A 57671-nucleotide genomic window follows, 5' to 3' on the forward strand; every position below is an offset into this window, starting at 1 on the left:
CCCCCCCCCCCCCCCCCCCCCCCCACCCCCCCCCCCCCCCCCCCCCCCCCCCCCCCCCCCCCCCCCCCCCCCCCCCCCCCCGGCGCACGTCGTGCCGCGACGCCGGCGGGGCCAGGCGTCCCCCCGGGTCAGGTGGCCGGCTGGGTCGGTCGCGTCCTCCCCGCCCTGGGCGCGGGGATGTCCTGGTCGGCCACGCCGGCGGCCGCCTGGGGAGGGATGTTCGCGTTGTGGCGGAAGACGTTGTCCGGGTCCCAGCGGGCCTTGAGCGCGGCCAGGCGGCCGTACTTCTCCTCACCGTACGCGGCGCGCACCCGGTCCTGGTCGAGGTCGGCCTCGAAGTTGAGGTAGACCGCGTCGCCGGCGTGAGGCCTGAGCGCCCGCCAGAGATCCCGCACCCAGGCGCGGTCGGCCGCCAACGTCTCCTCGTCGGTGGCGAAGGCCACGATGGCGGCTGCCCAGCGCGCGCTGCGGGGGCTGCCCCAGGCCGTCGCGTCGTCGGGGATCTCGCGGTACCTGCCGGAGAGCGCGAACATCGGGACGTAGGACAGCGGTGAACGCTTGCGGGGGAGCCAGGTGAGGAGGACGTCGATGGCGTCGTCGGACAGGCCGTCCAGGTTGAGCCCCTTGTCGTAGGCGAGGATGCCCCACGGGTTGCCGGCGTCGAGCATCTGCTGCAGCGCCACGTAGGGCAGCGGCGTGACCAGCTCGAACAGCGGCCGGCGGTCCCGCAGCGGCTGGATCGCCGCGGCGTGCTCCTCCGCGGTGCCCCAGCCCACGACGATGACGGCGACACCGGTCGTACCGTGGTGCTCCTCGGGCACGAAGGGCTCCGGCGGGGCCGACATCCCCACCACCGCCGCGCCCATGCCGTCAGGCAGGGCGAACAGGTGGTCCCGGGCGAGCCGCAACGGCTCGGCGGCGTCCTCCGCGCGCCAGAAGAACATCCCCAGGTGCACCAGGGGACCCACCTCGTGCAGCGCGAACACGAACTCGGTGACCACCCCGAAGTTGGTGCCGGCGCCGCGGAGTCCCCAGAAGAGCTCGGGATGGGACTGCTCGGACGCCGTCACCGTGCGGCCGTCCGCGGTGACGAGGGTGGCCTCGAGGAGGTTGTCGGAGCTGAGCCCCTGCCGGGCCATCAACCAGCCCATCCCGCCGCTGAGCGTCAGCCCCGCCACCCCCGTGTGACTGACCAGGCCTCCGACGACGGCCAGCCCGTGCGGCGCCGTCGCGGCGTCGACGGCGGCCCATGTCGCACCTCCACCGACGTACGCCCGGCGCGCCTCCGGGTCGACCCGCACACCGTCGAGGCGGGACAGGTCCAGCATCACCGCACCGTCGGCGACCGCTGTCCCCGCCCCGCTGTGCCCACCGCCACGCACCGTGAGGTCGGCGCCCTGCTCCCGGACCCAGAGGACGGTCTGCGCGACCTCCTCGGTGGAGGTGGGGCGCACGATGAGTGCCGGTTGTCTCCGGATGTCCCCGTTGAAGATCGCCGCGGCCCGCGCCTGGCCGAACCCCTCGTCGGCGGGGCCGAGCACCTCCCCGGCGATGCGCTGACGGAGCGTGGCGATCGAGATGTCGTCAGGTGTCATGGGAGTTCCTCGTCCGACGGACCGCCCCAGTACTGAGGAGGAGGGGAAGTAGAACCGTCCCACCGACCACCCGCCGCCCAGAAGGACACCGCTGACGGTCCGCCTGTCCCACCGTCCGGTGCGGCGGGTTGTGACGGTGGGCGCACAGGCTGCAACTCCGCAGGTGCCACACCGCGGGCGGCCTCATCGAGCGGCCCCGTCCTGTGCTCTGCGGTCGGTGCGACGCCGCGGCGCCGCCCCTCCCTCGGCAGCGTCGAGGAACTCCTACGACAACACCCGGGTGAACAGCGTGATCGACCCACACGAGACCGCATGCACTCGCTGCGACAGGGCAGACTGCCGCGGTCGATCCGCAGCGTCTGGGAGCCGGCGCCGGGCGTCTGAGCGTCGAGGAGGTGCAGCGAGTCGCTGCCGCGCTGCGGCTGGTGCTGAGCCTGTAGCGATCTGGTCGCTCTGCTGGACGCGACCAACGTACGACCGACAAACCACCCCTGACGCCCGACGATGACCAACACCGGCCGATCACGCGGACAGGCTTTGACCTGCACGTCCGTTGGCCAGCTCCAGGTCGTCGACCCTGTGCCGAGGAGGGCCCCGCCCGGCTGTTGCTCGCCTTCCTCGCCCTCGCCGCCACACTGGCCCGGTACGAGGAGCTCGCGAGCTGGGATCGGCTGAGGCGCCATCCTCTTTCCTTCCCGACGTGGACTGGTCACCGTGGAAACAGGCCCGGCCAGCGTTCGGATGGAGGATGCGATGGCGCGCCGGTTCTTCGACTTCGAGCAGTTCGACTTCCAGTTCCAGCTCGGTCTGGGCGGTGTGTTCTCCGGGTGCGGGGACGTCGGGGAGATGCTGGCGACCGCGACGCGCATCGTCGACGGCGACGCGACCAGTTGGTGCACCGAGTGGATCGCCACCGCCGACCGCGTCGCCGCGATCGCCGACGGGTGCGCCGCCGCCGGTCATCCGGTGAGTGCCCGGTCGGCGTACCTGCGGGCGAGCGCCTACTACGCACAGGCACTGTCCGCGGTGGATGGCACCCAAGACCCCGAAGCGCTGCTGCAGTCGACGTTCCGAGCGCACCGGCGCTGCTTCGACGACCACGTCGACCGCCTGCAACCGGCCGGCCAGCGGGTCGAGATCCCCTACGAGGGCACCACCATGCCCGGTTACTTCTTCACCCCTCCAGGCACGGACGGGCGGCACCCGACGCTGGTGGTGAACAACGGCAGCGACGGCCCCGTCACCACCCTGTGGCCGCCGCTCGGCGCGGGCGCGGTCAACCGCGGATACAACGTGCTGGTCTTCGACGGTCCCGGTCAGCAGTCCATGCTGTTCGAGCGCCAGGTGCCCTTCCGGTACGACTGGGAGGCGGTGATCACGCCGGTGGTCGACTACCTGTCGGCGCGGCCGGACGTCGATCCGGAGCGGATCACGCTGCACGGCGTCAGTCAGGGCGGCTACTGGGTGCCCCGCGCGCTGGCCTTCGAGCACCGCATCGCCGCCGGCATCGCCGACCCCGGCGTGTACGACGCGTTCGAGCCCTGGTGGAACGCGCTGCCGCAGCCGCTGCGCGACTGCCTCGACGCCGGCGACCAGCAGCGGTTCGACCAGCTCATGGCCGCGGGGATGCAGCAGGCGACCGCGGGCGAGCGGCAGAACTGGGAGTGGCGCGCCAAGCCCTACGGCAAGACGTCGGCGTACGACGTGGTCACCGAGGCCCGCCGGTACGCCCTGGAGGGTGTGGCCGACCGGATCACCACCCCGATGCTGATCACCGATCCCGACGGGGAGCAGTTCTGGCCGGGCCAGTCCCGGCGGCTCTTCGACGCGCTGCCCGGGCCCAAGCAGCTGGTCCGCTTCACCGCCGCCGAGGGCGCCGACCGCCACTGCGAACCCATGGCTCGCTCGCTGCTCGAGCAGCGCGTCCTCGACTGGCTCGACGAGACCCTCAGCCAATGACGCCGGCCCGATGACGCCGGCCGGATCGTGCAGATGATCGCTGCGGTACGCGCGCCACTCACCTGCAGCTGGCGCCGTCACCGGACTGGAGTGCTGAGCAGTGTCACAGCAGCCGGTCCAGCGTCACGGGGAGGTCCCGGATCCTCACACCAGTGGCGTGGTACACGGCGTTGGTCACGGCGGCGGCCACGCCGGTGATGCCGACCTCGCCCACGCCCAGCAGCCCGAGCGGGGTCATCGGGTCGGGCTCGTCGAGGTAGTCGACGTCGATCCGGGGCGTGTCGGCCTGTACCGGCACGTGGTAGTCGGCCAGGCCGGGGTTCATGATGCGCCCGGTCCGCGGGTCGACCAGCGTCTCCTCGCACAGCGCGGCCCCGATGCCCATGACGATCCCGCCGCGCAGCTGACTGGTCGCCGTCTTGGGGTTGATCACCCGGCCGACGTCGAAGACCCCCAGCCAGCGCGACACGCGCACCTCCCCGGTGTGCTCGTCGACGCGGACCTCGCAGAAGTGCGCGCCGGTGGCGGCGCGCACCCAGCGCCTGCGGTCGCGGAACCAGCCGGCGGCCGCCCGGGCCTGCTGCAGCGTCCGCCCGAGCCGCGTCCCCGGGGCGGTGCGGACCTCGATCTCCGCTCGTCCGGCGCGAGTCAGGATGACGCCGTAGGTCTCGCCCTCGTCCGGCGCGTCCGCCCGGTACAACCCTCCGCGCCCGGCCCGCAGCTCCGGCAGCCGCCGACCGCGCAGCGGTGACGACGGAGAGCGGCGGGCCAGCGCCAGCGCGGACCGCTTGAGCTCCTCGCACGCCTCCAGCAGCGCCGTCGCCACGCTCGCGGTCTGCCCCGAGCCGCCTGCCTGCGGCCCGACCGGCAGGTCGGTGTCGCCGTGCTCGACGGTGACCGCCTCGACCGGCACACCGAGGGCGTCCGCGGCGATCTGCGTCTGCACGGTGGCCGCGCCGACGCCGATCTCGTGGAACGCGCAGCGCACGAGCACCGTGCCGTCCGCGTGCAGCCGCACGGTGACGTCGGCGGGCAGGCGGACCGGTAGGTGGAAGGCGGTGGCCACCCCCCAGCCGACGAGCCAGTGCCCGTCGCGCATCGACCGCGGCCTCGCGGTGCGCCCGGCCCAGCCGAACCGTTCCACGCCGCGGGTGTAGGCCTTCCGCAGGCCGCGCCGCGAGAACCGCTTGCCGTCCAACGGGTCGCGGTCGGGCTCGTTGCGCATCCGGAGCTCCACCGGGTCCATCCCCAGCGCCACGGCCAGCTCGTCGACCGCCGACTCGAGGGCGAACGTGCCGACCGCCTCTCCCGGCGCCCGCATGTGGGTGGTCGGGAGGACGTCGAGCGTGGTCGTGGCGTGCCGGATCCAGATGTTCGGCGCCGCGTAGAGGTGGCGTGACTGCGAGCCCACCGGCTCCGGTGTCCCACCCACCCGACCGACCTGCGAGACAGCGGTGTGCAGGAGCGCGGTGAGGGTCCCGTCCCGCTGCGCGCCGAGCGCGACGCGCTGCACGGTGGGGGTGCGTCCCCCGACGGTGCGGGTGACGTCCTCGCGGCTGAGCACCATCCGCACCGCCCGGCCGGTGGCCCGGGCAGCGAGGACGGTGAGCACCGTCCCCGCCCAGACCGGGGCCTTGCCGTAGAAACCGCCGCCGACGTGCGGGGCGAGAACGCGCACGCCCGCGAGCGGCACCCCGAAGCGCCGGGCCAGGTGGCGGCGGGCCCAGTCGACATCCTGCGAGCTCTCGTGGACGGTCAGCCGGTCGCCGTTCCAGACCGCGATGGTGGCGTGCGGCTCCAGGGCGTGGTGGTTCTGGGCGGGTGTGGTGTACCGGTGGTCCACGACGACCGGGGCGGTGGCGAGGGCGCGTTCGGCGTCGCCGGTCCGCGCCTCGCCGAGGACGAGCAGCGTGCCGCGCAGCGGGACCGCGTCGTCCTGTGCGGCGGCGAAGTCGGTGACCGCGGGCTCCACCTCGTAGGTGACGCGGACGAGCCGGGCGGCCTGCCGAGCCGTGTCGGGCGAGTCGGCGACGACGACGGCGACCGGCTGGCCGTTCCAGTGCACCTGGTCGGTGTCGAGGTAGTTCACCGTGGTGCCCGACGCCAGCGTGCTCAGGTCGAACGCGCTCACCGGCGCCGGCGGCGTCATCCGCGGGGCGTTGTGGTGGGTCAGGACCGCCAGCACCCCGCCGACGGCCTCGGCGTCGACGGTGTCGAGGCCGGTGATGCGGCCGCGGGCGACGGTGGCGTGCACCAGCGCGGCGTGCGCGAGGTCAGGGACGGGGTGGTCGGCGGTGTACCGGGCGAGCCCGGAGGTCTTGGCCGACCCGTCCACGCGGTCGAGCGGGCGCCCGACTGTGGGGGCGGGTCCAGCAGCCGGCGGGGAAGGCAGGGTGCGCTCTGGTGCCCGAGTCATGCCGCACCTCCCTCGGTCACCAGCTGGTGCAGCGTGGCCACGACGGCTCGCCGCGCGAGCTCGATCTTGAACTCGTTCTGCGGTCGGCCGACGGCGGCCGCCAGCTCGGCGGTGGCCGCCCGGCGGAAGGTCTCCTCGGTGGCCGGCGCGCCGACCAGCACCTGCTCGGCCCGGGATGCCCGCCACGGCCGGGGTGCGACGCCGCCGAGGGCCAGCCGGGCCGCCGTGATCGTCCCGTTCGCGTGCTCCAGCGCCGCGGCGACCGAGACCAGCGCGAACGCGAACGAGGCCCGGTCGCGCACCTTGCGGTACCGCGACGAGGCGGCCACCGGCAGCGTCGGCAGCTCGACCGCGGTGAGGAGCTCGTCGGGGTCGAGCGCGGTCTCGACGTCCGGGGTGTCGCCGGGCAGGACGTGCAGCTCGGCCAGCGGGATGCGGCGGGTGCCGCGCAGGCTCCGCACCTCGACGACGGCGTCCAGCGCGACCAGCGCCACGGCCATGTCCGAGGGGTGCGTGGCGATGCAGTGCTCGCTGGTGCCGAGGACGGCGCTGCCCCGGTGGAACCCGCCGATCGCCGCGCAACCGCTGCCGGGGTCGCGCTTGTTGCAGGCGGCGGTGCCGTCGGCGAAGTACAGGCAGCGCGTGCGCTGCAGGAGGTTGCCGCCGACCGTGGCCATGTTGCGCAGCTGCCCGGAGGCGCCGGAGAGCACCGCCTGGGACAGCACCGGGTAGCGGCTGCGCACCACCGGGTGGGCAGCGAGGTGGCTGTTGCGCACCAGGGCGCCGATCCGCAGGTCGCCGGCGGGCAGCTCCTGTACCTCGGCCAAGGGGAGGGTGGAGATGTCGACGACGGTCGTCGGGCGCTCGACGTCCCGGCGCATCAGGTCCACGAGGTTGGTGCCGCCGGCGAGGAGCCTGGCGCCCGGTTCGGTGGCGATCGCCCGCAGGGCGGTGGCGACGTCGGGGGCGCTCAGGTAGCTGAAGGGCCTCATCGGTCCGCCGCCGGGTCCGCAGCCGAGGCGCGGTCGTCGAGCCCGGCGACGTGCTGGATCGCGTCGACGATGCCCTCGTAGGCACCGCAGCGGCACAGGTTGCCGCTCATCCGCTCCCGGATCTCGGCCGCGGACAGCGGGGTCGTGGTCGCCGCGAGGTGGGGCGTGACGACGCTCGGGGCGCCCGCCCGGTGCTCGGCCAGCATGCCGACCGCCGAACAGATCTGGCCGGACGTGCAGAAGCCGCACTGGAAGCCGTCCGAACGGATGAACGCCTCCTGCAGAGGGTGCAGGCGTCCAGGTTTCCCGAGACCCTCGACAGTGGTGATCTCGCGGTCGCCGTACTGCATGGCCAAGGCGAGGCAGGCGAGGATGCGTTCGCCGTCGACGAGCACCGTGCACGCGCCACAGGCGCCTTGGTCGCAGCCCTTCTTCGTGCCGGTCAGCTCCAGGCGCTCGCGCAGCGCATCGAGCAGGCTGACCCTCGGCTCGAGCTGGATCCGCCGACTGGTCCCGTTGACTCGCAACTCCACCTCGGCCATGGCGCCGCTCCTCGGGTCGTCTCGTCACCCCGACCGTAGGGCGGACCACGGCCGTCTCCAGCTCATCGCGGCTCTCGGCCTCTCCGCGGGCGGGCTCGGCCTCACGGGCGCGCAGACGCCGCATGTCATCGGCGACGGCGAGGATCTCGTGGTCTCCTCGAGCGACTCGAGGTCCTCGATGGCGAGCAGCACGGCGGAGGACTTGCCGTGCACGGTCACGTACACGCGCCCGTGCCGTCCGCTGACGCGGGCGGCCAGCTTCGACAGATGAGCCTTCGCGTCCGCCAGGGACAACGTCGTCATGGTCAGGAGTGCGAACAGAACGACTGTGACCAATCTACGACCAACAAACCACCCCCGGCGCCCGACGATGACCAACACCGACCGATCGTGCAAACAGGCTCTGACCTGCGCGGTCGTCGCTGCCCAATCGCTGCCCACCACCTCGAGATCAACTCGCAGGGCTATTGGTCCGAGTCCAATCGGGGGAGCACAACCGCAGGTCAGCGGCCTGACACGTACTCCGAGCCGTGGTCCGCGACCAATCTGCGACCGACAAACGAGCGGACCGTCCACCTCGGGCGAGGGCATCTCTCCGCGGGTGGCGGGAGAGCGACGAGGACGTGCCGGCGCCGCGGCGGTCGACATCCCCGAGCTGTGCGTCGGGGTTACAGCGCCTCACCGCGCCCGAAGGCGGACACGCCCCGGCGGCGCACTCGTGAGGTGACGGCCCCAGCCGTAGTCGTGCAACTGCCGCCAGGTGACCACGGCGCGCCTGCCGAACCCGTCATCGCACAGCCGCCACGCCGTCTGGTGGCCGGACCACCACTGACCGTCGTTCTCCACCTCGACGTCCCGCGGCGGGTCGAACCGGTGCTCGTCCAGCATGCGGACAGAGATCGTCACTTGGAAGTCGTTGCGGGAGTAGGTCCTCGGGCCCTGTCGAGCTGAGGTGGATCGGCGCTGGGTCCGGGTCATGTCGTCGTCGGCGTCTTCCCCGCCGCCGCGGCTGATCAGTGACGAGCTGTGGGCGCTGGTCGAGCCGCTGATCCCGCCGCGCAAGCCGGCAGTGCACGGCCGCACCGGCCGGCCCCGGACCTCCGATCGGGACGGGCTCGAGGGCATCGCGTTCGTGCTGTCCACCGGCATCGGCTGGGCCAAGCTCCCGGTCGAGCTCGGCTACGGCTCGGGCTGGACCTGCTGGCGGCGGATGCACGAGTGGGCGGACGCCGGCGTCTTCGACCGGCTGCACCAGGCCGTCTTGGACCGGCTCGGCGAGGCCGGCCGGCTGGACTGGTCCCGGGCCAGCCTGGACTCGGTCAGCGTCCGGGCCAGAAGGGCGGTGAGCTGACCGCCTCTTCGTCGAGCCACTCCTCGACAGCATGCCGGCCATCCCGCCGTGGCGGACGCGGCCATCCGCCCCGCCGACCGCTCAAGCTGCACGGGGACAAGGGCTACGACGACCCGCGAGTGCGCCGCTACCTGGGCCGCCGCGGGATCACCGCGAGGATCGCCCGCCTCGGCCGGGACTGCAGCGCCCGTCTGGGCCGGCACCGCTGGGTCGTCGAACGCTCCCTGGGCTGGCTGCTGTCCTGCAAACGCCTGGCCCTGCGCTACGACCGCACCGCTTCCACGAGCACCGCGCTGGCCTGCCTGACCGTCACCCTCATCTGCGCCCGACGACTACCGACGAACTGATGCAACGTCCTCTTGGTCGCTCTTGCCCCCGGGGCACCCGCCCGTGCCGCGGACAGCCGTGGCAGAGCAACCGTCGACAATGACCGCTACCTCAAGCCCAGGAGAGAGCAGGTCGGCTCGCCGACGCACTCATCAGGCTGCGACGTGGTCGACGCGGTCGAGAAGATCGACGTCCAGGTCGGTCCGTACCCGGCGGCAGACGTGCCCACCGGGGCGGACCACGTCGAAGTGGGTGAGGGCCTCACCGTCGTCGGCCCACGACAGCGCGAGATCCTCACGCGCCGACCGGGTCACCGTCGAGCCTCCGTCGTCGAGGCTGAGTGCAGCTGCAGGCCGGGTTCGCGGCGGTAGAAGGCGCGCGCGCCGTCGGTGGCGGCGTTGGACACGACGCCGTCATCAGAGCGTCGGACGCGCAGCACGTCCATGGGCGTGCGCAACAGCAAACCGCTCATCGGTAGGCCCGAATTGTCGGTGGCATCCGTTCACGCAGCAGCCTGCACGGTGAGGCCAAGGGCGACAACGCATCGGTGACGCTGAGGTGACGCCACAGTCGGAAGATCGACGTCCTGGTCCGACACTCATCCTGCACGGAGGCACCACCATGACTGTCAACCTTTCGGATCTCCCCCAGGCAGTGAGGGCCTACCTGAATGGCAAGGTGACGGTCACCGTGTCCACACTGACTCCAGCCAGTGGAGCGTCGATCAACCCTGGCGAGACCTTCACGTTCAAGGTGAGGGTGGCCAACGCAACGGCAGCCGACGGCGGCATCATCCTGACCAACGTGCGCTACTCGATCCGGGTGCCGAACCCCAACGTCATCAAGATCCGCGTTCCGAGCAGTGGGACGTCGCTCGACGGCAGCGGGAACCCAATCTCCGCGGGCAGTGAAGTCGGCTTCTTCGAATTCAATCCAGCCAGTCCTGACATCTCCATCCTCCAGATCGGAGAAACAGACGAATTCACCTTCACCGGCAGAGCGGGATCCGGTCCAGCAGGCGGTAGCACCACCATCGTGGCCAAGATCCTCGCCGACCCGGACATCAATGCACTGTTCCCTCGGAATGAGGACTCTAGTCTGGCCACCCGAACGGTCACGGTTGTCGGCTAGCTGTCGCGACCAGGGACGTTGTTCAGAGTCGGTGTAGTGGCATCACGAAGACTTCCGGAACAGGTGGCGGTGCCTGACGTCGCCGTTCCTGACCGGAGCTCTTCGTGGTCCACGCTGATGCCCGCACGACTTACTGCGCCCGCAGGTTGATCGTCGCCCGTGTCACCGGCCCGACGAGGTCCTCGATCAGATCCTCGGGATCACGGCCTCCACCGTCCAGTGGTCGTAGGCGATCAGGGATCCGGTGACGTGACCCCTGTCGGCTGAACACCTCCAGACTCGGCGCGAGCCAAGGAGGGAGGCCAGGGTGGGCCGACGGAGCAAGTAGCCCGAGGAGCTCCGGCAGCGCGCCGCGCAGCTGGTCCTCGACAGCCGCCGCAGCGTCCGCGAGGTTCACCGGAGAGCTCGGGGTCAACCACGCGGCGCTGCGCAACTGAATCGCCGCGGAGCGCCGTCAGCGCGCCAATCGGTCCGCCGCGCTCGCCGGTTCGCCAGGTTGTCCAGCGACATCGCCAGGTCGAGGGTGTGGGCGTCGGGGTGGGTGGCGGCCAGGGTGTCCAGGTCGAGTGGCGCCACGACGAGGACAGCGCCGACACCCCGGTCCCGTTGCTCACCACGTTCCTGAGCAGCCCGCGCCCGGCCGGTCGTGCCCGGGACGGCCACCCCGGTGCCGCGGCTGCGTCAGGCCCCGCGTCTGCGGCTCATCCCCGTCCGCCAGCGGGGCGGGGTCTTCGGCTTCTTCGACCACCTGGAGCAGGCCGCGGACTGGGCGGACACCCTGGTGGTCGACATCGCGCCGCGCGCAAGGGCGGCGCCCCGCAGGCGCGTGGGTCGTCTGGCGATGTCAGTGCCGTCGCGGTCGGGCGGCGCACCCGGCCGCCGGACCCTCTCCGTCCAGGGGTGCCGCACGCGGGACGACGGCGAGACCAGCTCCCGCTGGGACCCGTTCTCCGGTACGTCCACATCCGGCTCCACGGTGACCGCGCCTCAGGACCTGAAGACCGTCACGGTGGTAGCGGTTCCGTCACCGGCCTGTCACGCGATCTGGGCGTGCGCGAGGTCACCCGGTCGAAGCCGGCCCGGTCCAGGGCGGGGCGCAGCAGCGGCGGAGCAGGTCGACGCCGAACAGCGGCAGGGCGATCGTGCGCCGCTCGCGTCGGTCTGTCCGCCCGGCTCAGGTCGGCAGTGGGCCGAAGAAGCCGACGATCCGGCGCAGCCTGCCCTCGCCGTCGACCTCGCCGAAGTCGGTCCCCTCGAGAGCGACCGAGCCGTTGGCTGCCAGCATCCGCCAGGCGAACCGCAGGTAGCCGTCGTGCTCGTCGACGCCGCTGACGACGTCGATGCGCGCGCCTGGGCTCCCCTCCTGGAACGACCCGATCAGCGACGACAGCCCGTCGCGGCCCTCGACGCGGTTCAGCGGGTCGCAGTAGACGCCGTCCTCGGCCCAGCACGCGTCCAGCAGCGTCCGGCGCGCGGCGGCATCTGTCTCGCGCCAGGCCGTGGCGTACTGCTCGACGGCGGCGCTCCCGACGGTCAGCGTCACCCCGAGCACGCTATGAGGTACGACGGGCCGCAGACAGGGGCGAACGACCCGGCACGGAGCCGCTCAGCCGGGGAGGGGCGCGTCGATCCGGCGGGTGAGCCCGAGGTCGTACTCGGTCTTACCGCGGGGCGGGGAAGCGACCTGGCCTTCGCGGAGTAGGCGCCGCAGCGGCACCGGTCCGCATGGACGTCCGGCTCATGGAGACGTCCTGGGTGAGGCTGGGTCGGCGGTGGCCGAGGTGGTCGGCGCTCTGCCGGGCGGACAGCCCGGCCTCGTCGAGCCGGGTGGCGACGGTCGTGCCGAACCCGTGCGAGGGGAACCAGTCGGAGCCGACCCGGTCGAGGGCGCGGCGCAGGTCGCCGCTGGTGTTCCGGATCCCGCAGCCGGCCGTGCGGGCTGCGGCGGAGCACCGGCGGGTCGGCGTCGTGCGCAGTCACGGCGGCGGCGTGTGCGCAGCCGAGCGTCCAGGCGAGCGGCCGGCGACGGTCGCAGTGCCGGAGGTCGGCCGGTTCAGCCCCAGCACGAGGCGCAGGGTGGTCGGCAGGCGCGTGCCGTTGGGCCCCGCGAGCGGCCAGGGACCCCGTTCGCCGTGAGGCGATGCGGATCCTGCCAGGCCGAGCGAGGCACAGGCTGCCACCCGCTACGACAGGACACGCCGGGACCACGCCGGAGCGCTCGACCTCGCCGCGCCTGACCTGACTTCCACGATCCGTCCAGCAGTCCCTAGCGGAACCGACACGACCGGAGTTGACTCCACCCCCATCCGCTGGGGAGGGCGAGCGGGGAGGTGCCAGCCGTGCGGTTCCCGATACTCGGCCCGCTGGAGGTCGCTCCCGGCCACCCACTCGTGGAGCTCGGCCGGCCCGGGCAGCGGGCGGTGCTCGCGATCCCGCTCCTGAGCCGCGACCAGGCCGGCCGGTGGAGGCCCGTCGAGGCGGCGACGTTCCTCCCATCTCGCTGGACCGTGGCAGCGGCACCCGGCTGCCGCTGCGGAAGGAGGACAGTCCGATGCGCACACACGATGGAAGGGCACGCCTGAGCACGAAGCGCCGCGCCGCAGTCCGGCCGGTGGGTCCGATGGGCCCGATGGCCGTGCGTGCGGTGGCCGTCCGCTCGCTGGCGATCGGCGCGGCGGCGGCCGGCGCGGCCGCGGTCGGTGCCCTGGCGGTCGGGGCCGCGGCGATCGGGTCCCTGGCCGTGGGCCGCCTCGTCATCGGTCGTGCCGAGGTGCGTGATCTCCGCCTGGCCCGGCTGGAGGTCGACGAACTCGTCATCACCAGGCAGAGCGGCTCGCTCGAGGACGTCCCGTCCGGCGCCGGGCTGTCCTGACCGCGTCGCGTGACCGGTTCCGGGACACCGGCTGCGGGCTCCGGGCGCTGAACCGCTGCCCGGGAGGTTCGACCAGCGGGGACCGTCCGGCTCCACGGCACCCCGGACCCTGACGGCGGTCCGAGCCAGGGGTGCGCGGGGCGGGCCCGGAGAGGGGAGCGGCATGTCCGAGGCGTCGACACTGGTGGCCGCCGTCCTGCTGGTGGCGGTCCCGACCGTCGAGATCGGCGGGGTCTCGCTATTGGCCATGATCAGTCGCAAGATCCCGGGATACCTGGACAACCCCGTGCGCCGGCACCTGTTCCGCGCCGGGCACGCTCATGCCGGGGTCTGGATCGTCTTCGCGCTGGTCGGTCTCCTGTACGTCGACCAGACCGACCTGTCCGGCGGCTGGAAGGCCGTGGTCCGCACGGGATTCGCCATCGCGCCGATCCTCATGCCCCTGGGCTTCTTCCTCTCGATCCTCCGACCCGACGCCGACAGGCCCAACGGCGTGCTGTGGTTGACGATCCTGGGCGGGCTGGCACTCGCCGTCGTCACCGTCACGCTCGGGATCGGCCTGTTCCTCACATGAGCGCCCACCCGACGCCGGGTGCCGGTCGCCGCGGTGAGGCACCCGGCCGGCTCGGCCGGGTCGTGCCGTCCTGACTGGGGGAGTGCCCGGCATGGACCGACCGCTGCTCGTCGTGGTCGACCGGGACCGGTCGACCGTGGACCAGCTCAGCGCCGACCTGCTGCGCCGGTACGGCGCGGACTTCGACACCGCGACGGCCACGTCGTTCGACGGGGCCTCGGCCCTGCTGGCCCGGCTCCGCGACGACGGCCGGGACGTGGCGCTGATCGTCGCCGAGCACTGGTTGGGGGAGTGCACCGGCGCCATGCTGCTGGCCCGCAGCAAACAGCTCTTCCCCGAGGCCCAGCGGGCCCTGCTGATCGACTACGGCGACCGGCGCTGCGAGCCGGTGATCGTCGAGGGGATGGGGCTCGGCTACCTCGAGCACCACCTGACCAAGCCGTGGCGTCCACGGGAGCACCTGCTGTACCCCGTGGTCTCCGAGGCGGTGGAGGCCTGGGCCCGACGCAACACCCCGCCGTTCGAGCTGCTCCGGATCGTGGGCCGACGGCTGGATCCGGTCGCCTACGAGCTGCGGGAGGCGCTGGAGCTCAACGGCATCCCGTTCGGCTTCGTCGACGAGGACACCCCGGAGGGGGTCGAACTGCTGTCCACCGTGCCCGACCGCAACCCGGACCGGCCGGTGCTGTTCCTGCGCGACGGCCGGGTGCTGACCCGGTACACCCGCGCGGACATCGCCGAGGCCGTCGGCGCGCACACCGTGCCCCAGCACGCGTGCTACGACCTCGTCGTCGTCGGGGCCGGCCCGGCCGGCATGGCCGCCGCCGTGTACGGGGCCAGCGAAGGACTCACCACCCTGGTCGTGGAGCGGACGGCGATGGGTGGTCAAGCAGGGACCAGCTCCCGGATCCGCAACTACCTCGGCTTCCCGCGCGGTGTCAGTGGTCACGACCTGGCCACCCGCGCCTTCGCCCAGGCATGGATGCTCGGCGCCGAGTTCCTGTTCACCATCGGCGTCGCGGCGCTCGCTCCGGACGGGGGCAGCACGAGGGTCGGACTGAGCGACGGTACGACCGTGCGCGCGCGCTCGGTGGTGCTGGCCACCGGCGTGACGTACCGGCGGCTCGGCCTCCCGCAGCTGGAGGCCCTCGTCGGAGCGGGCGTCTACTACGGGTCGGCGGTCTCCGAGGCCCCGGTGCTCCGCGGTGCCGAGGTCTACATCGTCGGTGCCGGCAACTCCGCAGGCCAGGCGGCCGTCTACCTGGCCCGCTTCGCCCACCGGGTCACCCTCGTCGTCCGCGGCGACACGCTCACCAGCAGCATGTCGGACTACCTGATCCGGGAGATCGGTGCGGTCCCGAACATCACCGTCACCCCGCACACCGAGGTCGTCGACGGAGGAGGCTCCGTCCGCCTCGAGACGCTCGTCCTCCGGGACCGGCGGACGGACCAGCGACGGGAGGTGCCGGCCACCGCCCTGTTCGTCATGATCGGCGCGGTTCCCGACACGGCGTGGCTCCCGGAGCAGATCCGCCTCGACGACCACGGTTTCGTCCTCACAGGTCGGTCCGCCGAGGAGCACACCGGGCTGGGCGCTGAGGTCCTGTCGTTGCAGACCTCCGTGCCCGCCGTCTTCGCCGCCGGCGACGTCCGCTCCGGGTCGGTCAAGCGGGTCGCGGCCGCCGTCGGCGAGGGAGCGACGGCGATCTCGGAGGTCCACCGGTACGTGACGCAGGCATCCCGGCGCACGTGAGTCCGCAACGGGTGGTGCGTCGAGGTCGCCGGGCCCGGCCGGCACGGCGATCACGACGGCACCGTGGCCCAGCGGCGTCAGGAGCAGAACTGCCGGTCGTAGCCGGTGCCCGCACCGGTCAACCGGGCGATCGAGCGCAGGTGTCGCCCGGTGTTGCCGGTCCTCCAGAAGTCCCGGTCCTCCGGCGGCCACGCGTACGCCGGGGCTCCGCCCTGGTCCAGCAGGCCGGTCAGCCGTGGCTCGCCGAGGCATGCGGCGGAGAACGCGTACAGCTCCGGCAACCGGGGCGCGATGACCCCGTAGTCGAGAGCTCGGGCCAGCGGCTGCTCGGCCGCGATGGCCTGCCCGAGGGACAGCCGGAGCGGGTAGTGGGTGGGGAAGGACCGGCGCAGGTCGAGGAAGAGCCCCACGGTGGGGCCCCGGGGGTCGACGAGGGCCGGCCCGAGTCGCGCGAGAGGACCCAGGGCCAGGCGCGGCCGGGCCACCAGGGCGTGGGTGAAGAGCAGCCGCAGCAGCGCCACGTTCATCATGAACCGCTCCACCGGGAGCTCCTCCGCGGCGAGCGGTTCGTGCTCCAGGTAGGCCGCGACGACGCTGGCGTTGTGGGCGCGGTACCAGGCCGCCGGGTCCGGTCGCCGGATGAACGCCGTCCACAGTTCGACGCCGGCCGCGCCGGCCGTCCCGGGGACCCCGTCGACCAGGAGGTCCGCCTCGACCTTGTCGCGCAGCAGCCGCTGGTTGACCGCTCGCCACCAGGGGCTGCCCGGGGGATCCGCGTGCAGCGGCGCCAGCACACCGCGGGCGAGTTCCCAGCGCAGGAACCTCAGCTCCGCCCGGCCGTACCACCGCCGTGGCCCGTCGGCGTGCCGGTAGAACCGCCGGGCCAGCTCGAAGCGCCCGGCTGGGTCGTCGCGCACCCGGGCCACCTGCCGGTCCGCCCGGGTGGCCGCTGTGTCAGCCACCGCGCCATCCTCACCCCGCGACCGCCCGGCCCGGTGGTCGCGCCGTCGCCCGACACCGGGTCGGCGGCCGGTGACGCAGCTGCTGGGAAGCGGCATCATGCGCGCACGCCACGTCCGCCACCGAACAGGAGGGTGGTCGTCCCGGTGCGTGCCGGTGGTGCCGTCCTCGTGAGCGGGTCGATCGACCCGGGGATCGGCCCACCGGTCGCCTGACCCGGGGTGCGAGGGGGCAGTCGTGCCGATCCGGACGCCGGACCAGAGACTCCGGGTGTTCGTCAGCTCGACCATGCGGGAGCTCGCCGACGAACGCGTCGCGGTGCGCGGCGCGGTCGAGCGGCTGCGCCTCACGCCGGTGCTCTTCGAGCTCGGCGCCCGGCCGCACCCGCCCCGAGAGCTGTACCTCGCCTACCTGCAGCAGAGCGACGTCTTCGTCGGCGTCTACTGGCAGTCGTACGGCTGGGTGGCTCCGGGCCAGTCCGTGTCCGGCCTGGAGGACGAGTACCTGGCCGCCGCGGGCAAGCCCAAGCTCGTCTACCTCAAGACGCCGGCTCCCGATCGGGATCCCCGTCTGGTGGAGCTGATCGACCGGATCGGCTCCGACGGGCTCTCCTACCGCAGCTTCGGCACGGCCGAGGAACTCGCCGTCCTCGTGGCCGACGACCTCGCCCTCCTGCTCAGCGAGCGGTTCGAGCTGCCGGAGCCCCCGCCCGCCGGCGAGCCGATCGGACAGTGGCGGTTGCCTGCACCCGTCAGCTCGTTCATCGGCCGCGAGCAGGAACTCACCCGGCTGCGCGGCGTGCTGTCCGACGCCGCCACCCGTCTGGTGACCCTCGTCGGACCGGGCGGGATCGGCAAGACCAGGCTGGCGGTGCAGGTCGCCGCCGAGGTGCGCGGCTCGTTCCCCGACGGCGTGGTCGCTGTGCCGCTGGACAGTGTCCGGGCTCCCGAGCTGCTGGCCGATGCCGTCGCGACCGCCCTCGGCCTGCCCGACGGCGGAGGGCGGTTCCCGGAGCAGGCCCTCGCGGCGTTCCTCGCCCCCCGGCGGATGCTGCTCGTGCTGGACAACATGGAGCAGGTCGTCGGCGGGGCGCCGCTGATCACGCAGCTGCTGGGTGCGGCGCCGGGCCTCACGGTGCTCGCCACCAGCCGGGAGGTGCTCCACCTCACCGGCGAGCACGTGGTCGTCGTCCCGTCACTGGGGACCGTGGGAGCGGAGGAGCCGATCGACGTCCTCGCCCGGTCGGAGGCGGTGCGGCTGTTCGTCGACCGGGCGCGCTCCGCGCGGGCCGACGTCGACCTGGACGACGACCAACTGCGGGCGATCGCCGAGATCTGCCGGCGGCTGGACGGGCTGCCGCTGGCCATCGAACTGGCCGCTGCGCGGGTCCGGCTGCTCCAGCCGGTCGAGCTATTGGGCCGGCTCGGGTCGCGGCTCGGCGTCCTCACCGGTGGGTCCCGGGACCTGCCCGAGCGGCAACGGACCCTCCGCCGGACGGTGGAGTGGAGCTTCGACCTGCTCGATGACGACGACGAGGTGGTCGTCGCCCGGCTCGCCGTGTTCCGCGGGGGCTTCTCCCTGGAGGGGGCGGAGGCCGTGTGCGGCGACGAGCAGGTGTCCGACGTCCTCTCCTCGGTGGCCTCGCTGGTGGACAAGAGCCTGGTCCAGGTGGCTCCCGGCGCCTCGGGTGAGCCCCGGTTCGCCATGCTGGACTCCGTCCGGGAACTCGCGCTCGAACGGTTGGAGGCCAGCGGGGAGGCCGATCAGGTCCGCGGAGACCACGCGCGGTTCTTCCTCCGGTTCGCGGCCGGTGTCCACACGGCGGAGCGCGGCGCCCTCGACCGGTCCACGCTCGACCGGTACGTCACGGAGTCCGGGAACCTCGGTGCCGCGATGCGCACGTTCCTCGACGGCGGCGCCCTCGACGAGGCAGCGGGGCTCGGCCGGGCGCTGTGGCAGTTCTGGTGGGTACACGGCCTGCTCCGGCCGGGCATCGACTGGATGGAGGAGCTGCTGGCGCACCAGCCACACCTCACGCCGGCGGTGCGTGCCGACGCGTCGTTCGTCCTCGGGATGCTCAGCTTCGAGCTGGGTGAGGAGGGCCGCGCTCTCCCGGCGTTGCGGACCGCAGTCGAGCTCTCCGGCGAGCTGGGTGACGACCGGTCGGCCTCGTTGGCGAGGATCCCGCTCGGACTGCTCGTGGCCCGCAGCGACACCGCGGCAGGTGAGGGTCTCCTCGAGGCAGCCGTGGCCGCCCTCCGGGAGCTCGGTGACCGGTGGGGCCTCGCCTTCGCCCTGCTCTCCCTCGGCGGGGCGAAGCTCCTCCGCGACCTCCCGGACGACGCCGTGCCGCTGCTCGAGGAGAGCGCCGCGCTCGCCCGGACGGCCGGGACAGACGTCTTCCTGGGCAACGCGCTGGTGAACCTGGGGCTGGCGCACACCGCCCGCGGTGACCTCGACACGGCTCACCGGGTGCTGTCCGAGGCGCTCGAGCGCAGCCGGTCCATGGACAGCCGGGAGACCACCGCCCGGGCGCTCGACGGCATGGCTGCTGAGGCGGTGGCGGCGGGCGAGCCGGAGCGCGCCGCCCGTCTCACCGGCGCGGCGGACGGGATACGCCGGTCGATCGGCGCGGACGTCTTCCCGCCCGACCGCACCGGCTGGGTGCGCACCCGCGCCGCGCTCGCCGAGCGGCTGGGGGCGGCCGACAGCGCGGCCCTCATCCACGCGGAGGCCGACCGGCCGGTGCGTGACCTGCTCACCGAGCGCTGGTGACGTCACGGGCCGGTTCCGCGATCACACCGCTGCAGGCATGGCTGGTCCCGAGGGACGAAGAGCCCTGGTGCGGGTCAGGACGGGCCGGGGACGATCCGCGCGAGGACCCCGGTGGCAGCAGTGCGAGGCAACGCTGACCAGCAGCCACCGCGGCAGGACGGTTCCGAGGCGCAGGAGGTCGCGCTGCCGAGGCCCTCGTCAGGTCCCAGCACTCCCTGACTCATCCACTCCGACCGGAGGAGGCTCGTCATGGCATCGACGTCCGAGCGGGAGATCCGGGAGATCGAGGCCGCCAACGCCTCCGGCGGCACCCCGGTCGTCTTCATCCACGGCCTCTGGCTGCTGCCGAGCAGCTGGGCCAACTGGGCGGACCTCTTCCGGCAGGCCGGCTACGCACCGCTCACACCGGACTGGCCGGACGATCCGGACACGATCGAAGCCGCCCGGGCGGAGCCGGAGGTCCTCGCCCGGAAGTCCTTGAGGCAGATCGCCGATCACACCACCGAGGTCATCGAGGCCCTGGACAGCAAGCCGGCCCTCATCGGGCACTCGACCGGGGGTCTGCTGGCGCAGATGCTCGCGGGCCGAGGCCTCTCGGCGGCCACGGTGGCGATCGACCCCGGGGTCTTCCGCGGCGTCCTGCCGCTGCCGGTCGCCACGCTCCGGTCGGCGGGCCCGTTCCTGATCAACCCGCGCACCCGCGGCCGAGCGCTCACGCTCACCTTCGACCAGTTCAGGTACAGCTGGGCGAACGCGCTCGACGAGGAGGAGGCGAGGGAGCTCTACGAGAGGTACCACGTCGCCGGCTCCGGGCTCTCGCTCGTGCAGATGGGCAACGCGAACCTCAATCCCCGGACGGAGGCGAAGGTCGACACGAAGAACCCCGACCGCGGTCCGCTGCTGATCATCGAGGGCGAGAAGGACCACACGGTGCCGTGGGCGATCGCGAACGCCGCCTACAAGCGGCAGCGGCGCAATCCTGCCGTGACGGAGATCCTGAGGATGCCGAACCGGGGCCACGCCCTCACGATCGACCACGGCTGGCGCGAGGTCGCCCAGACGGCGCTGGACTTCGTCCAGCGGTTCAGCCCGAGCGGTCGTGCAACGACGACGTCGGTGCCGAGGGCGCGCGACGCCTCGGCGGACTCCGGGCCTCCCACCGGCGCACCCGCCGCGGAGACCGGACGCACGTCCGAGCGGTAGCCGCGTCATCTCGGGGAGGGGCTCCGTGCCTCTCCTCGATCAGCGCAACCGACCAGCGGACCTGGGTGGACAGGTCGCGCAGGTCCGGGGGCGGGAGGTCGGTCGCACCGGGTGATCGAGGACCCTCGCTCTGCGTCGGTCGTCGCCGGCCTGCGCGGTCGACCGGTCCTACCCCTTGTCTGGCTCTCGGCCGAGGACGATCCTGCGCACAGGCCTCGGACCGAGCAGCCGGCCCGTCGCCGGGTCCGTGCGGGGGAGCAGGTCGACGAGGGTGGCGCACCGATGGATCCACGCGAACCCGATGTGCAGGCCCCGGGAGAGCCATCCGAGGGGCGGGCTCGGACGGACGAGGTCGGGGTCGGCGGCCGGTTGCTGCTGGCCGCGTTCAGCTGCCTGACGGCGCTGGCCGTCCTGCGACTGCTGGTCGGGGCCTCGGCCCACCACGACTTCGCCTGGCGCATCCACAACGAGCTGACGGCGGCCTTCCTCGGCGCCGCCTTCGCCGCGGGCTTCGTCCTCTCCCTGCTCTCCCTGCGGGAGCGGCGGTGGAGCCGGGTCCGGATCACCGTCGTCACGGTGGCCGTGTACACCGTCCTCACCCTCGTCGCGACGCTCATCCACAACCACGGTCTGCGACTGGTGGCCGGGGCACCGTCCGCGCAGTTCGCCGCGTGGTTCTGGCTCGTCGTCTATCTGGTGGTCCCCGCCGGCTGCCTCGCGGTCTACCTCGGGCACGAGGCGCGCCGGGTCCGGGCCGAGCCGGTCGGCCGCCCGATGCCGGCCTGGCTGGTGGCGCTGCTCGCCGTCCAGGGCGCCGCCATGGCCGGGGCCGGTGTGGTCCTGTACCTCGGTGGTGCGACGGTCCACCACACGCTCGACGACATGACCGGTTTCTGGCCGTGGGAGCTGGGGACGCTGAGCGGCCAGGTGGTCGGTTCCTGGCTGATCGCCTTCGGAGTCGCTGCCGCGCTGGGCATCCGGGAGCGGGATCTGACCCGACTGGTCATCCCCGCGGTCGCCTACACCGTCTTCGGGGTGCTGGAGCTGCTCGTGCTGCTCCGCTATCGAACCGAGGTGAGGGCCGACGACCCGTGGGCGTGGGGCTACGCGGCCTTCCTCGGCACCCTGGTCGTCACCGGCGGATACGGCTGGTGGGCCGGCCGACGCGCAGCGGACGACACGCACCCGGGGCCGCGGCCCCCGGGACGAGCCGGCCCACCCGCTCCTCGAGGACGTCTCCACGGCCGCAGTCGAACCGGTCCGGATGCCGTGAGCGCCGCGGCGACCGGCCCCGGCCGCGACTGACACCGCACCAGCGCTCGTCCGGACGCCGGCCAGAGGGCCTCAGTTCGTGATGTCGTCGACCCGGGTCGACTGGCGCAGTCGTGCACTCGCACCAGACCCGGATACCGGGCGCAGGACATCGATCAGACCCTGGAGGCCTCCGGTCGACATCCCACCCCGACGTGAGGCAGGAGGATGGCGCGGAGGAGCAGCGCGAGACGATCGACGTCGAGGCCTCGGTCCAACGGGTCTGGGAGGTGCTGCTCGACGTCGAGCGGTGGCCGGAGTAGTGGGCGTCGACGGTGACCTCGGTGCGGCGGAACCCGCGTGGCGGTGACGTAGATGGCGGCGTTGCCGTGGGTGTGCCCGAAGGTGAAGGCGTTCAGTGTCCCGTCGTCGACGACGCCGAGCCGCACCGGCCGCACGCCGGCCTCCCGGCACCGGCGCTCGACGATCTCGGCCAGCACCTGAGCGCGGATACCGACTGGTGTCGTACCCGTCGCCGGCGCGGGGGATCTCGTAGGCCGGGATGAGCGACCGGACGAGGTAGGGGGCCACCGCGCACTGGCCGCCGACGACCACGACCGCGACGACGACCGGCACCCACAGCGGCGCACCCCAGGACAGCAGCACCGCTCCACCGGCGACGAGCAGCGCGCCGAGCAGTCCCAGCGGTGGCCGTCACCCTGGGTGAGCGTCCGTTGCTGTGTCCGAGGCGGTGGAGCTGCCGGACCGGGCCTGCGTCCAGTACCGGATGGAGGCCGTCACGCGGACGGTGTAGCCGCCGGCGCGGACGCGCCCCGCTCGGCGGCCCGCGGCATCCGTGCCGCCGGCCGCTGGAGCTGCACGCCCACAAGGGCTACGACGACCCACGGGTGCGTCGCTACCTGCGCCGCCGCGGGATCACCGCGAAGGACCGCCCGCATCGGCCACGACTCCGGCGTCCGCCTCGGCTCCCGCCGCTGGGTCGTCGAACACCCTGAGCTGGCCGTCGTCCTGCCCATGCCTCGCCCTCCGCTTCGAGCGCACCGCCAAGACGATCACGGCGCTGGCCCGCGTGGCCGTCACCCTCGTCTGCGTCCGCCAGCGCGAGCCTGGTCAGCGCCCTCACGTCGGCTGATCGGCGGTCGAGTGACAACGATCCAGGTCCACCTGGACCGTTGTCACCGTGAACGGCCACATGCCTGGTGTGACGACCGGCGGGTCGATGGCGACGATGACGTTCCGCTTCGCTACGAGGCCACTGGACAGGTGCTGTGACCCCGATCACAGTCTGCGCGGGGTCAGGGGGAGGCTCATCAGGGCCCTACGACGGTCGAGAGATCAACGGCAGGTCGACACCGCTCAGTGAGGAGCCCCCCATGAACCGTTCAACACGTGCCGGCGTTGTCCTGGTCGCCAGCGGAACGTTGGCGCTGATCGCGTCGCCAGCGGGAGCCCACTCCGGTGAACCGGCGCCGGACAACGACGCCGGCTGGGTCCCGATCGAGCAGTTGCGACCGGATTACTATGGCGCGTTCTCGGGTCCGGCGTGCGGCACCACGGTGACGTTCACGACCGGTGACGTCGCCGAGGTCGAGGCCCGTGAGACGGTGAACGAGGACGGCAGCGTCCTGCTCGAGATCCGCGGCGAACAGACCGTCGACGTCACACGCGAGGACACCGGCCAGACGATCGAGGAGCTCGACATCTCGGGTGAGGGCTATGAGCTGTTCCAGCCGGACGGCACCGTCGAGAACTACCTGGAGGCGAACTCGATCCTGCTCGCCGGCTTCGGCCCCATCGATGAAGCCGCGTTCGACGCCGCTGGGCTGCCGCGTCTGTCATACCTGACGAAGGGCTCGGTCACCTTCCACTTCTCAGTCGACCTGGAGACGGGCGAGCTGCTCACCGAGACGATCGATACCAGCGACGCGCGCAAGGTCATGGACCTGTGCACGTGGTTCGACGGCAACCGCGGTCGCGGCGACGGTGAGGGTGGCGGTCGCTACGCCCACGACAACTGGCAGGGCCACGACTGACGAGCCGAAGGGACACCGGTCACCGGTGCCCTCGCCACGGTGATCATCGGGCTGAGCGCCGGCCCGGCTGCGGCCTGGCCGGGCGGAGCGAAGCCGGGGTAGCCGACCAGCTCACCCGGCGTCGAGGAGACCGGCCAGACCGATGAGGCGTGCTCGGCGACGACCGGTCACCTCGACCAGTTCGACCAAGGACCGTCCCGTACGCGGAGCGACTCACGGCGGCGGTGGCAGCACGTCCGGCGAGTGCTGTCACCGCCGCCTGCGAGTCCAGGTCTGCCGGTGACTGGCCGCCCACCCGTGCCGCGACGCTGCCGCAGATCAGCAGCAGCGCCGGCGGTACGTCGGGGTCGGACGCCCACGCCCGACCCCGGCCGCGCCACCAGTCGCCGCCCCGGGTCCGCCGGACCCGCGCGGCCGGTGACCGAGTCGGTGACGACGATCGACGTCGCGGTCCCAGCCTGACCAGCAGGTGCCGTACCGGCGATGGGTCGCTGCCGATCCAGCCCTGGGTCCGGGCGGGCAGCGGCAGCCACACCGCCCAGGACGGCGCCACCGCCGACGTCACGTACGCGGTCACCGGCCACCGCTGGATCCAGGCCCTCGTCGACGGCCGGCATCGCCCACCGACCGGTGCCACGGTGAGCCTGCGGGGCACGCAACAGGTGCACCTGCAGACCAGGGGAGCCGCCCGCCGCGGGGACCGCTCCCTCGAGGAGACGTCACTGCCGGTCCGGGTCACCGGCACGTGGCCGAGGCCTCGGCGTCGGGGATCACTGTGCCGGCCCTCGTGAGGTGGCCACGAGGTCCGAGGATGTCATCCCTCCTCGTCCCGGTCGGCGAGGCGGTCAGGTCGGCTTGCGACCGACGGTGATGGCCGGGCTGCCGAGGGGAGTGGGCGTGGTGGTGACCGCGTCGAGTCCCGCGTCGACGAGGGCCTGTTGCGCCGAGGCGTCGTCGAGGGCGGTGCCACCGTAGGCGAGGGTCCGGAACCGGTTGAGCGCGTCGTCGACCGGGTCGCCGACGTACTTGCCGTGGCCGAGCACCAGATAGCCGCCTGGCCGGAGAGCTCGGGTGACTGCCCGCAGGCCCGGCCGCAGCGCAGGTTCGGGGACGAACGGTGCGGGCACCCAGCCCAGGTCGTAGGCGTCCTCCTCACCCAGCGTCGCGACGTCCTGCTGCCGCAGCACGACCCGATCGGCTGCAGGGCTGGCTGCGCGGACCCGCTCGGCCAGGGCGAGCACGCGGGGCAGGACGTCGATGCCGACCACGGTCACCCGCGGCAGCGCTTCGGCCACGGCGACCGCCAGGGCGCCCACGCCGGTGCCGACGTCGAGCACGCGGGCGCCGGGCCGATCCAGTGCCGCGAGCAGCCCTGGCATCGCAGTGGCGGCGAACTCGACGAACCGGGCCCCGTTCCGCGCGCTGGCCAGGCCCTGGGCCAGCAGCGCCTCGTCGGGCTGCTGCGCCCACAGCACGGCATCCCCGCGCACCGCCGCCGCGGCCTGCAGCAGCGGAGCGGCGGCCTGCGCGGCCGCGGCAGCCGGGTCACGCCCGGCGAGGGCGGCGGGGAGGTCGAGGTCGAGGGCCGTGGTCACCTGTCGGGCGGCGTCGGCCAACGGGGTGGCTGCCCGGTCCCGAAGGGACAGCACGAGCGCCGCAGTGGTCCACGCGGCCTGGTCGCCGTGGTACAGGAGCTCGTGGAGCCGTTGCTCGGGTGACTCGGTCACCCTCGGCAGCGTGACCCCCGTCGATACCGGCGACAAGGACCCGTGCTGCGCCGCTCCTCCGAGGGTCTGCCGAGTCGTCCGCCGACGCCGGACACGAGGTAGCGGAGTCGGTGGACGGTGTCGACCGCAGCGGCCTGGCTCACCTCAGCGGGCAGCGGCTCACTCCGCTGTCGGTCGCGGCAGGCCGGGTGTTCGCGAGGGGACGGGTGAGGACGGTTCCCGTGGACACGTGTCGGCCCCTGTCGGAGCCGGCGCGCCGGGCGCGCGACAGGGGACGGAGACGACGGCGGCCGGGACCCCGTGACACCCGATAGGACGCGCTGGTCCACGACGCCCCGGTGACGTGGCGGCGGTCGCACCGACGTGGTCGGGCCGGCGGCTGCTGACGGGTCGAGATCGCCGCCCGGAGATCGCGGAGCGCCGCTGCGCGGGCTCCGCTGAGGGCAGGTCGGGTCGTGACCTGGGCGGCCCGGAGGGGGACGCGCCGGGGGAGTCCAGCCGCGCGGTCGGAGACAGCCTGCAGCACGGCCGGGTGGACACCCCAGGCGCCGCCGACGACGACCAGCTGGGGATCGGTCACCGCGACGAGGGCCGAGACCACGCCGCAGACCGCCTCGGCCAGGGCGGCCAGAGTCCCGTCCGCACTGTCGCCGTCGGTGTCCACGGCGGACAGCAGGCGGTCCACGTCCACCGCCGTGGAGTCCTGGTGCCGCAGCCGCGGGTCGCGAAGACGTCGGTGAAGGCGACGGCGCGCCCGCCCGGTCCGCGGGTGAGCACGTGGGCGATCTCCCCGGCGAGACCGCCCCACCCGCGCCGGACCTCGCCGTCGGCGACGACGGCACAGCCGAGTCCCTCGCCCAGGTACAGGTACACGAAGTCGTCGAGGCCCTCGGGACCTGCGGCTGCCCGCTCGGCATCCTCTAGGGTCGGTCGACGGTGTGAAGGGGAGGGCGGATGGCCGACTTCCTGCGGGTCAGCGTGCACGACCGGGTGGGCTGGATCGAGTACGACCGCCCGCCGGTCAACGCCTTCCACTGGGAGATGCTCCGGGAGGTCCCGGAGGCCCTGAAGCGGCACCTCACCGACCCCGCCGTCCGGGTGGTGGTGATCGCCAGCGCGCTGGACGCCCACTTCAGCGTGGGCGCGGACCTGCGGGTCTTCGCGGAGATGGACGACGGAGGCATGCGCCGCTGGGTGGGCGTGTGCCACGACCTGGTGCGCAGGATGCGTGCGTCGCCGAAACCGCTGCTGGCGGCCGTGCACGGCACCGCGGTCGGCGGCGGTCTGGAGATGGTGTTGCACTGCGATGTCCGCTTCGCGGCGAGCACCGCCCGGCTCGGGCAGCCGGAGATCGGCATCGGGTTCATCCCGCCGGTCGGCGCCACACAGGCGCTGGCCCGCCTGCTGGGCCGGCCTCAGGCGCTGCGTTTCCTCTACGACGGCGCCCTGCTCGGTGCCGAGGAAGCCCACCGCATCGGCCTCGTGGACGTCGTGGTGCCTGCTGAGCGGCTGCGTGAGGAGGTGCAGGGCTACGCCGAGGGGCTGGCCCGGAAGCCGGCGCGGGCGCTGGCGGCGATCCGGCGCTGCATCACCGAGGGTGTCGACCTGCCCTTCGACGAGGGCCTGGCCATCGAGCGCGAGGAGGCGGTGGCGCTCGGCGCGACGGCGGACTTCCGTGAGGGGCTGGCCGCCTTCCTCGCCAGGCGGCCGCCGGTCTGGTCGGACTGACCTGGCACCCGCCCGGTGGGTGCTGGACGCCGGACGTGCGAGCCGTTCGCGTCTGCGACCGGACCGCTGGTCGGACGAGTCCGGCTCCGTCCCGGTGAGACGACGGGAGCCCCGCGACCGGCATCCCGTCCTCCCGCGCTCTCCAGCGAGGCGGACGCGTCGACACGTGATCTCGCAGGAGCAGGATGGTCCGGTGGAGCAGCGCACGACGGTCGACGTCGGGGCCCCGGTCGGTCGGGTCTGGGAGGTGCTGCTCGACGTCGAACGGTGGCCGGAGTGGGCGTCGACGGTGACCGCGGTGCGGCGCCTGGACGACGGCCCGCTGGCGGTCGGGTCCCGTGCCCGGGTGGAGCAGCCCCGGATCCCCCCGACCGAGTACGTGGTGACCGAACTCGAGCCGGGGCGCTCGTTCACCTGGGTGGCCACCGGCCCGGGCGTCCGCACCACTGCTCGGCACGTGGTGGAGGACCTCGGCAGCGGCGGCACCCGCGTGAGTCTGTCGGTCGAGCAGGCCGGGCCCGTGGGCGCGGTGGTGGGGCGGTTCTACCGCCGCCTCACCGATCGCTACCTGGCGGCCGAGGCCGAGGGGATCAAGGCGAGGAGCGAGGGACCGCGGTGACGGGACGACCGCCTCGCGGTGCTTCCTATTGCACGCGACCATCTGACCGGTCAGCATGTAGCGCGAGGCGCTGCTGGTCTGGCGGCCGGTCGAGAGTCCGGCCTGACGCCCACGTCCACGGGACGCCGTCGGCCCACCGGCCCGGCGTCCCGCCGGGGGATGCCATGACCGCACCGATCCTCGCAGTGCCCCCGCCCAGGACCTCGGGCGCCCGCTGGCGATCTCGACCGACCTGCGAGCCGGTCGGGTGACGGTCGCCGGCGAGCTCGAACGGGCCACGGCCCACCACCTGCTCGACGTCCTCGAGGCCCTGACCCCCAGCGGTCACCACACCTGGACCGTGGACGCTGCGGGCATCACCTTCTGCGACGTGGAGGGCATCCGCGTCCTGGCCCCGGCGCAGTCCCTCGCCCGCAGCCGGGGCCGGGCGCTGGTCCTGGTCGGTCCCCGGCCCTTCCTCGTGTACTCGCTGGTCCTGGTCGGGATGCAGAGCCTCGTCGACCCGCCGTCGGCCGGGAGCGTCCACGGTCGTGTCGGTCCGGCCCGGCGGCGGGAGACGACGCAGCGCTGAGCCGGTGAGCACGGTGGCCGCCTTCCCCGGCCGGGCCGCCCACATGGCCTGCCCCCGGCCGTCGAGGAGCACCGAGCCGACCCATCCGCCGGGACCACCCCGCAGCGGCACGTGGTCGCCCGGGGCGACCACCCGGCTCCGGTTGGCGTAGGACAGGGTCGCGTTGTCGTACTCGGGCAGGAAGCGGACCGGCGCCGGGGTGTCGGGATGGGGCCGCGGCCCGTCGGGCAGGTCCACCAGCTCCGCTCCCTCCTCGGTGCGGAACCGGCGCAGGCGTGGACCCAGCCGGTCCACCACCTCACGCAGCCGGGTGAGCCCGCACCACGCCCACGTCGCGCACGGTGGCCGGCCCGAACGCCGCCAGGTAGCGGAGCACGAGCTCCTCGAGCGACGTCCCCGGGGCCGGACGGTCGCCCAGCCAGGCAGCGACGGTCGTCATCACCGCGGCGCCGCGACCGCTCCACAGCCCGCGGGGCGGCGGCTGCACCCACGGCACCCAGTAGCTGACGCCGAACCCGGGTGCAGTCCGGGAACCCGGTCGTGTGGACCGCGGCCGTGCCGGAGGACCGGGCGGCGGCAACTGGGCGACCCGCCGGGCGCTCCGGCTGACCACGCTGTTCCGGCCAGATGCTGCCGTGACGCATCAGTGACGGGTGCGTGACGGGGCTTGGGCATGCTCGCGCTCGACCGAGCGGACCCAGGAAGTGAGGCAGCGGTGCCGCTCAACCGGGAAGAGGGGAGCAACAAATGACCGAGCAGCCGTACGAGCAGCCGCCACTGAGTGATGAGGCACAGGCCGAGGCCCGCCAGGCCATCGACGAGTCCGCTGCCCTGGCCGCGGGAGTCGTCTTCGCCGTCGTGGACGGCAACGGAACCCTGGCCAGGGGCTCCGGAGCGGTGTCGGCGACCAAGCTCGCCGACGGTGCGTACCAGGTCATCTTCAACCGCAACATCCGCCGGGGTGCCTTCCTCTGCACCATCGGGCTGTCTGCCGACGCAGGCGCCTCCCCGCCCGGCGAGGTCATCGTCAACCTCCGCGTGGGCACCAGCAACGGCGTCTTCGTACTGACGCACGACAGCACCGGGAAAGTCGAGGACCGGTCGTTCCACCTGGCTGTGATCCTGCCCTGATCCACGACGACACCGGCACCTGCGTGACCCGGCCCCGCTCTGCTCCTGAGCGAGCGGGGCCGGTTGCGTTCCCGGACAGATCCCTGATCGGTGGCATCTCCTGGCGATGCCATCGCCTGGTCTCGATCCGTCGGAGGCGACATGGTGGCGCATCTGGTCCTCGACGGCCGGGTGGTCGACGCCGACAGCGGCGCACCACTGGCCGGCATGGCCGTCACGGCCATCACACGATCGTCGTCTCCGCTGCCAGGGACGGTCTCTGACGGCGACGGAGCCTTCCGACTGGAGGCCCCGCTGGCCGGCGTGTCCCCTGCGGACGACCCCTCCCTCAGCTTCGTCGTCAGCCTGGACCGAGACGGCCGGCCCATCCACCGCACTGCCCCCGTCCCGCTGTCCGAGCTCGCCTCGGACGACCTGCAGATCGCCGTCCCCGGCGCCGACCTCGCATCCGTCCTGACGCGCGGGGAACTCGTCCTCATCACGGACGGCGGCGCGGGAGACCGGCTCGCGGTGGGGCAGACCCTGCTGCTGTCGGCCGCCCGCCTGCGGCCCGGCAGTGTGCACACGGTCGCGCTCACCGTCGACGGCGAGCCGTACGCCACTCACCGGCTGGTGGCCGACCAGCTCGGCGCGCTGCCGCCCACGGTGGTCGCGCCGCGGTTCGGCCTCGCCGGCGCAGACGGTGGGCCGACCCCGGCGGAGGCAGCCCGGCGGTGGGCCGGCCGTGCCCTGTCCGTCACGGTGGACGCGGCCGGCCGGACCGTCGCGAGCGCGACGCTGCCGATCGTGGACACCGGCGGCACGCCGTCCGGCTTCGTCTGCGATGCGGCCGGCCGGCCGTCGGACGTGGTCACGGGTACGGCTGACCTCCTGTTCCTCCGCCTCGACGGCGTCCGGGAGGGAACGGTCATCAGGGTGTCCGTCGTGCCGTCGCAGTCGGAGTGGGTCGTCGGTGATGCCATCGAGCCGGTGACGGACATCGACGGCCGACCGCTGGTGGTCGAGACGGTCGTCGCGGGGCCGGAGGAACCCGTCCGATTGATCGAGGCGGACCGGCTGGTTCCTGGCTCCTTCGACCTGGTCGTCCGCCCCGTGCGGTACGGCTTCGAGGCTGACGAGCTGCCTGCCCTGAGCCGGCACGACCTCGTCGTCGGCCGGTTCGCCCCGGGCCTCCTGGTGCGCGACCAGGCCCTCGTCGACCAGCCTGTCCGGCAGGCCGTGGCTCCGTCCGCGCAGATGACCGGGACAGCCGTGTCAGAGGTCATCGGAGCAGGCGTCGCGTCCGGCTCGCGCGTCCTGCCCGATCCGGGCACGTTGAGGGAGTTCCGGCACGTCGGGGCGTTCACCATCGACGCGTCACTGCTCCTCGCGAAGGGCCTCAGCACCTCGCTGACCGTCGAGGACGAGAACACCGCGTACTTCGAGCCGGGAGCGTTCACCCCGGTCAGCCGCACCTTCCGTCGCCAGGCGATCGTCCGGTTCCCGGCCGATGCCCCGGGGGCGACCACGCCCGCCCAGGTCAGCACGGCGCGGCCCGACTACCCGGTCGTCGTGGTGGTGCACGGCAACGGCCACCAGTTCACCAGCTATGCGTTCCTCCTGGAGCACCTGGCCGCCAACGGGTTCGTGAGCGCCTCCATACACATGCCCAGCGGGGTGCACGGCCTGGCCCGCGCGAACGCCTTCTTCGACCACCTCGGCCTGCTCCGAGTGCTGTTCGGAGCCGTGCTGCAGAACACCGTGGGGGTCCTCGGGCACAGCCGGGGAGGGGAGGCGGTGTTCAAGATCGCCCGCCTCAACCGGTCCCTCGGGCTGGCCATCGGACTCAAGGGAGTCCTCGCCCTCGCGCCGACCGATCAGTACGGGCGCGAGACGCTCGTCGGACTGAGAGCCGTGCCGCTGCACGTGCTGTACGGGGCCAAGGACGCGGACGTCTCCGGATGGCCGCCCTACGCGGGCTACGACGTGCGCCAGTCGGGCTTCTCGCTGTACGACCGGGCCGACGGCCGGGACAAGTCCATGAGCTTCGTCGAGAACGCGACCCACAACGGCTTCGTGACCACGAACGAGGCCTCGCCGCCTCCACTGCTCCCCGCCTCGGCCCAGCGCACGATCCTGCTCGCAGACGCCAACGCCTTCTTCCGGGCGACGCTGCGTCAGGAGCCGGAGTGGACGGGCGTGCTGCGCGGTGACTCGGTCCCGGGCAGCGTCGCGTCGACCGGCGCCAGGATCCACCACCAGTACCGCTCCACCCGGCGCCGGACGCTCGACGACTTCGAGGGTGCGCACACCCCGTCCAGCTGGAAGACCGGGACGCTGGGTGGCGCCGTGACCCAGGTGGGCCTGCCGGCCGACCCGGTCGAGGCCCAGCTGTACCCGCACGACGACCGCTCACCGCACGACACCGGCGGGCTGCGTCTCGCCTGGAACAGCACCTCCGACGCGCTGTCGATGTCGGTTCCGTCCGCGGCGCGGGACGTGCGGACGTTCGCGGTGCTCAGCTTCAGCGTCGCCAGGGTGGCGAAGAGCCCGTCGAACCCGGCGACGCGTCCGCAGGACCTGCGTGTCGTGCTGGAGGACGGCAGCGGCCACGAGCGCTCGGTACGAGTGAGCGCATTCGGCTCGATCCCGGTGGAGGCGGCCGCGAACGAACCCGGGAACGTCAAGTCGGCGATGACGACCGTCCGCATCCCCCTCGCCGCGTACACGAGTGCCTCCGACGGCGACGAGCCGGTCGACCTCAGCGACGTCGTGGCGGTGACGTTCTCCTTCACCGAAGTGCCGACGGGCGACATCGCGCTCGACAACGTCGAGTTCAGTGACTAGACGGCGATCGACGGAAGGGCGACGGATCATGTCGGTGGTCCCCGTGCCGGACGGTGGTGTCAGGTGGCGCGCCCAGGAGACGGTGCGTGAGGTCGCGGCCCGGCCGCACCTGCTGCTGCGCCTCGACGTCCTCGGGCCGCAGTTCCCCCAGCGGGATGTGGTGCCCTTCGTCCGGCTGAGCGACGGGCAGTCGTCCACGGGGGCGCTGATGACGGAGGTGTCGGACGACGGGACGTCGCTGCGTGCCTACTTCCCGACCGACGTGCCGTTGATCGGCCGCATCGAGTTCGGCTACGGCAGCGAGGTGCTGGGCACGCTCCCGATCGAGACCGGAGGGGAGGTCGAGCGGCTGGACGTGGCTCGGATCGTCTCGGCCGTACACCGGGTGACGAGGGCCGATCCGGGGGCGTTCGCCGCCCAACTGCGTCGAGCCCGGCGACCGTGACCGTGACCGAGGGCGGCGCCGGACACCGGCCCCCCGTGGTGGTGACGTCCGGCTCGGGACAGGCCTGGATCCGGCGTCCGGCCGGCCGGTGGCGCTCCAGGGCGTCGTGGCACCAGACCGATCGCCGACGCTGGTCGTCACCGTCGGCATGCGGGGTGGTCGCTGGGCAGACCCTTCACGGCGCGGTGACGCCGACGTGACGCCGCACCGCGACGATCGGGTGGACGCCGACGGCCATGTCGGGTGACGACCCCGGTCCGAGGGGGATGACCGTGACGAACGCGGACGCACGAGGGACGGCGAGCCGGGGAGCACGCCGCGGCATCAACATCCCCGTGCTGCTCGACGGCACGTGGAGCGACACCAACACCAACACCAACGTCGGGCAGATCCACGGGCGGGTGCGCCCCGACACGGCCGGCCTGACGCAGGAGCGCTGTTACCTCGAGGGGGTCGGCACCGGCCGCCTAGACCGGATCCGGGGTGGCCTGTTCGGCCACGGCCTGGAGAAGGTCATCCGCCGGGCCTACGGCCACGTCGCGCAGCACCACCGCTCCGACGACGACCGCATCTTCCTGATCGGCTACAGCCGCGGGGCGTTCACCGCGCGGAGCCTGGCGGGGATGATCGCCAAGTGCGGGCTGCTGGACCCCGATGACCTGTCCGCCGAGAGGGTCTTCGAGCGCTATCGCAACAGGAAGACGCCCGGTCTGCGGGAGATGCAGACCGGTGAGCAGCCGGCGCGCACGGCCGAGGATCGACTCGTCCTGGAGCGCTCACGGCTCGTGCGCATCCGCTTCATCGGGGTCTTCGACACGGTGGGCAGCCTCGGGATCCCCGCCGGCCTCGGACGTTTCCTCACCCGACGCAAGTACCAGTTCCACGACACGAACCTCAGCGGGCTGGTCGACGTCGCCTGTCACGCCGTCGCCGTCGACGAGCACCGCAGGCAGTTCGAGCCGACGCTGTGGACCGACGTGCCGAGACCCGTCCCGGGCCACCGGACCGAGGTCGAGCAGCGCTGGTTCGCCGGGGCACACGGCAACATCGGTGGCGGCGGGACGTCCACGCCCGCCACCGGGAACCCGCTGTCGCTGCTGGCCCGCGAGTGGATCGTCGACCGGGCGGTCGCGGCAGGGCTCGTCGTCGATCCGCCGGATGCCCCGCTCAGGGGAACCGAGTGGAACGGGCCGATCCACGACTTCCAGACGACGGCCCTCGGCCGCCTCACCCGCCTGTGGCCGCTGAACGAGCCGCTCCTGCGACCGGTCGGCAAGACGGTCGAGGAGACGCTCGACCGCAGCGTCCTGCGCCGCTGGGATGACGCCGATCCGCCGTACCGTCCCCGCAACCCCGGCCTCGCAGCGTGGGTGCAGTCGCACCGCGCCGCCGGGTGACCCGCCTGCCGCCGGCTCGTGCACGTCAGCGATGCGGACGCCTGCCCTCGTCCATGCGCACCGGTTCCAGGAGTCGCGGGACCTCCAACGCGCCACCACGAGAGGGGTCGGGATCGTCGACGAGGCCATGGATCTCGGGAACGGCGTCGATGGACGCAGGGGAGGGGCTTCGATGGCAGCGCCGCGCTACACGCTGGTCCTGGGCGACTTCTACATCCGTTACCCGGATCTCCCCCGCAATGGACCGGAACCGGACGGCGACACGATCAACTTCCTGCCGGACAACGACGACCTGGTCCGCGGCCTACCTCGATTCGGCACCGTCGGACCGGATCGACGCCACCTGGGGACGTACAGCACCCGGTTCGAGGGCATCGACACCCTGGAGATCCACTTCGAGAACCAGCACCAGGATCTGGAGTTCGCTGAGGCAGCGCGCGACCACATGCTGCAGACCATCGGTTTCGGTGAGGTGACGTTCTGGGCGGACCGGCCGAACAAGGTCAGAACCGCCGAGCACCACCCGCTCCGCGGCTTCCTGCTGGCCAGCGGAGTCGAGAGCAACGGACGCGTCCTCGGCCTGGTCTACACCGGCGAACCGGCCCTGCCGGGGCTCGAGGGCGTCGGTGACGGCGATCGCGCCTTCGTCGACGACGAACTGCTCGAGTCGAGCGTCAACGCCGAACTCGTCCGCGCCGGCCTGGCCTACGCCGAGCTGTACGCCACCACGCCCCTGGACGTGATCCACCGGATGCGCCAGCTCACCACGACCGCCCGCGCCGACGGTGTCGGGCTCTGGCCCGGGGAGGACCTCACCACCACCACCCGTGTCGATCCGCTCGGCGTGGCAGATCTGTCCACACTGATCATGTTCCCGAAGCTGTACCGGCGACTGGTGAGGTACTTCAAGGCCGGCCACCGTGACCTCACGTCCTTCGACACCTGGCTGCGTGCCGACCCGATCGACCGCGACGACCGGGTCCTGCTGCCCACCGGAGAACTCGGCAACCTGCACGACCTCTACGACCTGACCGCCGAGGGGATCCGACTGGTGCACCTGCCCGAGGAGCTCACGTTCGCGCCCGATCCGCCGGTACGCCGCTGAACGACCCGACTGCCCCGCGCAGCACTCCGGGCGTGGTGTCGTCGCAGATGGGGAGGATCCGCCATGAAGGTGGTCCTGTTCGACCTGGGAGACACCCTCGAGCACGAGAACACGTTGCTCCCCGGCGCCGTCGAGACCCTGACGGCCATCGGCCGGATCCGGGACGAGGAGCACCAGCCGGTGAGGAGGGGGCTGGTGTCCGACTTCGACATGCCGCACAGCCCCGCCGAGATCTCGGCCATCCGGCGGCGCTACCTGGCCATCCTGGACCATCTCCACATCCGGGACTTCTTCGAGCCCGTGGACGTGGGAGTCACCCTCTCCACCGAGGTCGGGGTGCACAAGCCGGACCCGCGCGTGTTCCGAGCGGCGCTGGACAAGTTCAGCCCCGGCCTGTCCTTCGGGTCCGCGTTGTTCGTCACCGAGAACGAGGACCACGTGCTGACGGCCCGGTCACTCGGCATGCGTGCCGTGCACCTCGCCCCCGCCCCGGGCGCGTCGGGTGACATCACGACGCTCACCGATCTGATCCCCCTCGTGCACGGTTTCGCGTCCTCGCCGCGTCCCGTGGTCACCGGGATCGCGCCGTGGAAGGCCGTCGACGTCGACGGCGGCGACGCCCACAGCTGGGCCAGGTTCGGTGACGACGTCTTCCTCGTCGATCCACCGGACCCGACCGGCGGGAGACGCCACGCCGGCACGACGCCACGGCGGGCACAGGAGGTGCCACGAGACCACCTGCGCCTGGTGATCCAGTGCGGCCGCTCGTTCCAGAAGGCGCACCCCGACGTGCCCGTGCTCCTGGACCACGGGAGGTTCCTGGTCGTCGCCGTCGACCCCTCGCGCGAGTCCGCCCTCCACGACGGGAGCGGAACCCGCTTCGTCGTTCGATCCCTCCCCGACCGACAGGTCGTCTTCACCTCGTCGCCGAGCGGCCGAGGCCGGGGTACCCCCGTCCCCTGGATCCAGGCGCTCGTGGACGGCGTCAGCCGCGCTCCGTACGAGGCCGACGTGGCGCACCTCGCCTCCTACCCGACCCGGCACTCGACGTCCGGCTCCTTCCGCGAGGCGGCTGCCTGGGTCGGCCGTCAGCTCGAGGACATGGGATACGGGGTGCGGACGCAGGCGATCACCGTCGACGGACGCGCCAGCCTGAACGTCATCGCTGACCGCCCAGGACGGCGATCGGGCAGCAGGGGGCTGGTGGTGGCCACTGCCCATCTCGACTCGGTCAACCACGACGCCGGGGGAGGGCCGGACGTGCCCGCCCCCGGAGCGGACGACAACGCCTCGGGCAGCGCGGGCGTGTTGCAGTTGGCCCGCTCGCTGCGCGACCACCCGGCCGCCGAGGACCTGCGGTTCATCGTGTTCGGAGGCGAGGAGCAGGGTCTCCTCGGCAGCCGCCACTACGTCTCCGGGCTCGACACCGCCGAGCGGGCTCGACTCCGCGCCGTCGTGAACATGGACATGATCGGGTGTCTGAACCGAACACCCACCAGCGTTCTGCTCGAGGGCGCCGCCGTCTCACAGGCCGTCATCGACGGCCTGGCGCTGGCGGCCGCCACCTACACGGGGCTGGTCGTCGAGACGTCGCTGAGCCCCTGGGGCAGCGACCACCTGCCCTTCATCGAGGCGGACCTCCCGGCTGTGCTCACGATCGAAGGCGCCGACCAGGCGAACGAGCGCGAACACTCCGAGAGAGATCGCATCGACACCATCTCCTTCGATCTCGCGCTCGAGATCCTGCGGATGAACGTCGCATTCATCGCCGCTGAGCTCGACACGCTTCCGTGACCGGTCGCGCCACGAGCCGTCCGGCCCTCACCCGGAGTCCATCGACGAGGGACGCCGGACGGCGAGACGATCCGGGGTGAGGTCGGTGATCTCCAGCACCTGCGGCGAGCCGCCGACGACGACGCGTACCCGGTGCGGGTTCTCCGCATCGACCTGCCACACCCCGGTCGTGACCTCGGGAACGTCCGCGGCCCCGGTGCCCACGCGCCGGACCGTGCCGTCCGCCTCGAACCGGTACCCCGCCCGACTGCGCTCCCGCCGCGGGAAGTCGAACCCGGCCGGCCGGTAGACCTCTTCGGTGTCGGAGTCCTCCTGCCGCGAACGGAGCCACGACTGGCACAGGAGACGGGTGTCGACCGGTCCGCCCAACGTGAACCCCCAGCTCGGAGCGGATGCCATGCTAGTCGACGGGGACCCACGAGACCCCGTCGAACTCCAGGGTCGGACGGGTGCCCCGCTCGTCGCTGACGGCCGAACGGGTGCCGGCGGCGCTGCTGGTCTCGAGCCGAGGAGTGACCACGGGGGTCAGTCCGGTCGAGTTCGCGAGCGGCGCCCGGGGACCGGCCAGGGTCGCGTCCATCCGCCGGACCTGGCCCTTGGTGAACATGAGCATCGTGTCGTCGTCGACGTAGTCCATGTAGTTCACGAACATGTCGCCGTTCGGCCCGTTGTCGCAGGTGATGTGCGGGAAGTCGGACAGCCGGACCTCGGACCCGTTGGAGTCGGCCTGGTTGGGGGTGTCGTCCACGTTGTCGGAGCCACTGCAGCCGCCGCCGTCGTCGCCCCAGATGTGCAACAGGTTCAGCCAGTGCCCCACCTCGTGCACTCCGGTCCGGCCGAGGTCGTAGGGCGCCTCGGCGGTGCCACCGGAGCCGAATGCCGCGTTGTTGACCACCACGCCGTCCGTCGCAGCGGGGCCGCCGGGGAACTGTGCGTACCCGAGCAGCCCACCACCGATGGTGCAGGTCCAGACGTTCAGATAGGAGTCGCGGGGCCATGCGGCCTTCCCGAACTGGTCGAACTTGATCATCGCGTCCAGCTTCTCGGTCGCCAGCGGATCGAACGGGTCGAACGGGAAGGCTCTCTTCGAGGTCCACGTGCGCGTGATCCCCGACGTGGGGTTGCCCTGTGGGTCCCGTACTGCCAGTGCGAACTCCACGAGTGCATCTGCGGCGAAGACGCCGAACGGCGCTGGGATCTGGCTCTTGTCCGGGTTGAGCAGGCGGTAGTCGCGGTTGAGGGCGGCGATCTGGCTGTCGATCTGGCTCTGGTCGATGTTCTCCGTCTCCGTGTGGTGGACGACGTGGACCACCACGGGGATGCGGATGACGCCCGTGCGCATCGCCACCCGAGCCGCTCTCGTGCCGGTCTCGATGGCACGTCTGTTCTCTCGGTACACCGGATCGGTGTCGGCGAGGTGGAAGTGGTGCGGCATGGTCGCGCAGGTCCGGCGCGGGCGAGCGGTCCCGGTCTCCGTCATGACGGCTCTCCTCGAGGTGCAGTGGGTGGGAGTCGGTGGAGCGATGGCGCCCGGCACGTCGGGAAGACGGTGCTGAGCGCCCCTGCTCCACGCAGCTGACGCTCCCTGCCGACGGAGAGGCCGGTTCGGCCAGGCCGATCAGCACCCTGGGGAGCAAGGGTTCCCACAGGTCGTCACCGCGGCGTCACTGCCGCATCACCGCGGCTCGTGGGTGACTGCACAGTGCGATGCGGGTCCCGAGGCGGATGTCCGGTCGGGACCGAGGACCACGCGGCACCGCCCGGGGTGACGCCCCGATGACGCATCGGTGACGCCCCCTGGAGACGCTCGGCCTGCACTGCGCCCACCTCGGAGGAGAGCGACATGATCGTCAAGCCGGATGCTGTCTCGACGACCGACGTCAGCGTCGAGGGGCTGCCCGAGATCCGTTTCCAGAGCGGACAGGAGCCACAGCAGAAGCAGGTCAGTGGCCTGTACACGGCCCATCCGAAGGACTCCGAGGACGTCTCCGTCGACGTCCGCGAGGCGGCCGACGGCGTCCCGTTCCTGGACGGCGCGGTGGACGGGGCCCTGGACGGGACGGCTCGCGTGGCGCCGGTGCTCCTGGTCTCCCAGGCCGGGCGTGAGGAGCTGCGCCTCGACGTCGACGGCCCCCACGCCCAGCAGGTGGCCAGTGGAGTTGCCGGCCTCGGCCTGGACCGGGTGCACTGGATCGCCGCGCTCACGCCGATGGGTCCCCACCGGTGGCGTGGCCCCATCCACTACAAGGACGGCGCCACCTCGGCCTTCCCGTACACGACCGTGACCATCCACGTCGGCGGCCACGGCGACCCGGGCGACATGCGGGCGACGGCGAGGTTCGAGGCCCCGGGGGGCCTGCGCCGCACCCGCCGTTACCGGTACTCGTCGCGGTACTTCCACACGGTCGACTTCGAGTTCGACGCCGCGACCGGGGAGTCGGCGACGACCAGCATCAACACCTGCGCCCACCCGAACCGGCCCGGGTCGCTGCCGTGCGAACAGCTCACCATCCGGACCGTCTTCCAGCGCGCCGGCTTCGACGCCACGGAGTCCCCCGGCGGGACCGTGCCGCTCACCGGTGCCGGGTCCGACGCCCGCTGGAGCGACGCGGAGATGCACGACGCCATGCAGGTGTTCTGGTCGCGCTTCTCGTCGAGCGCCCAGTGGGCCATGTGGGTCTTCTTCGCCTCGCTGCACGAACAGGGGACCAGCCTCGGCGGCATCATGTTCGACGACATCGGCCCGAACCACCGCCAGGGCACCGCGATCTTCAACGACTCGTTCATCTCGCAGGCGCCTGCGGGCGACGCCAACCCGCAGGCCTGGGTCCGGCGGATGGTCTTCTGGACGGCCTGCCACGAGATGGGCCACGCCTTCAACCTGGCCCACTCGTGGCAGAAGTCCCTCGGGACGCCGTGGGTGCCCGGTCTCCCCGACGAACCGGAGGCCCGCAGCTTCATGAACTACCCGTTCCGGGTCGCCGGTGGGCAGACGGCGTTCTTCGCGGACTTCGCCTTCCGGTTCAGCAACCCGGAGCTGCTGTTCCTGCGGCACGCCCCCGAGCGCTTCGTCCGGATGGGCGACGCCGCGTGGTTCGACCACCACGGGTTCGGCGAGGCCCAGGTGTCCCTCGAGCCGGCTCTCCGGCTGCAGCTGCGGGTCAACCGGGAGCGCCCCGTCTACCAGTTCCTCGAGCCGGTGGTCGTGGAGGCCAAGCTGACCAACACCTCCGGGAGCCCGCAGCTGGTGGACGCCCACGTGCTGGACTCCGTCGACGACATGACGCTGGTCGTCCAGCCGCCGCGCGGGCCGGCTCGCCGCCACGTCCCGTTCGCGCGCTACTGCCGGTCCCCGGAGACCGTGGTGCTCGCACCGGGCGAGTCGCTCTACTCCTCGCTGCTGGTCTCGGCCGGCATCGAGGGCCAGGCGATCGCCGAGCCGGGCACCTACCGGGTGCAGGCGGCCCTCCGCCACGGCGAGGAGGACGTCGTGTCCGAGCCGCTGACCCTGCGGGTGGCGGCCCCGGACAGCAGGGAGGAGGAGGCCCTCGCCCCGGACGTCTTCACCGAGGACGTCGCCAGGTCCCTGACCTTCGGCGGCACCGCGGTGCTCGAGCAGGCCAACGACACCCTCTCCGAGGTGGTCGACCGCCTGGGTGACCGGCGGGTCGCCGTCCACGCGGCGCTCGCCCTCGGCCTGCCCGCGGCCGCGGACTACAAGCTGGCGACCGCACGCTCGGACTCCCCGGCGGGCCTGGCCGTCGACGTCCGGAGGGCACGGCCGGAGCAGGCCCGGCGGCTGCTGGAGCGCGCCCTGGTGGACCGCGCCGACGAGGCGGCCGTGACGCTCGGCCACATCCGGTTCGCGCAGGAGGCCGAGACGGCCTCGCAGCGGTTGAGCACCTCCGACGACCCGGAGGTCGCCGGTCGGCTGATGGGCGCGGCCCACGACACCCTGTCGCGCCGCGTGGTGGGCCGGCGGAGGGTCCTCTCCTCGGTCCTCGAGGAGCTGGCACGCAAGCGGGACCGGTACTCGCAGACCACGGTGGGGTGACCGGGGATCAGACGTAGCCGAACGGCGTCGGCGAGGTCCGGAACACCACGGCGTCGCCGTGGACGGAGACCCCGACGTACAGCCGGTCGGCGACGTGGGCCCGCAGCCGGCCGACGGCCGGGCGCGACGTCAGACGCACCTCGACGTCGACGTCGACCCCGTCGTCGGCCGGCACCTCCACCGTGTCGGCCAACCCGATCTGCACGCGGGTCCGGACCTCCTCCTGCTCGAGGACCCTGCGGCCGTCCACCTCGACCACGACGGAGTCACCCTCGAACCCCTCCTCGAGCGCGATGCTCAGCACCGCCACGACCCACCACCTGCCTCTCACCGGCCTGCTCCCCGCCCGGGGCCGCGCCTGGGGCCGGACACCAGCAGCGTGCCCTCGACCCGGTGCCCGATGACACCCCGGCTCAGTGCGTGGCGGTGAACCAGGCAGCGGCCGCCACCAGGCGGGTGATGTCCGCGGCGTACCCGGCGTTGACGGAGGCGTCCGCGGGCGTGTGGTACCGGGGGTTCATCTCGGCCGGCGGCGCGCCGGGTCCGGGTCCGGCGAAGAGGTCCTCCGAGACCAGGCACGCGGTGTAACCGTTGAGCTGGAAGCTGTAGTGGTCGCTGCGGGCCTCCGCCGGGTCGGTGTCCCCGGTGGGCGGGTACAGCTGCGGAGGCGGCAGCGAGGGGGACACCTGCGGGACGAGCGCGGCGATCCTCCGCGCGAGGGCCAGCGACCGCCGCTCGATCGTGGCGGAGTCGCTGAAGCCGGCGTGCAGCTCGAAGGTGGGTTCGGGCAGCACGTCCCAGCCGATCATGTCCAGCTGGAAGACGCCGACGACGGGGGTCCCGAGGAGCGCCTGGTCGCGGGCGTAGGCCAGGCTCCCGACGAGACCGTGCTCCTCGGCGTTGAAGAGGACGAACCGTACGGTCCGGCGGGGCACGCTCAGGGTCGCGTCCAGCGCCTGGAACGCGTCCGCCGTGGCGAGCACCCCGGCGACCCCGCTGCCGTCGTCGTCGGCTCCCGGAGCGGGATCGGTCGCGGGGTCGTATCCCCGGTGCAGGGCGCCGGTGGAGTCCATGTGCGCCGTCACCAGCACGACCCCGTCCAGCCCGTTCCCGGGGAACTCGGCCTCGACGTTCTCCAGTCGCCGACCCTCGTGCGCGAAGCGGTGCCGACGGACGACGAAGCGCCCGCACCCGATCCGCGTGAGGTCCGCGACGAGCGTCGACACGGCCAGCGCGTTGTCCCGGTGGTGGATGTGCCTGCTGGTGATGACGTCACCGGCCGGGGAGACCGGCGTGGCCCCGGTGTACCGCGCCAGGTGCTCGGTGAGTGCCTGCGGCCCGATCCTGGCGTCCAGGACCTCCCTCTCCTCGGGGGTGACGGTCGGCGGGGTGGAGCCGACCTCCGCCGCTCCGGCGCGGTCGTCGGCCCACCCGGCCGCCGGGGCGGTCGGTGCCAGCTTCAGGTTGTGCCCGTGCCGGGTGCCGTCGAAGTGCAGTGCCTCCACGGACCGGCCCGCCGGTACGGCGACGACGAGGCCGTCGTCGGTGGAGCTGAGGACGGCGCGGGCCGCCGCCCCCGTCCGGAAGAAGTCCCTCGAGTTGCCGTCGAGGGCCAGGAAACCGCTGTCGACCTGGCGGTCGTCACGCAGCAGGTACAGCTCCGTCGTGAGCGGCTCGTCCTCGACCCCGAGGCGGTCGACCCGGAAACCCAGGTCGTCGAGCCGCGCGGCGGCCGTCGTCGTGCCGATCGCGTAGACCGTGGTGCCGTCGCGGCCGGTGACGTGCACGGGCACCAGCGGCAGGTCGCGGAGCGCGCTCCGCCAGTCCTCGCGGGCGTGGTCCGGCGGGACCGTGACCCGCACGTAGCGCAGGTGCGCCCGGTCGTCGAGCACCGCCGTCGCCAACAGGGGGTGCGGGGCGACCAGCAACCCGGCCCGCAGGGCCTGAGCGCGCTCGTCCGGGTCCTCCCCGACGAAGAGGACCCGGTCCGCGGTGCCCGCGCGCTCCAGGGCCTGCTGGAACACGCGGGGTGAGTCCTTCGACCCGTAGAGGACCAGCTCGGGCTCGAGGGCGCTCCAGAGGCCGGCGTCCTCGAGCGCCCGGTCGAGCTCGTCCGTGGGGAGCGGGCCGGGATCCGAGAGGACGCCCAGACGGGCGCCGCGCTGCCGGAGCTCGGCGAGCACCCCGCGCACGTACGGGTAGACGGCGAGTTCCTCGATCCGTTCTCCGTCGGCGGACAGCGTGACCGAGGCCAGTGTGCCGCCGATGTCGGAGTACACGACCGCGTCGGTCAGTGGGCCCATCGTCGCTCCTCTTGCCGCGGGACCGCATCGTCACCGCGGGACGGCGGAGGAGGCCCGTCCGCGCCCCGTCTCAGCGGTCCTCCTGCTGCGTCTCCGCCGGCCGGTCCGGGTCCGTCCGGGATGGCTCGCTCCGCCTCTCCTCCCCGGCGGCCGCGTCCGCGCCGGGGAGGGTGCGCTCCTCGTGTCCGACGATGCGGACCTCGTCACCGGCGACCTCGGGAGTGGGGTGCTCGACGTGCTCGTCGATCCACCTCCAGTCATCCTCGCCGGGCGGCTGCACCGGCCCTCACCCCCGGTCGGTCAGCACCGAGTCCGGGGCGACCTCGGGTGTCGGGTGCTCGACGTACCCACCGGTGCCGCCGATCTCGCCGATGACCTCGTGCATCCGCCCGGCCGTGAGCACGCCCATCACGGCCAGGGTCGTGGCCGACGGCAGGCTGTAGTCGTCACAGGCGTCGAGGTCCACCTGGTAGCCGAGGTCCTCGAGCGCGCCGCCGGTCACCCTGCTGAGCGGGTTCGCGCCCTGGTTGACGAAGCCGGTCATCATCTCGGCGCCGAAGACGCTCTCCCGCCAGTGGCTGCCGATGGTGCCGGGACCGAAGTCGTCCTCGATCGGGACGGGGACGCCGCCGTCCGCGCCGCCCGTGCCGCCCCCGGCCGCCGACCGGAGGCCGGCGAGCTGGGCCATCGTGGCGTTGGCGCAGGGGTCCTGCAGTCTGCCGAACTCCTCCATGGCGGTCGGCCCGGTGAACGACCACTGCGGGGTGTTGCGGTTGGCCACGAAGCCCTTCGCGGTCCAGACGAAGTCGAGCATGCCGATGACGTGGCCCATCTCGTGCATGATCACGGTGTTCCACAGGTCCTGCGCGATCATGGTGGGGATGTCGGCGACGTCGAACTCCATGATGCCGGTGATCGGGAGGAACTCGTGCGTGCTGCCGGCCGGCCGCAGGAGGCGGGGTCCGGCCCGGCCGAGGACCCGGCCGGGCCCGTCGATGGACACCCCCGCAGCGTCGATGCGGACGTCGTCGACCACCGTGCCGTCCGGTAGCCGGACGTCCTCGAGGTCGCCGACGATGACCTCGGCCCACCTGTCCGCGGCCGTCCTGAACGCCTGCTTCTGCTCGTCCGTCAGGCCGCCGAGGAACCGGACCTCGATGTGGAACGGGTTGTCGGTGTCGGCGATGCGCTTCGCGACGGCGGGGTCCGCCACGGCGTCGTACACCTCCTCGACCTCGACCCCCTCCAGTCCTGAACCGAGTCCGGCATAGAAGCTCCTGTCCTCGGACACCTGAACTCCCTCCTGGCCGTCGTGGCGACGGCGGCCGACGTGGTCACGGCCCGGTGGTCGCGGCTCGGTGGTCACGGCTCACCCCACCGCTGCGGGGACCCGCTCCACCGGGCGCGAGCACGCTAGGCGCTGCCCCGTCACCGGGTCGTCACCCCGGCGTCACCGTCTCCCGGCACCGCCGGAGCGGGGCCGGCGGTGGCCACGACGGGACCTCACGGTCCGCGTGGTGCAGCGGCGTGGAGGACCTCTGTGCCGGCGGCACCCGCGTGAGTCTGTCGGTCGAGCAGGCCGGGCCCGTGGGCGCGGTGGTGGGACGGTTCTGCCGCCGCCTCACCGATCGCTAGCTGGCGGCCGAGGCCGAGGGGATCGAGGCGAGAAGCGAGGGACGGCGGTGACGTCCGGCCGTGCGACGGCGCCCGTCGCGCGCGGGACCTGCGCGCTGCGGGGATCCCCGACGGTCGAGCGAGCTCCACGCACCTCCAGGCGATCTGGAGGGACTCCAGCGACACGAAACTCGGCGTTGCGACACGCCGAGTGGGCCTTCCATCACGGACAGATGACTGCATACCGTCCGGCCGCCTCCAGACGGGTCCACGGGGGACACGTGGGGGCGCCGAGAGGAGCAGTACGTGAGGTCAACGACCCGCCGCCGGTCCGTGATCGTGGGACTGGCCGCCGCCGGGGGGCTGGCGGCCGGCCTGCTGGTGGCGCCGCCCGCCACGGCCCACCCGGACCACTGCGTGTCCAAGGACAGCGAGGAGGTCGACGAGTCGGAGTGCTTCACCGACTCCCAGATCGCCGAGTTCGACGACTCCGGCGCGCCGCTGGCCACGCCCGGTCAGGTGGCGAGCTCACCGAACCTGCGCCTGATCAGCAGCACGCCGAAGAGCGGCATCGCCGCCGGACAGGACGCCTACAACTCCGACCTGGCCTTCGTCGACGGCTACGCGATCCAGGGCAACTACAACGGCTTCTCCGTCTGGGACGTGCGCCGGCCCGGCAGCCCGACGCTCGTCGGTCAGGCGGCGTGCCTCGGCGCGCAGAACGACGTCTCCGTCTACGGCGACATCGTCATCACCTCGACCGACTCCCGTCGCGTCAGCGACGACTGCGACGCCCCGGCGCTCGCCCGCCCGGCCACCTCCGACCCGACCGCCGACTACTGGGAGGGCATCCGGGTCTGGAGCATCGCCGACAAGTCGAACCCCCAGCTGCTGACCAGCGTCGAGACCGACTGCGGCTCGCACACCAACACGCTGGTCCCCGACCCCGCCAACGGCCGCATGCTGGTGTACGTCTCCTCCTACGGTCCCAGTGCCGCGCAGAAGGACTGCCAGACCCCGCACGACAAGATCAGCATCGTCGCCGTCCCGGACGCCGACCCGGCGTCGGCCGCGGTCGTCGCCGAGCCCGTGCTGTTCCCCGACGGCGGTTTCGCAGGGGCCACCACCGCGCCGGACGAGGCCTTCCCCACCGGCCGGGTGCGGAGCGCGACCAGCGGGTGCCACGACATCACCGCCTACCCCGAGAAGGGGATCGCCGCCGGCGCGTGCATGGGCCAGGGCGTGCTGATGGACATCAGCGACCCGCTGGAGCCGCGGGTGACGTCCTCGGTGACCGACGAGAACTTCACCTTCTGGCACTCGGCGACCTTCGACAACGACGCCACCAAGGTCGTCTTCACCGACGAGCTCGGCGGCGGCGGTGCCCCCACCTGCAACCCGACCATCGGCGACGAGCTCGGCGCCAACGCCGTCTACGACATCGTCGACGGGCAGCTGGTGAAGCGGTCGTACTTCAAGATCCCGCGGACCCAGACCAACGAGGAGAACTGCGTCGCGCACAACGGCTCGCTGATCCCCAACACCCAGGGGCGCGACATCATGGTGCAGGCCTGGTACCAGGGCGGCATCTCGGTGTGGGACTTCACCGACTCGGCGAACCCGCGTGAGATCGCCTGGTTCGACCGTGGCCCGGTCAGTGCGGACCGGCTGGTGCTCGGCGGGTCGTGGTCGGCGTACTTCTACGACGGCCTCGTCTACAGCAGCGACATCCAGCAGGGCCTCGACGTCCTGAGGCTCAACGACCCGGCCATCGCCGGCTCGGGGTCGGACCGGACCGGCACGCTCAACCCGCAGTCGCAGACGCGGTACACCGTGGGCAGCAGCGGCAGGTCCCGCTAGTCCCCGGAGCGTCGGGCCCGCCCCTGTCCGGGGGGCGGGCCCGATCGCGTTCGGCCGCTCCGGCCGACACCGCATCCGCCGGCACCCCACCATCGGGAACAGTCAGGCGGACCCGTCCTGGCCCGACGCCCCCGGGAGGAGTGCATGACCGTCACCCCGTTCACCCCGACCGTCGACCCCGCCGTCCTGGAGGACCTGCGCGCCCGGCTGCGCGCCACCCGCTGGCCCGACGCCATCCCGGGCGCGGGGTGGGACTACGGCATGGACACCGACGTGCTGCGGTCGTTCGTCGACACGTGGCTGCACGACTTCGACTGGGCGCGGCAGCAGGAGCGGCTGGCCGCGGTCTCGCACAGCCGCGTCGACGTCGACGGCCTCGGGGTCCACGTCGTCCACGAGCGGGCTCCCCGGCGGGACGCGGGGGAGCCGCTGCCGGTCGTGCTGCTGCACGGGTGGCCGAGCTCGTTCGTGCAGATGCTGCCCATCGTGCCGCTGCTCACCCGTCCCGACGAGCACGGCGGCGAGCCGGGGGACGCCTTCGACGTCGTGGCGCTGTCCCTGCCGGGCTACGGGTTCAGCGACCGGCCGGCCGAGCGGGGGATGGGCGTCGGCCGCATCGCCGGGATCGTCGTCCGGGTCATGGAGGAGCTCGGCTACCCACGCTTCGCCGGGCGCGGCAGCGACCTGGGCGCCGGCGTGCTGCGCGAGCTGGCGCTGACCGCCCCGGACCGGCTCGTCGCCCTGCACGTGTCGGGCACCAACCCCTACCTGGGCTGGGTGCCCGACGACCTCAGTGACGCCGAACGCGAGTTCGTCGCCCGGGCACAGGAGTGGAACCAGAGCGAGATGGCCTACGCGATGGAGCACTCGTCGAAGCCGCAGACACTCGCGCACGCGCTCAACGACTCACCCGCGGGACTGGCCGCGTGGGTGCTGGAGAAGTTCCGCACCTGGAGCGACTGCGGCGGCGACCTCGACTCCGTCTACGACCGCGCCGACCTGCTGACCAACCTCACGGTCTACTGGGCGACGCAGACCATCGGCTCGTCCATGCGGCTGTACTACGAGACCGTGCGCGGCCCGTCGGCCGGCTGGGGCCGGGTGGAGGTGCCCACGGGCATGGCGATGTCCGGCGCCGACATGTTCCCCACGCCGCGGGAGTGGGCCGAGCGGCAGTGGAACGTGGCCTCCTGGACCGATCTGCCGCGCGGCGGGCACTTCCTCGAGTGGGAGGTGCCGGAGCTCGTGGCGGAGGACGTGCGGCGGTTCTTCCGCTCCCACCGCTGAGCGCGGGTCGGTCCCCGGGTGTCAGGCCCCGCCGGCGTCCTGCTCGCCGAGCAGGCGGGCGACGGCCTCGCCGGTGTCGAGCACGTGCCGGCGGGCGAGCCGCCCGGCGCCCGGTGCGTCCCCGCGGTCGACGAGGTCGGCGAGCTGCTCGTGCAGCGAGACCCAGTCGCTGCCCAGGTCGCCGGCGACCATGTGGAAGTAGAACCGTGCGCGCTTGTGCAGCTCGGTCGAGAGGCTGCCCAGCACCGCGTTCCGGGCCGCGGCGCGCATCGCCGCGTAGAAGTCGGAGCTGGACCGCTCCAGGGCCTCGTCGTCCCCGATCTCCAGCAGCTTCCGGCTCCGGTCGACCACGCGGCGCAGCGCCTGCAGGTCGGCCGCGGTGCGCCGCTGCGCGGCCCACTCCGCGATGGCGCCCTCGATCACCGCGCGGGCCTCGAAGAGCTGGGTCAGCTCCTCCTCGGAGCGCTCCCGCACGTAGGCGCCGTACCGCGGGCGGATGTCGACCCAGCCGGCCTCGTGCAGCGACCGCATGGCCTCCCGCACCGGGATCCGGCTGACGCCGTACTGGGCGGCCAGGCGATCGGTGTGCAGCCGCTCCCCGGGGGCGAAGACCCCCTGGATGATGGCGTCCTCGAGGATCTCGTGGATGCGCGCGGGCAGCGTGCCGGCGTCGAGGGACCCCAGCGCCGGGTGGCCGCGCTGCGGCGTCGAGGTGGTCGTGGTCACGGTGGTGCGCCCCCTTGGTTCCCGATGGATTCTGCCTGATCGTCCCGGCGGCACGGGAGCACCGGCCGCAGCGGTGCCGATCATGGTGAGCCGGCGGCCGACCCGGCCAGGACCCGCGCGTAGTTCACCGGATCGGTGACACCCTCGGTGAGCACGAGCAGCACCGACGCCGACGCGTCGAGGCCGAGCGCGGCCGACTCCTCCGGCCGCAGGCACAGCAGCCCGCCCAGGGCCGCCGCGGCCGACTCGCCGACGGCCAGGTCGAGCCCGGCGAGCACCCGCATGGCCTCCTCGGCCCAGGCGTCGTCGATGGCCACCAGGCCGCGGAAGGTGTCCCGCACCACCGGCAGCGCCAGCGGTGAGGGCAGCCCGCAGTTGAGCCCGGCCATGCTCGAGGTGTGCGGACCGGGCACCTCCACCGAGGTGCCGGCCGCCACCGAGGCCATGACGCAGGCGGCCGACGTGGGCTCGACCGAGACCAGCGTCGTCGAGCGTGGCGCGTGGTGGTGGGCGGCCGCGGCGGCCAGGCTGCCGACGCCGACCGGGACCACCACGTGGCTCGGCGGGACGAGGCCGGCCTCGGCGACCTGGTCGTCGACCTCGGCGAAGACGGTGGCGTACCCGTCGACCACCCAGCCGGGCACGTCCCGGTAGCCCTCCCAGGCGGTGTCGGAGACGACCAGGGTCCGCTCGTCGGCGTAGGTGGCCGAGCGGGCGACGGCGTCCTCGTAGCTGCCGTCGACCACCTCGACCGTGGCCCCCTCGCCGGCGATGCCCTCGATGCGCGCCGCGGCCGTGCCCTGCGGCACGAGGACGTGCGCCCCCCAGCCGAGCAGCCGGGCCATCCGGGCGACGGCGCGGCCGTGGTTGCCGTCGGTGGCGGCGACCAGCCGGTGGCCGTCGGGGTCCCCGAGCTGTGCGCGCAGCTCCGCCAGGTCCGACCAGGCGCGGACCGGCTCGGCCCGGGCGGCCAGCACGGCGCGGTAGGCCGCCCAGGACGCGCCGAGGATCTTGTAGGCCGGCAGGTCCATCCGGAGGGTCTCCACCTTCGCCGCCACCGACCCGACGCCGAGGCGCCGGGCCAGGGACGGCAGGTCCCGCAGCTCGGTGGGCCGGTAGCCGGGCAGCAGGCGGTGGAACTCCCGCGGGCCGGCCGGCCCGTCGCCCGCCGGCGGGCGGGACGGCGGGACCGGTCGCCCGAGTCGGCCGGGATCGTTCAGGAGCAGCCGGTGGTGCACGGTTCCCCTCCAGGTCTGGCGTCGCGGGACGGGTGGTCAGACGGCGCTGTAGCCGCCGTCGACGACGAGGGCCTGACCGGTGACGTAGGCGGCGCCGGGGGAGGAGAGGAACAGGACGCTGCCCACGACGTCCTCGGGGACGCCCTGCCGCCGCAGCGGGATCGACCCCTCCAGCCGGGCCAGCGCCGCGGCGGGGTCGTCCTGGTGGTCCCAGTACGCGTCGTTGAACGGGGTGTCGATCCAGCCCGGGCAGACGGCGTTGACCGTGATCCCGTCCGGCCCGAGCTCGTCGGCCAGCGCCCGCACCAGGTTGAGGACCCCCGCCTTGGAGGCGTGGTAGGCGGGCATGCCCGCGTGGCCGCGCAGGGCCCCGGTCGAGGAGGTGATGACGATGCGGGGCACCGCGGACGCGCGCAGGTGGGGCAGCGCCGCCTGCGCCAGGAGGAACGGCGCGCGCAGGTTGACCGCGAGGGAGCGGTCCCAGTCCTCGACCGTCCAGTCGGGCAGCGGGCGGGCGAGCAGCAGGCCGGCGTTGGCGAAGACCACGTCCAGCCCGCCGCCGTGCGCGGCGGCCGCGGCCACCGCCTCGGCCGGGGCCGCCGGGTCGGCCAGGTCGGCGACGAACGCGGCGGCCGGCCCCGGCAGGTCCTCGGCCGCGGTCGCCTTGGCGCAGTCCCCGTCCCGGTCGGCGACCAGGACGGCGTCGCCGCGCTCGCGGAAGGCGCGCACGACCGCCCGCCCGATGCCCCGGGCGCCGCCGGCGACCAGCACGGAGGCCACGGTCAGGCCTCCAGCCCGGCGGCGGTCAGCCCCGCGAGCGCGCAGGCGCGGTCGACGGCGGCGGCCGCCCCGCTCACGCCGACCCCGCCGACCAGCGCGCCGTCGGCGTGGATCGGCAGGCCGCCGGCGAAGACCACGAGGCGACCGCCGAGTGCGGTGGACATGCCCCAGTCGGCACCGCCGGGCGCGGTGGAGCCGGCCCACGTCTCGGTCGGCGCGTCGAGGGCGACCGCGGTGTAGGCCTTGTCGGTGGCCAGCGGGAGGGCGACCAGCTGGGCGCCGTCCATGCGGATGGCGGCGACGAGGTTGCCGCCGGCGTCCACGACCGCGGCGCCCAGGGCGGCGCCGCGCTGCTCGGCCTCGGTGCGGACGCCGGCGAGGACGGCCAGCGCGAGGTCGAGGCTGACGTCGGTGCGCGATCGGGTCGGTGCGGTGGTCACGGGAGTGCCTCCGGGGCGTCGGTGGGGGCTGCGGGGAGCCCGGCGGGGTCCTCGAGGCGGTCGGCCACGTCGGTGAGGAAGCCGGCCGCCGGCGCGCCGTCGACGACGCGGTGGTCGCAGGAGAGGGCGAGCTCGAGCCGGCCGTCCACGACCGCGCCGACGGCGAGGATCCCCGCCTGCGGGGGTAGCACGAGGGCGCGGAACCGGTGCACCCCGTGGGGGCCGAGGTTGGAGACGGTGAAGGTGGCGGAGAAGACGTCCTCGGGGCGCAGCGTCCCCGCGTGGGCCGCCGCGGTGAGCCGGACCCGCTCGGCGGCGAGCTCGTCCAGGCTCCGGCGGTCGGCGTCGCGGATGGCGGGGACGACCAGGCCGTCCTCCACCGCCACGGCCAGGCCCACGTTGACCGCACCGTGCTCGACGATGCCGTCGTCGGTCCAGGAGGCGTTGAGCCGCCGGTGGGTCGCCAGGGCGGCGGCCGTGGCGGCGGTCAGCGCGTCGCTGAGGGAGAACCGGTGCCCTCCGGCCGCGCGCAGGTGCTGCACCGCGCGGACGTCGACGGTCCGCTCGACGGTGAACTGCGGCACCGACGCCGAGGCGACGACGGTGCGCACCACGGCCCGGCGCAGACGGGAGAGCGGCACCAGCCGGTCGGCGACCGCCGGGCCGACGGCCGGCGCGCTCGCCCCGGTCACTGCAGCCGGGCGATGACGGCGCCGACCTCGGCCGTCTCGCCGGTCTGGACCAGGATCTCGGCGACCACGCCGGACCCGGGGGACTCCACGTCGGCGTCCACCTTGTCCGACTCGACCGTGACCAGGGGCTGGCCCTCGGTGACCTCGTCGCCGACCGCGACCAGCCAGTCGCCGACGACGGCCTCCTGCATCGTCATCCCCCACTTGGGCAGCACGACGTCCACGGGTCAGCCCTCCAGGGTCGACAGCACGGCGGCGCGGATCTTCTGCTCGTCGACGAGCACGCGCTTCTCCAGCACCGGGGAGAACGGCACCGGGACGTCCTCCCAGGCGACCCGCCGGGGGGCGCTCTTCAGCGAGCCGAACGCGGCCTCGCTCACCATGGAGGTGATCTCGCTGGCCACCCCGCAGGTGAGCCGGGCGTTGTCGCAGACCACCAGCCGGCCGGTCCTGGCCACCGACTCCAGGATCGTGTCCCGGTCGAGGGGCACGAGGGTGCGCGGGTCGACGACCTCCACGGAGACGCCCTCGGACTCCAGCGCGCGGGCCACCTTCAGCGCCTTGGGCACCAGCGCGCCGATCGCGACGACGGTGACGTCGGTGCCGGGCCGTTTCACGTCGGCGACCCCGAACGGGATGGCGTAGGGCTCCTCGGGCACCTCGCCCTTGGTCCCGCCCAGCACCGCGTCCTGGAAGTAGACGACCGGGTTGGGGTCGCGCACGGCCGTGACCATCAGGCCCTTGGCGTCGTAGGGCGTCGACGGCATGACGACCTTCAGCCCCGCGACGTTCATGAGCATCGGGTGCGGGTTCTCGCTGTGCTGGGCCGCGGCGGCGCCGGAGGGGCCGCTCATCGTGAAGTAGACGATCGGCAGCTCGACCTGGCCGCCGGACATGTAGCGCAGCTTGGCCGCCTGGTTGGCGACCTGGTCCATGGCGACGTAGAAGAACGAGCCGACCATGAGGTCCACGACCGGCCGCAGCCCGACCGCGGCCGCGCCGACGCAGGCGCCGACGAACGTGGCCTCGGAGATGGGGGTGTTGCGGACGCGGTCCTCACCGAACTCCTGGATCAGGCCGCGGGTGGCCCCGATGATCGAGCGGTCGACGTCCTCGCCGAGGACGACGACGGTCGGGTCCTCGCGCATGGCGTCGCGCAGGCCCTCCTGCATGGCCTTGATGAAGTACTCGCGGCGCACGGCCGGCGCGTCGGCGGTGCGCGGAGCGGCGGTGGGGGTGGCGGTCACGTCAGATGTCCCCTCGGTCGTCGTGGGCGGAGGTGGCGTAGAGGGCCGCCAGGGCCTCCTCGGGGTCGGGGAAGGGGCTGGCCTCGGCGAAGGCCACGGCACGCTCGACGGCCTCGGTCTCCTCGGCGTCGACCGCGTCGAGGTCGGCCTCGGCGATGCCGGTGGCCACCAGGTGACGGCGGTAGGCCGCGATCGGCTCCCGGGCGCGCCAGTGGTCCTGCTCCTCGCGCGGGCGGTAGTCGCCGGCGAAGGCCTCCTCGCCCTCGTTGTGACCGTGCCAGCGGTAGGTCATGGCCTCGATCAGCGTCGGGCCCTCCCCGGCGCGGGCGCGGGCGACGGCCTCGTCGGTGGCCTGCCGCACCGCGAGCACGTCGTTGCCGTCGACCTGCACGCCGGGGATGTCCATGGCCCGGCCGCGGTCGGCGATCCGTCCGGCGGTGAGCTTCGAGGTGGGCGTCCACTCGGTGTACTGGTTGTTCTCGCAGACGAAGACGACCGGCAGGGACCAGATCGAGGCGAGGTTCATCGACTCGAAGAACACGCCCTGGTTGGAGGCGCCGTCGCCGAAGAAGGTGGCGGTGACGTTGTCCCGGCCCAGCTGCTTGTCGCCCCACGCCGAGCCGGTGCCGATCGGGATGCCGCCGCCGACGATGCCGTTGGTGCCGATGATGCCGAGCCCGAAGTCGACGATGTGCATCGAGCCGCCCTTGCCGCGGCAGTAGCCGTCGACCCGGCCGAGCAGCTCGGCCATCATCCGGTCGACCTCGGCGCCCTTGGCGATGAGGTGGCCGTGGCCCCGGTGGGTGCTGGTGATGCGGTCGTCGGCACGCAGCGCCGAGCACACGCCCACGGCCACCGCCTCCTCCCCGAGGTAGAGGTGCACGAACCCGGGTAGGCGCCCCCGCTTGAACAGGTGGGCGAGCTTCTCCTCGAAGCGCCGGATGCGGAGCATCAGCCGCAGCAGGTGGAGCTGCTCGTTCCGCGGCGGCGGGTCGGCGGTCGGATCCGGAGCCAGGTCGGTCTGGGTCACGGGCTTCTCCACTCGGGACGGGGATGTGGCCGGACGGGGCGCGGCGCCGGACGGACACGGGCCGTCACACCGCGCTGATGGATTGTTTATACAGTATCTCAATAATGTGCACCAGGGACCGGGAGGGAAGGTCGGCTCATGGGACTGCTCGACGGGCGCGTGGCGCTGGTGACCGGGGGAGCGCGGGGCATCGGCCTCGAGGTGGGGGCGCGACTGGCGGCCGCCGGCGCCGCCGTCGCCCTGGCCGACATCGCCGAGGGGGCCGTGCAGGAGGCGGCCGGGCGCCTGCGGACCGACGGCGCCCGGGCCGCCGGCGTGGTCGTGGACGTGACCGTCGAGGCGTCGGTCACGGCCGCCTTCGACGCGGCCGAGGCCGCGCTCGGCGCCGTCGACGTCGTCGTCGCCAACGCCGGGATCCTGGTGCTGGAGCGGGCCGTGGACCTGTCGGTGGCCGACTACCGCAGGGTCGTCGACGTCAACCTCACGGGCACCTTCCTCACCTGTCGGGAGGGGGCCCGGCGCATGGTGCGGGCCGGTCGCGGCGGGCGGATCGTCGTGTCCTCCTCCCTGTTCGGCCTGCGGGGAGGCGTGGAGAACACCGCCTACTCGTCGAGCAAGTTCGGCGTGGTCGGCCTGGCGCAGTGCCTGGCCGCCGAGCTCGGCGGGGACGGCATCACCGTCAACGCCGTGTGCCCGGGGCAGGTCGACACCGTCATGATCCGCGACCTGATCGCCGAGCGTGCCCGCCTGACCGGGTCCTCGCCGGAGGCGGTGGAGCAGGAGATGCTGGCGCGGGTCCCCAGTCGCCGCATGGCCCGCCCGGAGGAGGTCGCCGACGCCTACGTCTGGCTGGCCTCCGACATGGCCGGCTACGTCACGGGGCAGGCGATCGTGGTGGACGGCGGGTGGCAGCTCGGCTGAGCGCCGGCCGTCGCGCGGGACGCGGTGCGGTGCGGGCAGGCTCGGGTCGTCCGCGTCCGGAGGGTTGACACACGTCCTGCCGTCGTCCCTATTCTTTATACCGTATACAAACCTCGCCCTGGGGAACGGGGCGCTCGAGAGCCCTGCCACCCGTCCCGGCCGGCCGCCGTTCCGCGTGGCACCGGGCATCCGGAGGGAGCACCGATGACCGCCGACGCCGCAGCAGACCGCACCGTCCTCGAGAAGCACCACATCGACGTGGTCGACCCCGCCGACCGGCGGGGGCGGGCGCGGGACCTGTTCTCCGTCTGGTTCTCCGCGAACCTCAACATCGGCGGTGCCGTCTTCGGGGCCCTCGCCGTGGCCCTGGGCAACAACGTCTTCTGGTCGCTGGTGGTCGTCGTCCTCGGCAACGTCCTCGGTGGCACGTTCATGGCCCTGCACTCCGTCCAGGGCGCCCGCCTCGGGGTGCCCCAGCTCATCCAGAGCCGCGGCCAGTTCGGCTTCTACGGCGCACTGCTGCCCGTGACGCTGGCGGCCTTCCTCTACGCCGGCTTCTTCACGCTCACCGCGGTCATCAGCGGCCAGGCGCTGGCCGCGGCCGCGCCCGCCGTGTCGGTCAACCAGGGCGTCCTCGTCAGCGTGGCGATCAGCCTGCTGCTGGCGCTGCTGGGCTACCGGGCCATCCACCTGACCGCGAAGTGGGCGATGTGGCCCCTGGCCGCCGCCGTCGTCGTCGTCACGATCGTGACCGCGGTGACCGTCGCGCGGGAGGGGGTCGTCCTCACCGTCTCCGGCTTCGCCCCCGGCCCGTTCTTCGGCGCCCTGGGGATCATCGCGACGTTCCTGCTGACCTACGCGCCCTACGTCTCGGACTACTCCCGCTACCTGCCGGTCGACACCCCGGCCCGCGCGGCGTTCACCGCGACCTTCGGGGGCGCGGTCCTCGCCGCGGTCTGGTCGGAGCTGCTGGGTGTCTTCCTCGCCTCCCAGGTCGTCGGCAACGACACCTTCCAGGCGGTCGGGGAGGTCCTCGGGGGCGGCGCCCTGGCCGCCGTCGTCCTGGTGGTCACCGCGGCCGCCATCGCGGGCAACAACTCCCTCAACCTGTACGGCAGCATGCTGAACCTGATCACCGCGGCCTCCTCGTTCCGGACCTTCCGCCCGTCGGTCGGCCTGCGGATCGCCATGCTGCTGCCCACGCTGCTGCTCGGGACCTACCTCGCGCTGCAGGCGTCGGCGGACTTCTACGCGCAGGTGGGCAACTTCCTGTCCTTCCTGACGCTGGGCTTCGTGCCCTGGGGCGCGATCAACCTGCTCGACTTCTACCTCGTCCGGCACGGGGAGTACGACGTGCGCGGGTTCTTCGACCGGCGCGGCCGCTACTACCGCGACGCGGCCACCTGGACCTACGGGGGGTTCAACGTCCCCGCCCTCGTCGCCTACGCAGTGGGCGTCGCGGTGGCCGTGCCCTTCGTCGCGAACGGGTGGTACGTGGGGCCGGCCGCCGCGGCACTGGGCGACGCGGACCTGTCCTGGATCCCCGGCCTGCTGGTCTCCTCCGCCGTCTACCTGGTGCTGGTGCGCATCTGCGCCTCCCGGACCGGGGGCCGGGCGTACGCGGACGGCCCGTCGCGGCCGTCCACCCCTCCGTCCGTCCGGGTGGGGGACACCCGGTGACCGGTGGCCGCGCGCGGCGGCTGTTCGTGCTCACCTTCGGTGCCGAGCTGATCCCCAAGTCGCTGTCGGTCGCCGGAGACCCGGACACGCTCTTCTGGGCGCCGATCACCGGGGCCCTCGTCGAGACCGACGCCGGCTGGGTGCTCTTCGACTCGGGCATGCGGCGGGCCAACCACGACGACGCCCGGGTCGACGAGACCTACCGGGGCGGCCGCGACACCCCGGACGACGGGGTCGTCCCCCCGGTCTTCCCGGCCGATCCGGAGCCGGGGCGGTGGACGTGGGGGAGGGACGGCGAACCGCTGAAGGCCGCGCTGTCCGACGTGGGCCTCACTGTCGGCGACCTCGGCCTGGCGGTCATCAGCCACCTCCACTGGGACCACGCGGGAGGGATCGGGCTGCTCGCCGCCGCGGGCGTCCCCGTGGCGCTGCACGAGGACGAGATCGCCTTCGCCCGCTCCGGGGCACCCCGGTTCGAGGAGGGCTTCGACCGCGCGGACTGGGCTCCGGTGGGGGACGGCTGGGTGCCCCTGAGCGGCGACACCGAGGTCGCGCCCGGGGTCACGGCCCTGTCCACGCCGGGCCACACGCCCGGACACGTGTCGCTGCGGGTCGACCTCCCGCAGACCGGCACGTGGCTCTTCCCGTCCGATGCGGCGGAGCTCGCACAGAACTGGATCGACCGGCGGGGGTGTGGTTCC

General features: G+C 73.1%; 52 protein-coding genes and 3 pseudogenes (1 of these 55 running past the window's edge). 27 read left to right on the plus strand and 28 right to left on the minus strand.

The window, feature by feature from the left end:
• Nucleotides 1–128 precede the first annotated feature (128 nt).
• Nucleotides 129–1595: an FAD-binding oxidoreductase gene (locus ACI78U_RS09255; protein ID WP_456875009.1), complete on the minus strand. Its 1467-nt coding sequence runs from the start codon at nucleotides 1593–1595 to the stop codon at nucleotides 129–131.
• 753 nt (nucleotides 1596–2348) lie between these two features.
• On the opposite strand from ACI78U_RS09255, the gene ACI78U_RS09260 reads away from it, so the two are divergent.
• On the plus strand, nucleotides 2349–3554 hold the full coding sequence (locus ACI78U_RS09260) for an alpha/beta hydrolase family protein (RefSeq protein WP_456875010.1): 1206 nt from the start codon (nucleotides 2349–2351) through the stop codon (nucleotides 3552–3554).
• Nucleotides 3555–3657: 103 nt separating this feature from the next.
• Here ACI78U_RS09260 and ACI78U_RS09265 read toward each other — a convergent pair whose 3' ends face one another.
• The 5 genes from ACI78U_RS09265 to ACI78U_RS09285 form a co-directional block, all read right to left on the minus strand.
• A complete protein-coding gene (locus ACI78U_RS09265; RefSeq protein ID WP_456875011.1) occupies nucleotides 3658–5889 on the minus strand; it encodes a xanthine dehydrogenase family protein molybdopterin-binding subunit in 2232 nt (743 codons plus the stop codon).
• Between the two features lie 77 nt (nucleotides 5890–5966).
• The gene (locus ACI78U_RS09270; protein WP_456875012.1) at nucleotides 5967–6962 is read right to left on the minus strand and encodes an FAD binding domain-containing protein; all 996 of its coding nucleotides are present in this window, start codon (nucleotides 6960–6962) and stop codon (nucleotides 5967–5969) included.
• A complete protein-coding gene (locus tag ACI78U_RS09275; RefSeq protein ID WP_456875013.1) occupies nucleotides 6959–7504 on the minus strand; it encodes a 2Fe-2S iron-sulfur cluster-binding protein in 546 nt (181 codons plus the stop codon). Before ACI78U_RS09275 ends, ACI78U_RS09270 begins: the two co-directional genes overlap by 4 nt.
• A gap of 24 nt (nucleotides 7505–7528) precedes the next feature.
• Nucleotides 7529–8152, minus strand: coding sequence for a type II toxin-antitoxin system Phd/YefM family antitoxin (locus ACI78U_RS09280; protein WP_456875014.1), 624 nt, complete (start codon nucleotides 8150–8152; stop codon nucleotides 7529–7531).
• Between the two features lie 30 nt (nucleotides 8153–8182).
• A complete protein-coding gene (locus tag ACI78U_RS09285) occupies nucleotides 8183–8410 on the minus strand; it encodes a hypothetical protein (RefSeq protein WP_456875015.1) in 228 nt (75 codons plus the stop codon).
• A gap of 70 nt (nucleotides 8411–8480) precedes the next feature.
• On the opposite strand from ACI78U_RS09285, the pseudogene ACI78U_RS09290 reads away from it, so the two are divergent.
• Nucleotides 8481–9202: pseudogene (locus ACI78U_RS09290) on the plus strand (transposase); the annotation flags it as partial.
• Between the two features lie 132 nt (nucleotides 9203–9334).
• Here ACI78U_RS09290 and ACI78U_RS09295 read toward each other — a convergent pair.
• Together ACI78U_RS09295 and ACI78U_RS09300 are read right to left on the minus strand one after the other, a co-directional pair.
• On the minus strand, nucleotides 9335–9496 hold the full coding sequence (locus ACI78U_RS09295; RefSeq protein ID WP_456875016.1) for a hypothetical protein: 162 nt from the start codon (nucleotides 9494–9496) through the stop codon (nucleotides 9335–9337).
• Nucleotides 9493–9654: a hypothetical protein gene (locus tag ACI78U_RS09300; RefSeq protein ID WP_456875017.1), complete on the minus strand. Its 162-nt coding sequence runs from the start codon at nucleotides 9652–9654 to the stop codon at nucleotides 9493–9495. Before ACI78U_RS09300 ends, ACI78U_RS09295 begins: the two co-directional genes overlap by 4 nt.
• A gap of 206 nt (nucleotides 9655–9860) precedes the next feature.
• Here ACI78U_RS09300 and ACI78U_RS09305 point away from each other — a divergent pair, with 206 nt between their 5' ends.
• Nucleotides 9861–10313, plus strand: a complete 453-nt coding sequence (locus ACI78U_RS09305) for a hypothetical protein (RefSeq protein ID WP_456875018.1) — start codon at nucleotides 9861–9863, stop codon at nucleotides 10311–10313.
• 1174 nt (nucleotides 10314–11487) lie between these two features.
• Here the strand turns inward: ACI78U_RS09305 and ACI78U_RS09310 are convergent.
• Complete coding sequence (locus ACI78U_RS09310; RefSeq protein WP_456875019.1) at nucleotides 11488–11856, minus strand: nuclear transport factor 2 family protein; 369 nt, start codon at nucleotides 11854–11856, stop codon at nucleotides 11488–11490.
• 1086 nt (nucleotides 11857–12942) lie between these two features.
• On the opposite strand from ACI78U_RS09310, the gene ACI78U_RS09315 reads away from it, so the two are divergent.
• From ACI78U_RS09315 to ACI78U_RS09325, 3 genes are all read left to right on the plus strand, one after another.
• Nucleotides 12943–13185: a hypothetical protein gene (locus ACI78U_RS09315; protein ID WP_456875020.1), complete on the plus strand. Its 243-nt coding sequence runs from the start codon at nucleotides 12943–12945 to the stop codon at nucleotides 13183–13185.
• A gap of 163 nt (nucleotides 13186–13348) precedes the next feature.
• Complete coding sequence (locus ACI78U_RS09320) at nucleotides 13349–13759, plus strand: hypothetical protein (RefSeq protein WP_456875021.1); 411 nt, start codon at nucleotides 13349–13351, stop codon at nucleotides 13757–13759.
• Nucleotides 13760–13850: 91 nt separating this feature from the next.
• A complete protein-coding gene (locus tag ACI78U_RS09325; protein WP_456875022.1) occupies nucleotides 13851–15512 on the plus strand; it encodes an FAD-dependent oxidoreductase in 1662 nt (553 codons plus the stop codon).
• 77 nt (nucleotides 15513–15589) lie between these two features.
• Here the strand turns inward: ACI78U_RS09325 and ACI78U_RS09330 are convergent, their stop codons facing one another.
• Entirely contained in the window at nucleotides 15590–16474 is an 885-nt protein-coding gene (locus ACI78U_RS09330) for a hypothetical protein (protein WP_456875023.1), read from the minus strand.
• Between the two features lie 235 nt (nucleotides 16475–16709).
• On the opposite strand from ACI78U_RS09330, the gene ACI78U_RS09335 reads away from it, so the two are divergent.
• The 6 genes and pseudogenes from ACI78U_RS09335 to ACI78U_RS09360 all read left to right on the plus strand — a co-directional run bounded on the left by ACI78U_RS09335 (nucleotide 16710) and on the right by ACI78U_RS09360 (nucleotide 23755).
• On the plus strand, nucleotides 16710–19247 hold the full coding sequence (locus tag ACI78U_RS09335) for an ATP-binding protein (RefSeq protein ID WP_456875024.1): 2538 nt from the start codon (nucleotides 16710–16712) through the stop codon (nucleotides 19245–19247).
• A gap of 249 nt (nucleotides 19248–19496) precedes the next feature.
• Nucleotides 19497–20450 (plus strand): alpha/beta hydrolase, encoded by a 954-nt coding sequence (locus ACI78U_RS09340; RefSeq protein WP_456875025.1) that lies wholly within the window; start codon nucleotides 19497–19499, stop codon nucleotides 20448–20450.
• Between the two features lie 369 nt (nucleotides 20451–20819).
• Nucleotides 20820–21755 (plus strand): hypothetical protein, encoded by a 936-nt coding sequence (locus ACI78U_RS09345; RefSeq protein ID WP_456875026.1) that lies wholly within the window; start codon nucleotides 20820–20822, stop codon nucleotides 21753–21755.
• Nucleotides 21756–22076: 321 nt separating this feature from the next.
• A complete protein-coding gene (locus tag ACI78U_RS09350) occupies nucleotides 22077–22205 on the plus strand; it encodes a hypothetical protein (protein ID WP_456875027.1) in 129 nt (42 codons plus the stop codon).
• Nucleotides 22206–22537: 332 nt separating this feature from the next.
• Nucleotides 22538–22854 (plus strand): annotated as a pseudogene (locus ACI78U_RS09355) (IS5/IS1182 family transposase); the annotation flags it as partial.
• A 241-nt stretch (nucleotides 22855–23095) separates the two neighbouring features.
• Nucleotides 23096–23755, plus strand: coding sequence for a hypothetical protein (locus tag ACI78U_RS09360; RefSeq protein ID WP_456875028.1), 660 nt, complete (start codon nucleotides 23096–23098; stop codon nucleotides 23753–23755).
• 845 nt (nucleotides 23756–24600) lie between these two features.
• Here ACI78U_RS09360 and ACI78U_RS09365 read toward each other — a convergent pair.
• Nucleotides 24601–25482: an SAM-dependent methyltransferase gene (locus ACI78U_RS09365; RefSeq protein ID WP_456875029.1), complete on the minus strand. Its 882-nt coding sequence runs from the start codon at nucleotides 25480–25482 to the stop codon at nucleotides 24601–24603.
• 576 nt (nucleotides 25483–26058) lie between these two features.
• Nucleotides 26059–26517 (minus strand): ROK family protein, encoded by a 459-nt coding sequence (locus ACI78U_RS09370; protein WP_456875030.1) that lies wholly within the window; start codon nucleotides 26515–26517, stop codon nucleotides 26059–26061.
• Here ACI78U_RS09370 and ACI78U_RS09375 point away from each other — a divergent pair.
• From ACI78U_RS09375 to ACI78U_RS09385, 3 genes are all read left to right on the plus strand, one after another.
• A complete protein-coding gene (locus tag ACI78U_RS09375; protein WP_456875031.1) occupies nucleotides 26437–27210 on the plus strand; it encodes an enoyl-CoA hydratase/isomerase family protein in 774 nt (257 codons plus the stop codon). The genes ACI78U_RS09370 and ACI78U_RS09375 overlap by 81 nt on opposite strands.
• A 193-nt stretch (nucleotides 27211–27403) precedes the next feature.
• On the plus strand, nucleotides 27404–27829 hold the full coding sequence (locus ACI78U_RS09380) for an SRPBCC family protein (protein ID WP_456875032.1): 426 nt from the start codon (nucleotides 27404–27406) through the stop codon (nucleotides 27827–27829).
• 247 nt (nucleotides 27830–28076) lie between these two features.
• A complete protein-coding gene (locus ACI78U_RS09385; RefSeq protein WP_456875033.1) occupies nucleotides 28077–28400 on the plus strand; it encodes an STAS domain-containing protein in 324 nt (107 codons plus the stop codon).
• Nucleotides 28401–28424: 24 nt separating this feature from the next.
• Here the strand turns inward: ACI78U_RS09385 and ACI78U_RS09390 are convergent.
• A pseudogene (locus tag ACI78U_RS09390) lies at nucleotides 28425–28697 on the minus strand (DNA glycosylase AlkZ-like family protein); the annotation flags it as partial.
• Nucleotide 28698: 1 nt separating this feature from the next.
• On the minus strand, nucleotides 28699–29013 hold the full coding sequence (locus ACI78U_RS09395; protein WP_456875034.1) for a DNA glycosylase AlkZ-like family protein: 315 nt from the start codon (nucleotides 29011–29013) through the stop codon (nucleotides 28699–28701).
• Nucleotides 29014–29147: 134 nt separating this feature from the next.
• On the opposite strand from ACI78U_RS09395, the gene ACI78U_RS09400 reads away from it, so the two are divergent.
• The 6 genes from ACI78U_RS09400 (at nucleotide 29148) to ACI78U_RS09425 (ending at nucleotide 37098) form a co-directional block, all read left to right on the plus strand.
• Nucleotides 29148–29531 (plus strand): hypothetical protein, encoded by a 384-nt coding sequence (locus tag ACI78U_RS09400; protein WP_456875035.1) that lies wholly within the window; start codon nucleotides 29148–29150, stop codon nucleotides 29529–29531.
• 141 nt (nucleotides 29532–29672) lie between these two features.
• Complete coding sequence (locus ACI78U_RS09405) at nucleotides 29673–32357, plus strand: hypothetical protein (RefSeq protein ID WP_456875036.1); 2685 nt, start codon at nucleotides 29673–29675, stop codon at nucleotides 32355–32357.
• 82 nt (nucleotides 32358–32439) lie between these two features.
• Entirely contained in the window at nucleotides 32440–32802 is a 363-nt protein-coding gene (locus tag ACI78U_RS09410; RefSeq protein ID WP_456875037.1) for a hypothetical protein, read from the plus strand.
• A gap of 272 nt (nucleotides 32803–33074) precedes the next feature.
• Entirely contained in the window at nucleotides 33075–34199 is a 1125-nt protein-coding gene (locus ACI78U_RS09415; RefSeq protein ID WP_456875038.1) for a DUF2235 domain-containing protein, read from the plus strand.
• A 172-nt stretch (nucleotides 34200–34371) separates the two neighbouring features.
• Nucleotides 34372–35304 (plus strand): thermonuclease family protein, encoded by a 933-nt coding sequence (locus ACI78U_RS09420; protein WP_456875039.1) that lies wholly within the window; start codon nucleotides 34372–34374, stop codon nucleotides 35302–35304.
• Nucleotides 35305–35367: 63 nt separating this feature from the next.
• Nucleotides 35368–37098, plus strand: a complete 1731-nt coding sequence (locus tag ACI78U_RS09425; protein WP_456875040.1) for a M20/M25/M40 family metallo-hydrolase — start codon at nucleotides 35368–35370, stop codon at nucleotides 37096–37098.
• A gap of 27 nt (nucleotides 37099–37125) precedes the next feature.
• On the opposite strand, the gene ACI78U_RS09430 is transcribed toward ACI78U_RS09425, so the two are convergent.
• Nucleotides 37126–37497 (minus strand): hypothetical protein, encoded by a 372-nt coding sequence (locus tag ACI78U_RS09430; RefSeq protein WP_456875041.1) that lies wholly within the window; start codon nucleotides 37495–37497, stop codon nucleotides 37126–37128.
• Between the two features lies 1 nt (nucleotide 37498).
• Nucleotides 37499–38578, minus strand: coding sequence for a M43 family zinc metalloprotease (locus ACI78U_RS09435; RefSeq protein ID WP_456875042.1), 1080 nt, complete (start codon nucleotides 38576–38578; stop codon nucleotides 37499–37501).
• 363 nt (nucleotides 38579–38941) lie between these two features.
• On the opposite strand from ACI78U_RS09435, the gene ACI78U_RS09440 reads away from it, so the two are divergent.
• Nucleotides 38942–41152, plus strand: a complete 2211-nt coding sequence (locus ACI78U_RS09440) for a hypothetical protein (RefSeq protein WP_456875043.1) — start codon at nucleotides 38942–38944, stop codon at nucleotides 41150–41152.
• Nucleotides 41153–41159: 7 nt separating this feature from the next.
• Here the strand turns inward: ACI78U_RS09440 and ACI78U_RS09445 are convergent, their stop codons facing one another.
• From ACI78U_RS09445 to ACI78U_RS09460, 4 genes are all read right to left on the minus strand, one after another.
• The gene (locus tag ACI78U_RS09445) at nucleotides 41160–41462 is read right to left on the minus strand and encodes a hypothetical protein (RefSeq protein WP_456875044.1); all 303 of its coding nucleotides are present in this window, start codon (nucleotides 41460–41462) and stop codon (nucleotides 41160–41162) included.
• Nucleotides 41463–41565: 103 nt separating this feature from the next.
• Entirely contained in the window at nucleotides 41566–43455 is a 1890-nt protein-coding gene (locus ACI78U_RS09450) for a M28 family peptidase (RefSeq protein ID WP_456875045.1), read from the minus strand.
• A gap of 70 nt (nucleotides 43456–43525) precedes the next feature.
• Complete coding sequence (locus tag ACI78U_RS09455; protein ID WP_456875046.1) at nucleotides 43526–43735, minus strand: hypothetical protein; 210 nt, start codon at nucleotides 43733–43735, stop codon at nucleotides 43526–43528.
• 6 nt (nucleotides 43736–43741) lie between these two features.
• Nucleotides 43742–44746: a leishmanolysin-related zinc metalloendopeptidase gene (locus ACI78U_RS09460; protein ID WP_456875047.1), complete on the minus strand. Its 1005-nt coding sequence runs from the start codon at nucleotides 44744–44746 to the stop codon at nucleotides 43742–43744.
• Nucleotides 44747–45375: 629 nt separating this feature from the next.
• Between ACI78U_RS09460 and ACI78U_RS09465 the strand changes: the two genes are divergently transcribed.
• Entirely contained in the window at nucleotides 45376–46929 is a 1554-nt protein-coding gene (locus ACI78U_RS09465) for an LVIVD repeat-containing protein (protein WP_456875048.1), read from the plus strand.
• Between the two features lie 144 nt (nucleotides 46930–47073).
• Complete coding sequence (locus ACI78U_RS09470) at nucleotides 47074–48216, plus strand: epoxide hydrolase family protein (protein ID WP_456875049.1); 1143 nt, start codon at nucleotides 47074–47076, stop codon at nucleotides 48214–48216.
• A gap of 21 nt (nucleotides 48217–48237) precedes the next feature.
• On the opposite strand, the gene ACI78U_RS09475 is transcribed toward ACI78U_RS09470, so the two are convergent.
• The 8 genes from ACI78U_RS09475 to ACI78U_RS09510 form a co-directional block, all read right to left on the minus strand.
• The gene (locus tag ACI78U_RS09475; protein ID WP_456875050.1) at nucleotides 48238–48942 is read right to left on the minus strand and encodes a GntR family transcriptional regulator; all 705 of its coding nucleotides are present in this window, start codon (nucleotides 48940–48942) and stop codon (nucleotides 48238–48240) included.
• Between the two features lie 80 nt (nucleotides 48943–49022).
• A complete protein-coding gene (locus ACI78U_RS09480) occupies nucleotides 49023–50180 on the minus strand; it encodes a diaminopropionate ammonia-lyase (protein WP_456875051.1) in 1158 nt (385 codons plus the stop codon).
• A 36-nt stretch (nucleotides 50181–50216) separates the two neighbouring features.
• Complete coding sequence (locus tag ACI78U_RS09485; RefSeq protein ID WP_456875052.1) at nucleotides 50217–50960, minus strand: SDR family NAD(P)-dependent oxidoreductase; 744 nt, start codon at nucleotides 50958–50960, stop codon at nucleotides 50217–50219.
• Nucleotides 50961–50962: 2 nt separating this feature from the next.
• Entirely contained in the window at nucleotides 50963–51400 is a 438-nt protein-coding gene (locus tag ACI78U_RS09490) for a GlcG/HbpS family heme-binding protein (RefSeq protein ID WP_456875053.1), read from the minus strand.
• Nucleotides 51397–52092 (minus strand): 2-oxo acid dehydrogenase subunit E2, encoded by a 696-nt coding sequence (locus ACI78U_RS09495; protein ID WP_456875054.1) that lies wholly within the window; start codon nucleotides 52090–52092, stop codon nucleotides 51397–51399. Before ACI78U_RS09495 ends, ACI78U_RS09490 begins: the two co-directional genes overlap by 4 nt.
• Nucleotides 52089–52316 (minus strand): biotin/lipoyl-containing protein, encoded by a 228-nt coding sequence (locus ACI78U_RS09500; protein WP_456875055.1) that lies wholly within the window; start codon nucleotides 52314–52316, stop codon nucleotides 52089–52091. Before ACI78U_RS09500 ends, ACI78U_RS09495 begins: the two co-directional genes overlap by 4 nt.
• A 3-nt stretch (nucleotides 52317–52319) precedes the next feature.
• Complete coding sequence (locus tag ACI78U_RS09505) at nucleotides 52320–53339, minus strand: alpha-ketoacid dehydrogenase subunit beta (RefSeq protein ID WP_456875056.1); 1020 nt, start codon at nucleotides 53337–53339, stop codon at nucleotides 52320–52322.
• Between the two features lies 1 nt (nucleotide 53340).
• Nucleotides 53341–54369 (minus strand): thiamine pyrophosphate-dependent dehydrogenase E1 component subunit alpha, encoded by a 1029-nt coding sequence (locus tag ACI78U_RS09510; RefSeq protein WP_456875057.1) that lies wholly within the window; start codon nucleotides 54367–54369, stop codon nucleotides 53341–53343.
• A gap of 138 nt (nucleotides 54370–54507) precedes the next feature.
• Between ACI78U_RS09510 and ACI78U_RS09515 the strand changes: the two genes are divergently transcribed.
• The 3 genes from ACI78U_RS09515 to ACI78U_RS09525 all read left to right on the plus strand — a co-directional run.
• On the plus strand, nucleotides 54508–55290 hold the full coding sequence (locus ACI78U_RS09515; RefSeq protein WP_456875058.1) for an SDR family NAD(P)-dependent oxidoreductase: 783 nt from the start codon (nucleotides 54508–54510) through the stop codon (nucleotides 55288–55290).
• A 204-nt stretch (nucleotides 55291–55494) separates the two neighbouring features.
• On the plus strand, nucleotides 55495–56970 hold the full coding sequence (locus ACI78U_RS09520) for a purine-cytosine permease family protein (RefSeq protein ID WP_456875059.1): 1476 nt from the start codon (nucleotides 55495–55497) through the stop codon (nucleotides 56968–56970).
• Nucleotides 56967–57671 carry the 5' portion of an N-acyl homoserine lactonase family protein gene (locus ACI78U_RS09525; protein WP_456875060.1) on the plus strand. It continues 144 nt past the right edge of the window, so only the first 705 of its 849 coding nucleotides appear in the window; the start codon lies at nucleotides 56967–56969; its stop codon lies beyond the right edge, outside the window. The genes ACI78U_RS09520 and ACI78U_RS09525 overlap by 4 nt, the downstream gene beginning before the upstream one ends.

This window comes from Geodermatophilus sp. SYSU D00710 (assembly GCF_054050195.1).

Excerpts from the sequence above, each read along its gene's own strand:
- ACI78U_RS09430 (WP_456875041.1), bottom strand. The coding sequence starts at position 37,497 with ATGGCATCCGCTCCGAGCTGGGGGTTCACGTTGGGCGGACCGGTCGAC.
- ACI78U_RS09320 (WP_456875021.1), top strand. The coding sequence starts at position 13,349 with ATGTCCGAGGCGTCGACACTGGTGGCCGCCGTCCTGCTGGTGGCGGTC.
- ACI78U_RS09435 (WP_456875042.1), bottom strand. The coding sequence starts at position 38,578 with ATGACGGAGACCGGGACCGCTCGCCCGCGCCGGACCTGCGCGACCATG.
- ACI78U_RS09470 (WP_456875049.1), top strand. The coding sequence starts at position 47,074 with ATGACCGTCACCCCGTTCACCCCGACCGTCGACCCCGCCGTCCTGGAG.
- ACI78U_RS09255 (WP_456875009.1), bottom strand. The coding sequence starts at position 1,595 with ATGACACCTGACGACATCTCGATCGCCACGCTCCGTCAGCGCATCGCC.
- ACI78U_RS09325 (WP_456875022.1), top strand. The coding sequence starts at position 13,851 with ATGGACCGACCGCTGCTCGTCGTGGTCGACCGGGACCGGTCGACCGTG.
- ACI78U_RS09420 (WP_456875039.1), top strand. The coding sequence starts at position 34,372 with ATGGCAGCGCCGCGCTACACGCTGGTCCTGGGCGACTTCTACATCCGT.
- ACI78U_RS09405 (WP_456875036.1), top strand. The coding sequence starts at position 29,673 with ATGGTGGCGCATCTGGTCCTCGACGGCCGGGTGGTCGACGCCGACAGC.
- ACI78U_RS09375 (WP_456875031.1), top strand. The coding sequence starts at position 26,437 with ATGGCCGACTTCCTGCGGGTCAGCGTGCACGACCGGGTGGGCTGGATC.
- ACI78U_RS09360 (WP_456875028.1), top strand. The coding sequence starts at position 23,096 with ATGAACCGTTCAACACGTGCCGGCGTTGTCCTGGTCGCCAGCGGAACG.
- ACI78U_RS09350 (WP_456875027.1), top strand. The coding sequence starts at position 22,077 with ATGGCGGCGTTGCCGTGGGTGTGCCCGAAGGTGAAGGCGTTCAGTGTC.
- ACI78U_RS09300 (WP_456875017.1), bottom strand. The coding sequence starts at position 9,654 with ATGAGCGGTTTGCTGTTGCGCACGCCCATGGACGTGCTGCGCGTCCGA.
- ACI78U_RS09450 (WP_456875045.1), bottom strand. The coding sequence starts at position 43,455 with ATGGGCCCACTGACCGACGCGGTCGTGTACTCCGACATCGGCGGCACA.
- ACI78U_RS09340 (WP_456875025.1), top strand. The coding sequence starts at position 19,497 with ATGGCATCGACGTCCGAGCGGGAGATCCGGGAGATCGAGGCCGCCAAC.
- ACI78U_RS09275 (WP_456875013.1), bottom strand. The coding sequence starts at position 7,504 with ATGGCCGAGGTGGAGTTGCGAGTCAACGGGACCAGTCGGCGGATCCAG.
- ACI78U_RS09270 (WP_456875012.1), bottom strand. The coding sequence starts at position 6,962 with ATGAGGCCCTTCAGCTACCTGAGCGCCCCCGACGTCGCCACCGCCCTG.
- ACI78U_RS09520 (WP_456875059.1), top strand. The coding sequence starts at position 55,495 with ATGACCGCCGACGCCGCAGCAGACCGCACCGTCCTCGAGAAGCACCAC.
- ACI78U_RS09425 (WP_456875040.1), top strand. The coding sequence starts at position 35,368 with ATGAAGGTGGTCCTGTTCGACCTGGGAGACACCCTCGAGCACGAGAAC.
- ACI78U_RS09400 (WP_456875035.1), top strand. The coding sequence starts at position 29,148 with ATGACCGAGCAGCCGTACGAGCAGCCGCCACTGAGTGATGAGGCACAG.
- ACI78U_RS09280 (WP_456875014.1), bottom strand. The coding sequence starts at position 8,152 with ATGTCGACCGCCGCGGCGCCGGCACGTCCTCGTCGCTCTCCCGCCACC.
- ACI78U_RS09440 (WP_456875043.1), top strand. The coding sequence starts at position 38,942 with ATGATCGTCAAGCCGGATGCTGTCTCGACGACCGACGTCAGCGTCGAG.
- ACI78U_RS09515 (WP_456875058.1), top strand. The coding sequence starts at position 54,508 with ATGGGACTGCTCGACGGGCGCGTGGCGCTGGTGACCGGGGGAGCGCGG.
- ACI78U_RS09315 (WP_456875020.1), top strand. The coding sequence starts at position 12,943 with ATGGCCGTGCGTGCGGTGGCCGTCCGCTCGCTGGCGATCGGCGCGGCG.
- ACI78U_RS09260 (WP_456875010.1), top strand. The coding sequence starts at position 2,349 with ATGGCGCGCCGGTTCTTCGACTTCGAGCAGTTCGACTTCCAGTTCCAG.